Below are 57,671 nucleotides of genomic sequence, written 5' to 3'. Positions count from 1 at the left end.
AGCTATCTCCATTTTGGTTTTGCCCTGCATCTGTCCCCACATGGAGCCACTTGCATCGTAAATAAAAATAATTGGAGGCTGATTTTCCGGACTTTGTCCTTGGGTATTGAAAACAATAAATAGGGTCAGGAAAAGGAAGGTTATCTTTTTCATGAGAGGGTCATTTGATTTACAAATCGTGTTGGTGAAGAAAAGCCTATAAGAGAGCTTTTCGAGGTATTGGCCTATCTAAAATAGCAATTTTATTTCGTTATAACACTAAATACCATGTACTTATGTTTAAAAAATCTTATAACTCATTTTTAATCCTGAAAAGATTTTAGGTTTATAGACTGACTCAGATGCAGTTTTTATTCGACCCCATATGGATCGGGTTCTAAAACTAAAACCATTAACTATAAACATATGGCCCTTTTTGGGTCATAATTTATCTAATCACTGTAGTTTAGGTTTTAACTTAAATATCCCTTCTGCGAAAATGCTTATTCTTTCTAGCCGTAAATCGTAAAGTGCTAATTAAAGGATCATTTGGATCATTGCATAAGATTTAGGGTAAGGGCAATGATGCAAGATTAATCACACACTTAGTACTTGAATAAAAAGGATAATAAAAAAAATTAGACTTACATTTTCAGTCCTATGGCTTACAATTGCATTCCTACAGGTTACATTTCTGTTCCTACCGCTTACATCTCCGTTCCTACGGCTTACATTTCTGTTCCTACGGCCTACAATTGCATTCCTTCGTGTTACTTTTCGATTCCCGCAGGTTTTTTTCCCCTTCCTTCACTTTACTTTCCGGTTTTTTCGGATAACTATTGCCTTCCTTCCGGGGACTCATGCTTTCCTTCAACTTACCTCCTATCTGCTTTACTATTTAGGAATGGTGGCAAAAACATCCTTAATGGACTTGCTTAAATTTTCGGGTGTAGGTGGTGAAAACATCGTAACCATCCTTTTTCCCTCTTTGTCAAATAATTTATGGGTCAGGACATCACCGGCAGCACTCACCAAGCCTGAGCTTGATGGGAAGCCATTTGGGTAATAGCTTTCCCATTTCCCAAGCAGTACTCCCTCGGAAGCTGTTATCAATATCAATTTTTCATCTCCTCTGATGAATGAGGTTTCACCATGGACCAAGCCGTTTTTGTAATGCACCTCATAACTAAATCTATCCTCATTATTTTTGATGTAGTCAGGATAAATCCATAAACCCTCTTTTTTACCTTTGGCATATTTGCCTTTCATTTTAATTGTACCCTCCTCATTGTAATGCGTACAATCACCTTGAAGCACTCCATTGAAATAGTACATTTCTGATTTTAAAGTACCTGACGGATAGAAGATTTGTAGCTTTCCAACAAGCTGTTCCTTGGCATTGCGGTAGCCTTTCTCATGAATTTTCCCATTGGCATGATACGTGCTAAATGGGACGGATTTATGTGTGACTGTCTTTGTCTCAAAGGTGACCTTGGTCGTCGGCTGTATTTCTTGTTTAGGTATGGACTTATAAAACGTTCGCATTGCTTCTAGAAAAATTTCGGTTTTTTCCTTACTGACCCCAACCTTGTCTACAAACTCCCCCTCTTCCGTATACAAGCCCCTCAAGGTAAATTGATTGTCATCGGAAATGAAGCCAACAGCCCACAAATTATCGCTATTGTCGTAATACATTTCCCATATTGTATTCGGTGCGGGTTTACCTAAAAATGCATGCATGGAGCGGATTTTATGCGTTCCTTCAAAAAGGATGGTCTCTCCATGAAGTTGGCCGTTTTTATAGTTCACAGAGAAGTGATAAGGAAGCCCCTCTTTAGAGGTAGCGTAGTTATTATAGACCCAAAGCCCTTCTTTTTTGCCTTGCACATATAGCCCTTCCCTGCTTATTGAGCCATCTTCATTGTATTGAATGCATAACCCAATCGGCACCCCATTGTCGTAAACGGCAGTCATGAATAATTTTTCAGAGGGAAAGAAAATCGCTAAAGTATCCACAAATTGCTTGTCAGCATTCACAAAACCTTTTTTGTAAATATTGCCATTGGGATGGTATTCTATATAAGGGCTGGGTTTAAACACCACCCTATTGTATTTTACTTGCGCCAGGGCAAAATTGATTATGGAAAAGGAGAAAACAAGAAGGATAAGCGCACGTAAAACCATGATTATATAGCTATTAGAGCTGATAAAGATATAAAAATATCAATAAAAACAACCTTCACTATTGCCAACTACAATTTAAATCCGCTTAGGTGGACCAACTTAGTGAAGTACTCCTGGTTTGAAATCAGTTTATTAAGCATTTTCTCCATATTTTTACTCAATTCATAATCGCTGGTATAGGAGACAAAGACATCTCCTTCAGGGGCAAAATAGACCTTTGAAACATCCAATTTGCTATCCTTGGCACCGGTTTTTAAAAGGATTTCCCACAGTTCCCCTTGCAATAAATTATATTTCTCCACCAACATATAGACAAAATCATCGTCAGGTTGTTCCGGTAACCAAACGGTATAATTACCGTTTATTTTCGACCTTTCCACTCTACAGAGATATACTTTACTGGTTTCCATTTCATCACTATTTTTAAAGAAAGAGCCTATTTTTTCACCTTATCCACACTTAGCTGTGGGCCATATATTAGAAAGAAAATAACATTAACATTTTGTTAGTTATTTGTGCTTTTTTATTTTCACTTCACTCTTTTAAATTGATAGTTGTACCTGTCACAACAAGGAGAATATAATTTTAAAGTATCATTTCCTATAAATTCTACATATTTTTCTGTGTCTATAAAAAATGAATTTGATTTTTCATCATTTTCAAAATCAACTTTCAATCTTAGGTCATTAGTTGTCTGTAGTGCTGGAGAAATTTTGCCATATTCGAGAAGGCTGTTATTTTTAACAAAACCATAAATTCCATATTCTTTTATCACCAAATACTCAAAATTCAAGTCATGTCCACTTCCTGATAATCCTCCAGAAACAGCATATAATTCCCATGTACCATAAATTTTCAAATCTGATTCAGTAAAAATTTCAGAGTCAAAATATTTTTCCGTTTCCAGATTTTGAAGGGTTGTATGAGGTTCAATAGTGTCTTTTTCGCAAGAATTTAATCCACTTATTAAAATGGAAAGAATAAGTATAAATTTAAAGGTTTTCATTTTCTGATATTTTAAGGTTTATTTCTAAGATGCCTTTTATTCTCAATTGATTTCTTCAGCAAAACCACTTTCAATTGTATAAAGCTATGCTTTAGCTGGGAGTTACCTAAATATCAACTATGCACCCGACCCCTTCTGCTTATTTTCCCTGTCAAATTAATCATATAAGATAAGGTATCCATATTGTAGACTAAAAATTTAATGGAAACTGCTGAAAATGGTCTGGTATTGACTAAAAAAACGAAAAGCCTTAATAGGCTACCAATACAGGCGGAATTTAATTATTCAACTGCTATATAATTCAACCAAAAAATCCAACCCAATCCCCAACGCAGAAAGCTTCCAGAGGCTGATTCCAATCCTGATCGATCGGGGCTACACTGAACCGAAACCTTAATTGCATCATAGCTGTTTAATTGGGAGTGTAAATTAATGCTGTGTTCAATTCGTATACTTTAATACGGTTATTCCACACCCATAAGCTTTTGCTTCTTCCAGCTTTAACTCTTTTTTATAGTCAGTTTTCTCAAAAATTGGCATTCCGTCACCTAAAATAGAAGGGTTAATAAAAAAGTAATATTCATCAATCAAATTTTCTTTGATTAGTGATGAAACAAATGCTCCCCCACCATAGGCTATCATGTCATTTCCTGTTAAAGATTTTAATTCTTGTATCTTATCTGTCAAATCTCCCTTTTCCAAAATGGTATTTTCCCAATTCGAGCTTTCAAGTGTTTTGGTAAAAACTATTTTCTTAGAATTATTAATTTTTTCAGCACCTTCCAACTCCTTATTTGATCTCCAGTATGGAATAAATCCTTCTGCCAGTTTGCGACCCAAAACTATAGTGTCAGTTGATTCCGTTATTTGGGTTACGAAATCCTTTAGCTTATCATCCCAATTCCAAATCATCCAGTCCATTTCTCCATTAGGACCAGCAATGAATCCATCAATTGAAAGTTGAATTTGAAGTTTTAATTTTCTCATTTTTAATTGTTAAAACATATGTTTATACATAATTGGCATAGAAGTTTTGCTTATTAATATTATATCCCTTCTACTTTTCCTTAATGTATTTATTTAAATAAACATTTCAAACCGGAAATTCAGCGACGATCCTAAATTTTAATTCAAACTATAGTATACAAGTTTAGGTTGTTTTTTTGGATGCTTCCAGCTTCTGTAAATCAGCCTCGATTTAATTTCCCAATTTTTTGCTTCTTTCTTCAAGCTGACTCGTGTATTGTTACATGAAGCTGTATAAAATTTCACTATAGCCTTATTCTTATTAATTTTTATCTTTTTGATAATTCCTTTTTGTATAGCATTACTATTGTTACCATTATGTTCTTGAAATTCAACATTTCCATCATTAAAAATATAATACCCAGATCCATGAAATAATTTATATTCATTAATATCTTCTTTCCCAATACCAGCCATATATTTATTAATTACTGAATCAGCCAAAACAATCTTCATTAATGAAGTCTTTGAATCCTGTGCAAATGCGCATAATGAAAAAAATGTTAAACACATAGTAAATAAATATTTCATAGCAGATCTTTTTGTTTTACGAGATTAAGGTATTGAATCGTCTTAAAATGTTAAAATAATATTTAGTTTTATATTAACCAATTTTGGAACTACATTTTGCATTGTTAAACTAAAACACTGGAGATGATACTGGAAATTAGCAATGCCTTTCCAGAAGAGTAATAGCTTTTGATTATACAAATCCATCCTTCTTAACTTAATTATTAAATTAAGAATTGCGAAAACATTAAACCGTAAAAAGATTTAAAAAACCTTATAAAATGAGCTAAAAACGCCTTTAACACGTTGGATTTGAATAATTTTCGGAAAAAGGGATAAAAACATTTCATTATATTAAGCCAATACCTCTCTTTAAACAAGAAATTCCGGCTCTAGGACGCAAGATTTTTCAATCCATCCGTTTTTCATTATAAAAAGTACCCTTCGACCAGCTCAACGACCAGTATCCGGACATAGGATTTTTAGTTATTAGTATTTTTATATTTCTTTTGATACCAAAAAGGTCGTGTAAATCAAATAGGAACTTAGTAAGATTAAAGCCTCCCACCGATCTAGTTTTTTTCTTTTTCCAGTAAACATTGCCAAAAGTAGAAAAACAGTACCTCCAATTAATATTAATAAATCCTGATTAAAATTCGTATTGTATTCAATTGGATTTACAAAAGAACTAATTGAAAGTATCAGCAGGATGTTAAAAATATTTGAACCTATCACATTACCAATTGCGATATCGCTATTCTTTTTTATGGCTGCAACCATTGATGTAACCAATTCCGGAAGTGAGGTTCCTGCAGCAATTATGGTTAAACCTATTATTTTTTGACTAACGCCTAATTCAGTCGCAATATTTATACTATTGTCAACAACTAATTTCCCGCCAATGATAAGCCCTGCCATGCCAAATATTATCAAGGCCCAAATTTTAAAATTGGACTTTTCTTCATAGGCAATTACTTCAGGTTTCTCTAGTTTCATTTGGGCAAAAACATAATAAATAAAACAAACAAATCCGGTTAATAAAATCAGGCCGTCAATGCTTGAAATTTCAGGGTTTTGATTTATAAAAAAATCGTTGGCAAGGACCAACAATAATAAGGCGACAATCAGGGAAATAGGAATTTCTTTCCATGCTGTGGAAGATTGAACGGTAATTGGATAAATGAGACCTGCAACACCGAGTATAATGAACAAATTGAAATTATTACTACCGATAATATTTCCAAAAACGATGTCAGAAAACCCATCAAATGAAGCTACGCTATTAACGATCAATTCAGGTGCAGAAGTGCCAAATGCTACAATTGTCAATCCTATAACCAGATCAGGAACATTATTTTTTTTCGCTAATGAAGAAGCTCCCGATACAAGCCAATTCGCCCCAAAAATCAGGCACGTAAACCCTAAAACAATCAACAATGAAGCTACTATCATTTTTTATCAAGATGTTTTTTTACACCATAAAAACTACCAAAATATTTTAGTTTAGGATTAGGTATAAATACATTAAGAACCTTTATCCTTCTGATAATTTTTCCTGTCAAATTAAGCATTCCAAACAAAGTATCCAGTAAATAGACTAATAATTTAATGGAAACTAATGAAAATCGTCTGGAAATGGCTTAAGAAAAAAAGCTACATTAAACCATATTAAAGGTACAATTTAATTATTCAACTGCTACCTACCTCCCCCAACAAATCCTATCAAATCCACATAGCAGGAAGCTGTGTCTCGAAGGATTGAGTCTAATCCTGATGGATTTGGACTACAATGAATCGAAGCCATATTTCGCATCATCGTAGCTTAATTTTTGGTATTCCTTTTTTATTTTTTAATTAGCTAATGGCCACAATAGATATATTGAAAAAATTACTATCAAATAAGTAAATACCCAGATAATTGCTTGACTTGCAGCACCCTTAAACTCAATATTAAATATTTTAAATTCTACTTGGTCTGAAATTATTCGGAGAACAAGCACTAAAAACAAGGAGGCTGTCCCAGCAGGAGGAATGCCTAATGTAGCTGCTGTGTGTTCTTTTGCGATTTCGATCCAATTCGTATCGTTAGTAAATACATTTAAAATCTTAAAAGCCAAATAAGTATGTACAACCATGATAACAATAGCTGCTGCCCAAGAAAAAACTTGCTTTAGTTTGGAAGAAAAATCGAGCATACTTTTTTAGTTTGTATATAAATGTGGGCCAACAATTGTATTTAAGTAGGTTTACCGATGCAATTTCGTATATATAAACTCACTACACCCTTTCTGCTTTTGTTCTGGTAAATTAAGGATTTCAGACAAGGAATCCAGTAGATAGCCTAAAGTTTTAACGGAAACTGTTAAAAATACGCTGTAAATCTTTGTAAAAGTATGCTTTTTAAGGATCAGTAAGACCGTGAATACATTTAAGGTTGAAATATTATTTGGTTCAAGTTAGCAACATTAAGGTGCTTTTGATCAGGCTTCCTGATTTTGATTAAAAGCATTTATTTTTTTTAATGGATCCACGCAAAAAAATGTGAAATTTATGCCCTTATAGCCTAATTGCAAACCCGTTTTTCGGACTCTTCGACAGGCCCAGGGTCCGATTAGGTGCCAGTTTCAGGAGCCAGAATACTTAGGTATTGTAGTGTCGTTTCTAATTTAACCTATTCAATTCTGATTGTTGCCATGTTCCGTCCTTCCCCTTATATTCTCCCTTTTCTTTTTGCATAAATTAGTTTAATTATTTCTGCTCTTGAATCTGCAGGTACTGTGTCAATTGGGGTTTCAATTTTCAAGTAGTCTGTCCGCAATTCTCGATCTTTAATTTTTACGTTAAACATCGTTCCTGTGAAAATGGATAGAACAGTCATTGAACTGTCTGAGCTTGGATTGTTCGGAAAATTATGTATTTGACTCTTGTCCGAATAATTGAGCCCAGGTCGGACTGCTACTCTGGCAGCATTGTCCGAAGTGTTGTCAATGGTCATTACCTTAAATCCCTCACAACTGTTTAACAGGTAAAGATTATTAGGAGTGTCAATATATTCGTTAACCGTCCCATTTTAATGCCCTACTATGGTTTGGCTATGCCTGGTGAAAACCCGCAAGGAGCTATAAAGTCATTGTCTCAGGACTTATACATAGCTTAGATTTTGTCGATTCACTTGAAATAAAATGGTTGTCACAACGAATTAGTGGAGCCTCCCCAAAAAATGAAAATACTATTTCCTCTTTAGATTGGAACCCATTCCAATAATGATTCAAATTATTTATTTAATAATTCAAAAGACCCTATTTCTAGTAAGTCGAATAACTCACCTTGTTTGGCTTCAAAATTTCCGTTAATGTTAATCCCTTGAAATTTCAGTCCCATTTTTTAAAATTAAAGCCGTTGGGCAAGTACAAAAGCAATAGCGGACTTCAAAGTGATTACCTGGCCACTATAGCAAAGATTTATTCAATCCTCAGACCTTAATCTTACCACTATATCCGCTATTGCTTTTATAATTTTTTTTTAGTTCAGTATTTTTTTTTATTTGTTAAATTGTCTTTCTCGTTCCTTTAACCAACAAGTATAAAGTAAAAGATACTTCCCCAATTGCTGCCGAAAAACCTACAATATTGGCTAAAACAAATTGATAGCCGGGAAATATAAAATTCCCAAAAGTCTCAAGCATATAGCCCCCAGCAGCTAAAACCATTAATATGCCAAACACTTTCGGGAAAAGTACAGAACGATAGAGCAATATTCCCAATAGCAAACAATGAATACCAAAGAATGCTCCTGCCAAAAGATATCCCGCATTGTGTGCATTCATGTATAGCATTGTCCATGCCTCTTGTTGTTCAATGCCCAAGCTTGACATAAGCCCGCTTCTACTAGCCGTTTCTAAGGCCATATAATGGTTCAAGAGATTTAAGCTTCCGATGGCTGGATGTGCCAAAAGCCGGAAGACTGTAGCAATTGCAGCTATAGTTTTATTGACAGACTTCAATAACTGGTACAGTAATATTGAAATGACTGCATCTATCATGAAAGCCAATAAATCGCTTATCAGGCCAAGACGGAAAAATACTTCGGATGAAATAATGTTTGTCAGGGTTACTTGAGGGTCATCTGGAAAAAAAATCGTTCCACGCACATATCCTTGGCTAAAACCTGCCAACAGGATCACTAGCAGATATAGAATACCGGTTAGTCTAGCTTTATTTTTTAGTTTGTTGTTCATTTTTCTTCTTTTCTAAGTGCTTAGAAATAATTCTTTAATTGGTTTTCGAACTTTTTTTCTTAGTTGTGTTTCATCACTTTTCGATCTATACCCTACTGGTGCAATTACCGAAGCATTGAGTCCCATTTCGTCCAGACCAAGAATGCGGTTATATGCTTGTTTATCAAACCCCTCCATCGGACAGGCATCTATCTGTCGGTCTGCGCATGCAATAATAAGACTGTTTAGTGCGAGGTAGGTCTGTTTTTCTGTCCAGTTTCTTCGCTCTTCAGAGTTCATATTTGCGATGTTGGATTTAATGGATTCCGCGTACTTTTTAAGACCATGGTCATCTACTATCTGCTGGGTATCAATGATAAGTTGAATGTGATCATCCACGTGTTGATCATGATTGATCGTGTAGTTGCAGAAAATAAACAAATGAGATGCATCCGTAATTTGGGCTTGCTCCCAGGAGGCTTTGCGCAGTTCTTTTCGGATCTCGGGGTTCTCGATAATCAATACTTTATACATCTGTAAGCCATATGAAGAGACCGAAAGCCGAATGGCTTCCTTTAGAAAGTTTAAATCATTCTTTGGCACCTTCTTGGAAGGGTCAAAGGCTTTTGTGGCATAGCGCCAATTAAGCTTATCTAGTAAATTCATTTGTTCTTTAGTTTTGGGGTTTAATAAATGTTTTGATGATAAAATCTTGCTGAAATCCGGTTTTGAGATAGAGCCTCTTTCCCATATCAGAAGCTTGCAGAGTGGCATAGTTAGCCCCCTTCATTCTGCCGATATTCATCATGAGAATAAGTAATTCTTCTGCATAGCCTTTTCTACGCTGGGATGGAATGACACCCATAGAGTGGATACCAGCAAGACCTTGCTGATCCATAAAAAGCACAGCAATACCTACCGGATCTCCATTATGTTTTCCTATGAAATAATCAATGGAAACCATGGTTCTGTTCACTGTGTCAGCACTAATTTCATATCCGAATGCTTCCTTAAATAGCTGCGACCAAATTTCAGCCATTGGTTTACTAGTCACTTTTTGAATGACAACCCGATCCACAATGCCAGGAGCGTCTTCGAGATTCACAGACATGGCTACTTGGGTGAGCCTTTCTTGAAACCCACTGGATTTAAGCATGGACTCCCTCATTTCAACATCACCTCCCCAAATAGGGAGTGACAACTTGGTCAAGTTCCATTTGAGCTGAATATCCATAAGTGTCTGTGTGTCTATTGGTTTAGTAAACCACAGTTTATTAGGCCATTCACCGCTTGCTGCAATGCTTAGGTGATAGCCTGATTCTTCGATGTACTTTCCGGCAAGCCGACCTCCCGTCTTCCAAAGGGCAATCAGATTGTTTATATTTGCTTTGTTTAAATCCATTTTATATTTTGATTAGAATTACACCTGCGATCATCATAAACAACCCTGCAATTTTCTTCATCGTGAATGGCTCCAATGGCATATTAAACCACCCGAAATGCCCAGCAATTGCTGCAAAAAGGAGTTGCCCAGCCAATCCGAAGGTGACAGCCGTTGAGATGCCTACTTTTGGAATGACATAGTAGAAAAGTGTTACAGCCAAGAAACTTAGTAGCCCGCCTAATACCCACATATAGACCGGAATCTCCCTGAGTTGATACATACTTGGAAATTGTCTCACAGAAATTAGTACGGCAATGAGTGTGAAACTCGCACCCATGGTCAATGCTGTGAGCGTTGCTAGCAAGGAATTGTTTAGCAGAATACCGAGCCGAGAATTTATTCCTCCTTGGATCACTACCATAACCCCTACCGAAAAGGAAAGAAGTAGTAATGTCGAATTGTTCATGGCTTGACTATTCAGATTTGATGGGAATGGCTAATGGTCGCAAAGGCGAGCCACTTGCTCCTTTGAGCTTAAGTGACGCAGCGATGAAAGCAAATTCATATACTTCATCTTTGGCTAACTCCTCCAGATACATCTGCTCGATGAACATCACCCCTTTTTCTGCCAATAGGTAAGTGTGTACTGGAACCCAGTTATCTTCTCGCTCAGGAGGAAAAGCTTCAAAGCTGAGGTTGTCTGCACCTAAGAGCATGATTCCCTGTTCTTCGATTAGCCACTTTACTGCATCAAGGCTGATACCTGGATAGTTGTCCAGATAATGATTCGCATCCTCATAAAACTCAGCCTGACCTGTACGTACAACAACAACATCGCCAGGCTGAAGCTTAAGGCGCTGCTTTTTAAGCGCATCCTGAAGATCATGGACGGTAATCCGATAGTTCTCTGGAAATATCCCTTTCGATGATTTTACATCAATCATTACTCCACGAGCAATAATGGGAGGAATGGTCTCTGCACCAGTCTTTTTCCAACCTTTGTCTCCAAGGTGTTGCTCAGAAGTAAATCCATTCCAGATTTTTCCGTTCAAACCAAAATGGTTGAGTGCATCAATGTGTGTACCCATGTGCGTATACATGGAGATAGCATCCCCTGTGTAACTCACCTTTCGATTCATGGCTTTACCCAGTCCATTTGGATTGTCAACGACAGTACCGTTTGGAGTATGGGTCAACCAGTATTGATAGCCAGGATCGCCCAATGAATGGAAGCTGGGCATACCCACGAAATAATCAACACTTAAATCATAGGTATTACCGGATTTGATCTGAGACAATACCTCAAAACGTGTGTAATTTGACATTAGATTCAGTGAACCTATTTCATCATCGGATCCCCAAGGGCTTTTGCCAACGGTTTCAGTTTGTTGACCTAATACTGTCAACTGGCCTGCAAGCAGCAAGGCCAATACAAAACTTGTCTTTATCATGATTTGAATTATTTGTTTGTACAAATTTTCAAACCATGTAGGCCAAATCAATTAAGGTATCTTAAGAAAGCCTTCTTGCAACACTTTTTCGAAGAGCACTGAGGTGTTCTGGTGTTATTCCTAGGTAAGAGGCAATCATATATTGAGGAATCTGTTGTTCCATATTCCTGTATCTACTTATAAATTCATAGTAGCGTTCATCAGCAGTTTGACTCATGGAGTTAATTGTTCGTTCTTGAAGTGCAACATATCCATTTTGAGTTTTAATTCTGAAAAACCGATCCATCATATGTATATTGTCATACAGCTTATTTAGTTGATTCCTGTGAACCTGCAAAACAGTGCAATCGGAAATCGCTTGAATAAAAAATGTGGCTGGCTTTTGAGTTAGATAGGCATAAAGGTCATTTACCCACCAACCTTTAATACCAAATTGAAGAATATGTTCCTTGCCACTATCATCAACACGGTATAGTTTGAGGCACCCTTCTGCAATAAATCGCATATGGTTGGATGATTGCCCTTTTTGAAGTAAATACTGTTTTTTCTTTAGATGAATAGGCTTAAATGCATCCTGAATTAGCAAAATATCCTCTTCTTTTAAGGGAACAATTTCTTTAAAATTATGAATTAAGGTTTCATGCATCGTAAAATGATTAATCCCTGATATTTGTACGTCTTTTTTTGCCGGTGCACAACATTTTTAATAGCTATGTTATAGTCTCGAGTTGCGTATATAGGTATTATGCACCCAACTCTTTATTCGTCTCTTAAATTAAGAATTTCAGACAAGGAATCCAGTGGCCATACTGAAGGTTAAATGGAAACTGTTAAAAATGTTCTGCAAATCTTTGTAGGAGTAGGTATTGGTGGGTCAAGAAAATCGTAAAAGCAATTAAGGTTGAAATATTATCTTGTTCCCATTAGCTTCAACAAGGTGCTTTTCCTGAGGCTTCGTGATTTTGATTATAAGCAGTTATTTTTCCTAATGGATCCACGCTAAAAAAATGTGTAATTTATTCCCATATAATCTAATTACCAACCCGTTATTCGAACCCTTCGACAGGCTCAGGGTCCGATTAGGGGCCTGTTTCAGGAGCGAGAATACTTAGGTATTGTAGTGTCGTTTTCTATTTACCTATTCAATTTTGATTGTCGCCAGGTTCCGTCCTTCCCCTTTTATTCTCCCTTTTCTTTTTGCATAAATCAATTTAATTATTTCTGCTCTTGAATCTGCAACTACTATCTCATTTGGTGTTTCAATTTTCAAGTAGTCGGTCTGTAATTCTCTATCCTTAATTTTTACGTTAAACATCGTTCCAGTGAAAATAGATAGAACTGTCATTGAACTGTCAGGTTGCAAAATAACCACTGAACTGTCTGAGCTTGGATTGTTAGGAAAATTATGAATTTGACTCTTGTCCGAATAATTGAGCCCGGGTCGGACAGTTACTCTGGCGACATGGTCCGAAGTGTTGTCAATGGTCAATACCTTAAATCCCTCGCAACTGTTTAATAGCATAGAGATTATTAAAAGTGTCAATATTTTCGTTAACCGTCTCATTTATTTAATACCCTACATTTTTCCAAAAATGGACTTTTAGCATCACGTACAATTGTTATGGACTAAACAATTTTGTGCTTAAAACATGGACATTTTTGGCATGCTTAGCAGAAATGTATAAGATGCACGCGAAAGGTCGGAACTGGCTGTAAGCTTAAGCTTTACCTTATTCAGCACCAATAACCTAATCTTTTCTATTTGTCAGTGATGAATTTTCCTCTAATTAGGTTAAATGAATCATTCTCTTTTCGCCCAGTGAATATCAAGGAAAAATTTTTGCCGTCTTTACTTAGCCATTTATTTGCAAAATTCCAATAAAATGTATTCAAAGGAATGAATCCTTCTCCCCATGAATTGTCATAAAGAACAGTAGTCCATGGTCCCCATGGTTCTGGGGCATCAAACATGCCAAGGTTCCCTCGATGAGATTCAGTATGTTCTGTTGTCAAAAAATACCTTTCAAGTTTTGAGTTATAGCTCACATTGATGCTCCAACCAACACCGTCAGGGTTTTCAAAGACAGGTAGTCGTTCGTTTAAATTTCTTGTCCATATTGGCTTATCATTATTGGTGCCCCCAAAAAATGAATACGCATTCTGCACTAGGATAGAGTCCTTATGAACTCTGGCTAAATCGATGAGTCCGGGTTTTTGACAATTTAACCAATCTACTTTATCTTCATAATTATCAGGCCCTTCGTAAGATTGAAAACGTATTAGATACGTGTAAACAAAATCATCTTTAGCATTTTCGTAGTTTTTATCAAAATTGCACACGGTTGGCATCATAATTCCTTCTTCCCTAGTAAAATTCCAATCTACAAATTCCCATGTCGCACCGTGATTATCAGAATAGGCAATCTTTGCTTGATCAAATTGGTCTTCATCGGTTTGAAACATACCACACCACATGTATAAGATTCCATCGATGCTAATAATACCGTAACTTTTAGCAATTAAATTATTATTATTATTCTCACTATTATGCCCTCCCCATACATTAAAAGCTTTAAAATCATCCCAATTCCCTTCTAAACGCGCTACCCCAATACTAGATCGTCCAAGCTTATTGGTGCCATCAAACCCACCACCATCTCCCCAAACGGTGTATTGCTTGTTATCATCAGCCCATGTAATTGGCCAGTTATCGCTGCCAGGCGCTAGACTAATATGCGTAGACCAATCAAACTCAATATTTTTAACAACTGGACTTGGCGGATACGGCATATTTTGGGAATATACAATGGTAGCATTTGCAATTAATAAAATTATTATAGATAATTTAACGCTCATTGAGTTTTCAGTTAAAGTTTAGGTGAATGTTGCTTTAAATGATTTATTAGATGATTTGGCATCCAATATAGTAAATAAAAAACTAACCAAGAAAATCCGCAAAATGCCCTCAAGCAGAAACCAATCGAACAGCTCTTCATAGCCTCAAAACTACTTATACATTGCCTATTCTTTTCCTAAACCAACGGGGAAGACCACGAAATTCTGGATTATTACCTTAGAAATAGACAATTTATAATACAGCTTGCTTTAACTTTCTAAACCAATCCGGGAATATTCAAAAGCTGTCCTGATAGCCAAAATTGTCCGTGTACTATTCCACCTACTTTTGGTTCGGTCGAAAAGAATCCCCAATCTGCTACTACATCTATTTCCCCTCCCAGCGTATCCACAAGCATCCACTGAAATTCCTGACCTGTTAGATCATTTAATTTCTTCTCTGATTGTTTAATTGTTCCGGTAATAATTCCTAAAGCCTCTGGTGTATTGAGCTCAGGGTTTTCATTAGAATTGAATAATCCACTCGGCACAAAGGATTGAGTTGACCATTTTACTCCACCCTCTTGCCCTTGCTCAAATGCTGTTTCATTTTCATAATAATCTATATCCTGAGCAAATGCAGAGAGCTGTATTGCTATGCTTTGTGGAAACTTTATACTTCCCAATGATTTATGGTTTGGAACATCAAAAACAAATGGATAAGCCCCACTTTCAGGATTGCCTGGTTCAGTTGGGTCGGCCCATGAATGAAATGCGCCATCTAACTCGCTTTCCATCCTATCAAGGGAGGCTGTTAAGCACACATTCCTTTTACTAATTCCTTTATAATGAGGTTTAACACCTAACAATTCATGATTCAAATTGCTTTGTATCCAAAGCTCTGCACCGGAAGAATCTGAATACTGAAAATAAGTGCCTTTATCAGTTTTAATCGAGCTAGCCTTTGCATATGCTTTTTTAGCCAATTTGTAAAATTCCTCTTCACTATCTATGTCAAATCCTATATCTGATAAATGACTCATTCTTTCGCTTTTTTAATGCCCCGTTAAATTAAGGATTCCGGACTAGGAATCCAGTGAAGCAAGGGATTTTTAAATTGAATCAGAAAAAAAAGGCCTTTAAACCCGGATTGTGTAATAGGATTTCTCCGCCCTGACAATGTCAGGGGTGAAGCCTGTCCCGTGTTTACGGGAAGTGTTGCAATCGAAAGACAATCAGGCTGTTTGGAAAATTTAGCATAGCACCGCTATGGTGAAATTGAAAACAGCAACGATTGGGTATTTTGAAGCGATTTCAGCATGTAATAGATTGTCTATTGCATATCTCGGGTTAAATCTCTGAATGGATGTACTGTGCATCCCATTAAAAAAAAAAGGTCTGGTGGGATACCAGACCTTTCAGGGGTAGTTGATTATTTTAAAAAGTGGATTGTAATTACATTTTAGCGATTAATGACTAACCTTAGATGGTCAATAACACCATCTCTTCCAAGTAGTCTCACCAAATAAACGCCTTGTTCAAGTTTACGCAAAGGAAGGGTATATTCACTACCATTACTGTTTCCAGCGTTGAAGTTCAATACCAGTCTACCATTCACATCGTAAACATTTATCCATTTCACAGAAACCTCAACAGGCAAGCTAATGATAGCTTCATATTTTGCTGGGTTAGGATAAATTGTCGCTTTGGATACCTTAGCTTTTGGCAATTCTTCATTTGAATCCTCATCGGCATCATCTGCCAATTCATCGTCTTCAAACATAACCCTTGAATTGGCTCCTTCACCACCATTATTTGGGTCCAGTCTTTCAAGAATGATTCCGGATACACTTGCATTATTGGCAGAGGCTATGAAACCTAGGTTCATTTCTCCATCTGTTACGACAATGTCTTCAAAAACCAATTCAGTAGGCTCATAATTGCTTTCAACATATAGATCGAAATCTTCATGTACCGTTACTCCTTCAATTAAGATATCAAAAACCCGTTGACCAGGTTGACCAGCAGGTCCACCATTGCCAAACCACAATTCATTGTGGAATGTCCTAACTCTATAGATACCATTGTCAACAGGGATATTGTAAGCCAAAGACTTTCCATACCTATCTGTCTGGTAAAGTTCAATAGCACTTGAAGAACTGTTTTTGTATGTTTTAGTACTATTGAATAAGGTTGGGAAGGCTTTGTCTCCCAAGAAGAGCTTACCCTGATAAGAAGTATTGACATCCGATCCGGCATTCAAATACATTGACCAAATCGGAGCTTCGTCCCAAATATTAATCTCTAAAGTATCCGCATCCATCATTGCAGCACTATCCATAACTGTTAAGATAACAGAATAAGTACCAGCAGTATCATACAAATGTGTAGGATTAATCAATGTACTTGACTCACCGTCTCCAAAGTTCCAATTGTAGATCAAGTCTCCTGAGCCCGTGGAAGCAGAGGCATCAAAAGCAATTTCAAATGGTGCGGCACCTTCTATATCCGAAGAGTTAATAATTGCAAATGGAGGCAAGGACACTGAAGTCAATGATTCGATCGTTAAACCTACTATAGTGGCATTGTTTTTTGATGCAACCAATCTGAGATTTAACTCACCATCTCTTACTTCAATGTTCTCAAAAATCAATTCAGTTGGGGCATTACTATATTCTGCAAATAGATCAAAATTATTTTTAACCACCTCACCTTCAATCATAATGGTGTACACTCGCTGACCTACTTCTGAAGCAGGACCAGACTTTCCAAACCACAATTCGTTGTGAAAGGTTTTTATCGTATAAACTCCATTTTCAACTGGTGCTGAAATAGTAACATTTTTGCCTGATCTTTCTGTTAAAAACAGTTCCGGATCTCCTGCTCCTAAATTGCTCCATATCGAAGAGTTTTCTATTGTAATACCGGAAGTGGCTTCCCCTTGGAAATCGGTGCCCATATAACTTGTCGTTAAGTTAGTACCCATATTTACACTTAGGCTATAGGTAGGCACAGGAATATAATCACCTACTATGATCTCTAGTTCGTCTGTATCCATGTATCCATTTTCATCCGTGACTTTAAGACTTACCAAATAAGTACCGTTTTCATTAAAGGTATATTCAGGTTGCATCTCTGTAGAGGTAAAATCGTTTTCGAAGTTCCATTCATAAGTCAATTCACCATCACCTGTAGAATTTCCACCATCAAATGTTACTGTTAATGGAGCTGGTCCATTAACAGTATTGGCTTCTGCTAAGGCTTCCGGATAAACAATTAAGTCATCTTGTGCTTTTATCGAAAAGCCAGATAAATTGGCATTGTTCACTATGGCTACTAATTGTATGTTCAAAGTGTCATCAGAAACGATGATGTTTTCATGGGTCAATTCAATAGGCTGATAGGCATTCTCGACAAATAAATCGAAGTTACTTCTTACAAGTTCACCTTCTATATAGATGTCATAGACCCTTTGATTTGGTCTTGCTTCTCTACCATCTCTACCAAACCATAATTCATTGTGATAGGTTTTTACAGTAAAGACACCATTTTCAACAGGCACTGAATAAGTGAAATTCTTTGCATAACGCTCTGTCAAATACAATGGAGGATTTCCTGCTGAACTATTGCTATAGGCATTAGAACTGGTAAAGGTTATTCCAACATTGTTTTCTCCAATATAAGATTCTCCATTTTGCTCAACGGTAAACTGACTTCCTGCATTTACATTCAATTCAAATTCTGATGGAGAAATAGCACTAATCGTCACTGAATCTGTAGCAGAATCTCCTGCCAAACTTGAGACAGTTAGTTTCACATTAAATTCACCTACTTCCTCAAAAAGATGGGTTGGGTTTTGTTCAGTCGAAGTATTACCGTCTCCAAAATCCCAAGCAAAAGTAAAGTCCTGAGGTCTGGAAATTTCATTGAAGAATTCCACTTCAACAGGCACTATTCCGCCAACAGTAGAGGTAGTAATATTAACAATTGGTATTGCCCCAATTTCGCCTTGATTAACTATCGAAATACCTGAAATTGTTGCATTGTTTACCTTTGCAATCAAACTTAAGTCCAAAACTCCATCGGTAACTTCTATATTTTCGAATATCAAAGCAATAGGTTGATTGTTGTTTTCTACAAACAAGTCAAAATTAGGTTTAACAATCTCATCCTCCAGAAGAATATCAAACACTCGTTTACTAGGGCCGGCTGTACCCCCATTAGGCAATCCAAACCAAGTTTCTGTATGGTGGGTCGTTACTGTATAAACACCATTTGGAACTTCTATCTGATACGTAAGGTATCCTGCAAATCTCTCTGATTTGTACAATTCATTTCCAACAACGTTCCCATTTCTATAAACTGACCCGCCATTGTGTATGGAGGTAAGACTTAAATCGCCCAAATAAGTATTTCCTTCTAATTCTACATTTGCACTAGAACCTGTATTGTAATAAAGAAATACTTCTTCAAAATTTCCATCAGCCTCTATTGGGATGGTAATCTCCTCATCATTTCTAAGGGTAATTACCAAATTGGCAGAACCAGTAAGTTCTTCTCCAACAAAATCCAATGTGAAATTATATGCATCTTCAGCTCTAAGGAGCACATTACTCACCAATTCCCCTGAGACGATTTCAAAATCTTCAGCATTTTCTCCAGTAAGTTCAACTGACCTTATCCAAACACCTGTTTTACCATTTGTAAGGCCAATACTTATGTCTTTAGGCTTACCTTTTTTGACAAGGATAGTTTCAGGAACTACCAATTCACTTTCTACCAGTGGACTTGTATTCGGATCATCAAAACCGAAGTACTCCATGTTACCAATATTTCCTCCTCCTCTTCTAGGAGAACCGGCAACTACATACAAACCTTTTCCGGAAACTATACCTTGTGTACCATGACGTCCAATATTGAGGGTATCAAGTATTTTCCATTCCTGAGTCAATGGATCAAACATTTCTACATTAGGTAATGCTAGAGGATCAGTAGCAACTTCTCCTCCTGCTACAATCAACTTACCAAGATAGTTGTTCACAACTGCAGCAGCTCTAGGTGTAGGTAAATCCAAGCTATCAGGTAAAGTACTCCATGTTTGTGTAATGAAGTCATAAACATCAACTTCTGGCAATACTGGTGTAAAAGTACCCAATTCACCTCCAGATTGTCTACCAGAAACTGCATATAGTTTACTGCCAATTGTAGCTGCAAAGAAATGGTCTCTAGCCCTAGGTGCATTTTCCAAAACAGTCCACTCACCAGTTTCAGGATCATAGCTATCGAAGTAATTAACATAACCGCCATCATGTCCATCAGTATTTCCACCTACTACATAGAATTTACCTCTATATTCTACAAGGCCAGCTGATCCTCTTCTTCTATTTTCAGGAATTTCAGGTCCTTCTATCCATAATTCGTTCACTGGATCAAACATCCAAATATTTGATGCCGGAGTTTCATTTGGAAAGTCATTGTTCTCAAATGCACCAATCACCCAAATAAGTCCCTGATAATATACTGCCTGAAAATGGTTAAAGCTATAAGGATTAATTTCGGTCAGAGAACGCCACGAATCATTCTCTATATCATAAATATCAATTGTAGTTGAACTTTCTCTACCTCCCATAAGATAAAACTCATGACCGGCTTGTACAAAACTACCTTCATGCCGAGGGTGGTAGGAACGATTTTCATTTTTAAAGTGCCATTCCTGACTTGTCAATTCTGGACTAATGGTCCAATTGAAGTTAAAGGAGACAGCATCTGAATGAATTTCATCTTCATCATCAATAGTAACGGTAATTCTGTATGGGCTATTGGCCAATGCCCCTTCTTCAATGGTTCCATAGATGGTACCATTCGTTGGTTCAAGAAAGATTCCTGGAGGCAATCCTGTAGCAGTGTAACTTAAATTTCCATTTCCTCCGGAAGCTTGCACATACATACTACCATCTGTTTCGTGACCAGCAAAATTAATCTGGTCCTCAACTTTAGTAAAGGTAATAGGGTTTTGAATTGGCTTACCCAGAATTTCTATCCCATTGAAAAGCGGATTTTCTTTTTGTTTTTGGAATATTATATTCAATTCACCATCAGTCACTGTGACCTGGTATTGCTCCATTCCTCCCACCTGATGTCCAAATCTCTCGATTAAGTCGATGGTTGTTTCAACCATATCACCTTCTATCTCAATTCCATAATAACGTTTACCTAGTGTAGAAGTACCTATATATCCATTACCTAAATATAAGTTTACTGCATATTGTCCATTTGGAAGCGGAATTTTGTATTCCATAGTGCCCTCTGTGGTATACCTTTCAGTACCAAAAAGCTGTACATATTCTTCATCCGAAATATATGATGGTATGGATACATGTCTATTATCAGCTAAAAAGCTATTGGTGCCACTTTTTCCTAGTGTGGCTTCAAAAACATCAGAATTTGCGGGTCCATTAACATAATTGGGTAACCAAGAGGGTGTGCCATCGTTGGTACTTATTACAGTTCCTCCTCCATTTATCCTAAGTAAAATAGTGAAATCTTGTTCTACAGTTACTTCAAAAGTTTGATCAACAAAGTATCCATTTGAATCTGTTGCCCTTATGGTAATGTTTGAAACAACCTCATCATTCGGTATGTTTATTGTTAATTCATGATTGACAATAGATGCTCCAATAACTGAATTTGTATTTTCAGCAATGGTAAAAGTTAGATTATTTTCCCCATCATTGTCACCAAAATATTCTTCTAAATCAATGGTCACGTCATCATCTCCAAGCAACTTTCTGATATCTTTCAGGCTACGAATAGTGTATGGTTTTTCTCCGATTACACTAATGAAATTCCAAACGCCAATAAAGCTTTTTAACGAATCATTTGATGTGCCATAAATACCTACCGCCAAAGGCTCACTCATATCCTGAATGGAAGTAAGCACTGATCCCGAAGCCTGAATTGTACCAAGTGGAACCAAAGCTTGATTACTGTATTTATAGAATGGTTTTACTGTACCATTTACTGGATCTACATCAAATGACAATTCTATTAAAGTATTTGATCCTGGTCTCTCATTTACAGGAATAGGTAAAAACAAAGGATTGGGATCTTCTACATCATTAATTTCCTGAGCTGCAAGTATTCCATCAGCAGTAAATACAAGTTTGATAAAATTACTCTGAGTACCATCCCCTATTTGAATACCTACTTCTCCATCTCCATCAAAATCGTACAATTGGCCCGGTGACGACAAACCTATGATTCCTGAGGTAATTACATAGTTCCCTACCTCAGTGCCCACATTTACGCCCAGTTGAAACCCTTTCTCTTGAGTATTGGTTAGCCCATTGGCTGTTCCTCCAGTCATGGAGACCTGAATAGCACCAGCCGTTCCACCATAAATATCAGGGGGACCTGGACTATCATTCCCTTTATCCAGCCATTCTAGCCAGTTAGGGTTTAAACTTCCATTGTTCATAAGCCCAGTTAATCCCAAGCCTAAATAACCAAATTCATCTCCAGAAGCATCTGATTGATTGGTGAACAATTGGTTTTCTAAAGGAAGATCACTAGGATAACCTACTTGAAAAGGATCCAATTGGTCTAAAATTCCATCTCCATCATCATCCTCATCATTTAAATTAGAAATTAAATCCTTGTCATAATCATCAGGAGCTGAACCACCAGAGCAATAGTCTGTACCATTGTCAATTTCATCCTGATTAGAATACCCATCATGATCATAGTCTGCCAACGGATCAAACTCAGGGTCATCCTCAGCTATACAAAAAATATCATCAGCAGGAGTTAGAATCATAATCCTATTGTCGAAAGTAGCTGCCCAAATCGTTCCGGGAAATGTAGAAGTATCTCCATTTGTGGTGATTCCTAATGCATTTCCACCATTTAGGTTCCATTTATTGAACTCAGCTTCTTTTAAAGTACCATCCTCATTAAGGTGGATCAAATGTAAAATCCCTCCATTTTTACCAACAATCAAAGAGCCTTTTATCGCCCCTTCAAAATTACTCGCTGTATATTCAGCTATACCATTTGAATTGTTCGGTACTACTGTAATAATATCAGGTTGAGGTCCATTGGAATTGGTTAATGTAGGAGAAATAAAATCTGCCTCTGCCGGATTAGCTACACTGTAAGGAACAGGAGGCCAGTTTACTGGCAAGCTATTGGCTGCATATTCCTCAAAACCAGGATCTCCAGGTGCAATTGGTTCTAATATTTCTGTTCTAAACTTATCTGATGGTGTAACCATCGGAGTAATATGAGTAAAATCCTTATCATCCCCGACAAACTTAGTATATAAGCCAGCTCCTCCCGGAGAAAATGGAAAAGGGCTACCAAGTTGATATGGTTGCCCTGGATTCGCTCTTATAGGTGTTGGATGACCTCCATAATAAGTACCAGGAGTATAATTCTCTAAATCGGCAGAAATCATTATAAGATGATCCTGATTATCTACAAATTCTCCTGTAATAGTAGGATTTAAAGGACTCGCCCCAGGTTCTAGTGGATCATATGCATTGGTAACCAAAGTAGCATCTCCTTCAAACTGAGGCATTCCACCCCAGTTAATGTTGGCACCATTGTCTGTTAAATATAGTCTGTTATTTTCAGTAACTACCAAATCATAAGTATTCCTATAACCTGGCGAAAAAATCTTCACAGGGCCGTCTAAGGTTACCATTCCCATATTCAATCCATCATTGCCGCCAAATGGGTCGTTGACATCTATGCCGTCATACCCAGGATCATTCGGGTCATAAATACCATTTACATTAGGTCTTGTGGGATCATCCAATGTTGGAACATCGTACTTATAAGCCCTTCCTGAATGGGCATCTATTTTTGTAGGAAGTGCTTCCAATGCGTCCAGATCAATCTGTAACACAGCTGCAGCAAGCGCATATTCGGATATATAAGTGAAATTCTTGGAAGGTGAACCAGCATTGGTAAAACCTCCATTACTTACTAATAAGTAAGGCTTCCCTCCTATAGTTGTATACTCTATACCATTAATAGCATGATTTTCTTCCGATCTGGCAAGCCCTCTAACCAAATCTACGACTTCCCACTCGGTACCGGTCCAGGTCAACCTTGTGATCATACTGGAATTGGTATCCAACATGGTGTCACCACTTGGCCCACCCCATTTAGGATCACTTGAGGTAGCATAAATAACAGGATTTTCGGCTGTACCTGTTACTGTTATACCCGTTATTTGCCTACCATTTCGATTGTCATAAGCCAAATATCCATGATCATCGTAATTAGGTATTTGCTTAACACCTAATAATACTTCCTCCCCAATAACATCATATTGGTTAGGTCCTTCCTTGGATATGGTATAAATTTTAATTTCTCCCTTGAGCTGAGACACGTAAAGTCGCTCATCAGGACCAAATTCTAAGGATGTACCTAATTTGATTTCCTCGAACTCATTAAAATTTAGTGCTGTCTGATTAAAACTAACCGTCTGGCCTTGCAATGGCCCCGAACTCCCTAATCCAATCAATATAATGCAAAAAAACAATTTGACCGGAATAATTACCCGCTTTTTCATCGTAATTGAAATTAAATATGCTAAAACTGTTTAATAAGAAAAATATAAAAATTTTCAACTGTTTATCTACTACAATATTAAGGGATTTAACAGTAAAAGTCAAGTCTAAAAAGCATTTTAATCGTTTTAAAATACATTTTTATTGATTCATTTGTTATCTAGCGCTGGATTTATACAAAGAAGGTAAAATAAGTTTATTAATGGTTACTTTTGTACATTGATATGAAGGAACAAAAAAGCTATTTCATTCTCGTTTTGATTTTAGGTGCCTTAAGCACCATAAGTCCTTTTTCTGTGGACATGTATCTTCCTGCATTTCCGGCAATAGCAGATAGCCTTTCCACTAGTATATCCAACGTTCAATTGTCTTTGACCAGTTATTTAATTGGGATTGCCATCGGTCAATTGTTTTATGGACCCTTACTAGATAAGTTTGGCAGAAAAAAACCCTTATATATAGGTTTGTGGATATATGTGGTAACCTCAGTAGGGTGTTCCTTTACATCTTCCGTTGAATCTCTTATTCTAATGAGATTCATGCAAGCTGTAGGGGGCTGTGTGGGAATGGTAGCTGCTCAAGCTTTAGTCAGAGACATTTTTCCAGTAAACAAAATTGCCCAAGCATTTGCCCTGCTTACCTTGGTGATTGCAGTTTCCCCAATGATAGCCCCCACTTTAGGGGGGTATATTACAGCTCATTTTCATTGGCATTGGCTTTTTATTATTTTGTCAATTATATGTACGCTGATTATTTTTGCTTGCAAATGGCAGCTTCCGGATGGTGCAGATCCTGACCCTAGTGTATCTCTAAGGCCAAAAGCCGTAACCAAAAAGTACTTAGAAGTATTACATAACAAACAATACTTAACCTTCATTCTCGTTGGTGGGATTGCAGGAGCAGCCCCCTTTGCCTATATAGCAGGGTCTTCGGATGTATTCATTAATATTTACGGACTTACAGTCACTGAATATGGATGGCTATTTGCTTTCCTGTCGATTGCCATGATCGGGGCTACTCAACTGAACCATGTTCTGCTCAATCATTTTAGCAATAGAACAATTGTGATTACTGCATTGTGTTATCAATTGGTGATTGGTTTTATTATGATCCTGGGAGTTTGGACAAATTCCTTCAATGTTTATTTCCTAATAGGCATGATGTTTATATTTTTAACAGGCCATGGATTAAGTGTACCCAATTCCACAGCCATCTCCTTGGCCCCATTTAGCAAAGATGCGGGAAGTGCTGCAGCCATGATGGGGTTTATGCGCATGGCAATTGGAGGCATTGTTTCTGCTTTGGTAAGCGTATTTCATAATGGCACGGCTATACCTATGGTATTTTTAATGGCATCTTGTATTTTAATTGCAGGACTTGTACTGCTCTATTATTATTATTCTATTGGAGAACTAAAGCGTTTTAGAAATATAAAGCAAGACTGATTGGCAAATTTCTATATTATAGGGGATACTGGAATAATTTTTTAACTTTGCACTTTATTAATAAAACAGTAGGTATACAGAATGATTTCAGTAGATAATTTATCCCTCAAATTCGGCAAGAGAACCCTGTTCGAAGACGTTAATTTAAAGTTTACTCCCGGAAACTGTTTTGGCGTAATCGGAGCCAACGGAGCCGGTAAGTCAACTTTTTTAAAGATTCTTACAGGTGAAATGGATAGTACTACGGGAAATGTGAACATCACACCCGGCCAAAGAATGGCAGTATTGTCACAGGATCACTTCGCCTTTCAGGATGAAGAGGTTCTACGGACCGTTATTATAGGTCATAAAAAACTTTTTGAAATAATGACGGAGAAGGATGCCATCTACATGAAGGAGGACTTTAGCGAAGAGGATGGCCTAAGAGCTGCTGAACTAGAGGCTGAGTTCGCTGAAATGGATGGTTGGAATGCTGAAAGTGATGCTGCTGCATTATTGTCCGGACTTGGTGTTTCAGAAAACCTTCATAACAAGTTGATGAAAGACCTATCTGGGGACCAAAAGGTAAGGGTGCTCCTAGCTCAGGCTTTATTTGGTAATCCTGATATTCTCGTTCTTGATGAACCTACCAATGATCTGGATGCAGAAACCATAGGCTGGCTTGAGGACTTTTTAATTAACTTTAAAAACCTTGTTATAGTAGTTTCTCACGATAGGCATTTCCTAGATGTAGTTGCTACACATATAGTAGATATCGATTTTGGTAAAATCAACATCTACTCCGGTAACTATACATTCTGGTATGAATCTTCTCAATTAGCGGCCAAACAAAAATCAGATCAAAACAAAAAAGCTGAAGACAAACGAAAAGAACTTCAATCTTTTATAGAGCGTTTTTCTGCCAACGTTGCTAAGTCCAAACAGGCCACAGCAAGAAAGAAAATGTTGGAAAAATTGAATGTAGATGAAATCCAGCCTTCGACAAGAAAATATCCTGGTATTATTTTCAAGCCTGAACGTGAAGCTGGAGATCAAATCTTGCTAACGGAAGAGCTTGAACTTAAAAATGACAGCTCTACCTACTTTACCGATGTTAATTTAATGGTAGATAAAGGAGATAAAATAGCCTTTCTTTCCAAAACCAAACAAGCGGTTACAAAATTTTTCCAGACTATAATGGGAGAATCTCCTGTTCAGTCTGGAAGTTTTAAATGGGGAGTAACTATCAATAAGGCTTATATGCCGAATGATAATTCTCCTTTCTTTGACTCCGATTTGAAATTGATTGATTGGCTTAGCCAATATTCAGAGAACCAGGAAGAAGCCTATGTTCGAACATTTTTAGGAAGAATGTTATTTACTGGTGAAGAATCCTTTAAGAAAGCTTCTGTTCTTTCTGGGGGTGAAAAAGTAAGGTGCATGCTTTCACGTATGATGCTTCAAAATCCAAACTTGTTGGTTTTGGATGAACCTACCAATCACCTCGATTTGGAATCTATCCACGCTCTTAACAATGCCATGATAGATTTCAACGGGACAGTATTGTTTTCTTCCTATGATCATGCTTTTGTTCAATCAGTAGCCAATAGGATAATCGAATTTACTCCATCAGGCACAATTGATAGAAGAATGGATTATGAATCTTACCTTGAAAGTGAGGAGATCAAAGCTCTTAGGGAAAAAATGTACAAGACTTCTTGAGTGTAAATTCTTAGTCAGAAAAATAAATTAAAAAAGCTGTGGAGATAAATTCCACAGCTTTTTTAATTGTTCTAATTGTTATACATGTACACCTGTAGTTCCACCACCTTCTAAGGTAAGGTTTACAGGAGCATTGGTCTTCCAAGAACCACCAGTAAAGTCAGGGACATCTATAGAATTGGATCTATTGGCCACAGACCACTCACTTAACGGAGCGATAGCACTCCAAAGTGCTCCATCATAAACATCCTGGTCATAAGGAAGTCCATTTCTTAGGCAATCGATCATTCGCCAGTCCATCATAAAGTCCATTCCACCATGGCCACCAATCTGCTTGGCCATCTCTCCTACTTTTTTGACTATTTCAGGAGTATAACGCTCTTCAAGGGCTTTCATTTCATCAGCTTTAAACCATCCCTCATGTCCAGTAGAAATTCCTGGAACAGGATATTTGCTTGCAGCACCCTTCGTTCCGCTTAATAAATGAATTCTTGAGTAAGGACGGGGAGAACTTACATCATGCTGAACCATTATTGATTTCCCCTTTTTCGTTTTTATAATAGTGGTATTCATATTACCCCTAAAATTCTTAGTAGCAAAAGAAGAATAAAAACTATCTGTTTCTGCCAATTTCTGAGCATTTGCTTTCATAAGGAAATCATTGCTAGAAAGTGAGGTTAAATAATCCATTTGGTCTCCCCTATTGATGTCCATGGCCTGACAAACAGGTCCTAAACCATGGGTTGGATAAAGACTACCATTTCTAAAGTTCTCTTTCAAACGCCACATGTCTTGGTAACCTTCCTTCTGAAAGTTCAATCCCAACAAGTCGTGAATATAAGCTCCTTCACCATGGAATACATCACCAAAGAATCCGTCTCTAGCCATATTGAGCGTCATCAACTCAAAGAAATCATAACAACAGTTTTCCATCATCATGCAATGTTTCTTAGTGCGTTCAGATGTCTCTACCAATTGCCAGCATTCTTCTACCGTAACAGCAATAGGTACCTCACTACAAGCATGTTTACCAGCTTCCATGGCATAAACAGCCATAGGGGTATGCCATTCCCATGGAGTTACTATATATATTAAATCAAGGTCGTCCCTATCAACCATTTTCTTCCAGGCATAAGCAGAACCACTGTAAGTTTCAGGTTTATGTTTGGTGCCTTCCAAAGATTTCATCACTTTGTCTACCATTTCTGGCCTTAAGTCACAAAGTGCTTTAATCTCAACACCTTCAATTTTACTAAGTCTGTTAACTGCTCCAGGTCCTCTATTTCCTAAGCCTACTACTCCCACTCTTACTACGTCCAATTTAGGTGCAGCATAGCCAGACATGTTAAATCTCTGGGTATGTTGTTTCTTGCTTTGAGCAAGCACCTGCTCTTGTTCTTCTAGTGACAATCCTTTAAAACCAGTTCCCACTACTCCTAATCCGGCAAGGCCGGAGAGTTTCAAAAACTCTCTCCTTTTATTACTCATAAGTACATTTATTAGTTAGTTGATTCTTTAAATTTATATATATATTCAAAATCTTCATCAGATTTTGAAAAACACTTTCTTTTTATACAAAAAATAACACAAATACCACATTATAGCCAAGGTGAAAACCCCATTTAGCAATTCAAGTAAATTTTCAGGAAAACCTAATGGTTCTAAAAACCCATAGTTGAAAACATGAACCACTTTAGCCAACCATCCGTGACCAAGTAAATTCGCAAACAAATAAATAAAAATAGAATTCATGCCCACTACCGTAAACATAAAGGGCCATTGATTAACCTTCTTTACATCAATAAACCAGAAAAAGAAGGTCAAGACAAGGATGGCCCATCCACCTGATGCAAGAATAAAGGAACTAGTACAGATTCTCTTAATGATTGGGGTAATGCCTGACCAATCCAGTCCATAACCCAAAACCAACCCCGATAGACCAGCTATCAACAAATATTTTATTTTTAGGTCACTAGCTCTTTGGCTTAGTAAGATTTTCCCACACATGGCTCCCCAAAGCGTATGTACTGTTGTAGGTATGCAATTGATGGCTACCCATCCGCCACTACTTAATTTACCCATTAGAATCAAATCAACATACGAACCAAAATTCTCACCTTTAACAAAAGGAGCGGCAGGCTCATAAAGTCTATACATCAATTCGGTTAATAGCAACAAACCAATGGAAATAGCAAGTTGGGTTTTAAGTGGTTTATTGATTAAAAAATAGGTCACTAAAATGGTAAAAGACAATTGAGTAAGCACATTCCATAACTCAAAAACCAGCTTTCCGGCATTTATACAATACAGCCCTGTACCAAACAGAAAAAGAAGCAAGCACCTTTTGAGGATGTGGCGCGTAACTTTCCCTTTATCTCCCTGTTTAGCCAATCTTTTATTCAAAGAAAATGGCATGGCAACACCAACGATAAACATAAAGAAAGGCTGAATAAGATCCCAAAATCTTAATCCATTCCAAGGATGGTGGGTAAATTGGGTAAAAAACATATGCCCAACTGAACCTTCTGAAAACATCCCCTCAAAAGCCCCATAAATTCTCGCTGACTCGCCGATTAGCAAAAACATAGTAATGCCTCTGTAGGCATCCAAAGAAACTAATCTATTGTCATTGGCTTTCTGAATACTGGTCATTTACTGTTAGGGAAAGAGAAAGTAGTCATTAATCGTGTTATGTGATATTTCAAATATAACTTTTCATGTTTCAGGTTCAAATAGAACTTCATATAAATTATATGACTGGTTAGTCATGAATGCTTAAATTTTTCGCTTTACCTACTAAATTCACAAAAATTACTTACTGAATATTAGATAAAAATTGAATTTAGCTTTTATATTGGTTCAGAAATAAGCCAACCTTACCTATTATTTTACATTCACAAATAAGCCCTTAAAACACAAGGTCTAGTCAAGAATTTCTTTTACAATTGAATAATATCCTTTGGCATGCTGATCCATACCCAGATCAGTTGGATGAGTTCCATCTACCGTTCCTTCCATGGTAAGCCCAATTTCCTCTTTTTCCAAGTAATAAAGTTCTTCCACTCCTTCCGCTATCAACATTCGGTAAGCTACTTTTGATAAATTATTTCTGCCTTGATAGGCATTTTTTCTATCCATATTTACCAATTCATCCGTATAACCTGCATGTTCAACCATTAGGATAGGTGTATCGGGTCTTTCTGCTTTCAATTTCCGCACGGAATCCATCATCCTCTTGGTAACTTCCTCCTCAGAAAAGGTATCCCTAACCAAATTTGGTAAGCAATCCAGCACATATAAGCTACTATTTATTGTAGCCATATAATCAATAAGTGGCTCTTCTAACATTCCATTTCCTGAAAATCCAAGATTAATCATCGGCTTATTAATCATTCTTTCTAAGATGGCGGTCCATGCCATCCCAGGCCTGGAAGCACATCCTCCTTGGGCAATAGAAGTACCATAAACGACTACCGGCATCTCATTATTTGAAGGAGAAATAAAACTGAAATCAGCATCATTATCTACTCCAATTTCAAGGAAGGTAACTTCATTGTACAAAGGCAGGTAGAGATCAAAATCTTTGGCTGTTGCAATACCTGCTTTAAGTGGGAAGGTATATTGGATCGTATCACCAAAGGAATAGCTTCCACGAACCCAAATCCATTCAGGACTATCTCTGATATAAAGGTCTAGTCCACTTACTCCTGTGGCAGGCATATGGGGCATTGCTTGACGTCCTGAGACCACATACCTAACCTTAATTTCCTGGGCATTTGTATTAAATTTCAACTTTACCCCTGCAGCATGTCTTGACAAACCCCATACAGCTTTTCTAACTTTATTTTCAGCATCATCGGGAAGTCTGTGATAATCCAAACCTGTCCAACCCTGTCCATGAATTAGGTTTTTATTTGGGGATTTCAAAGGGTTATTCCAACTTAAGTCTTCCTGAGCCAATACCAATGAAAACTGGCAAAACAATAAGGACAATGCCAAAAACAATCTTAGATTCATCTTGATAAAATTAGTGAAATTATTTTTTAGGAAAGTTTAAGCAACTAATTTAGAAAAATTAAGAAGATTAAAACCTAAATAACACAATTAACTGTGAACCGAATAATTTATTTCTGCCTTATTTTAGGGATTCTCCTAAGCAAGGCAACGATGGCCCAGAAAGGTCCATCCTCCAAAAAACCAAACGTAATCGTCATACTTACAGACGATCAAGGTTATAAAGATCTGGGAAGTTTTGGGGCTACTGACTTAAAGACCCCTAATATTGATAGACTGGCTACAGAAGGGGTTAAATTCACCCAATTTTATGCTGCAGCACCTGTATGCTCACCTTCAAGGGCCGCATTAATGACTGGCAAGTATAATTTTAATGCTGGACTTTTTGGCAACGTTTCTCCTCCTCATTCAGATCCAGAGGGTAAATCTGGTTTACCAACGGAGGAAGTTACCATGGCTGAAATGTTCAAATCCAACGGCTACAGAACTGGTTTAATAGGCAAGTGGCATCTAGGACATACTCCTGAAAAATTACCCAATGGGCAAGGATTTGATTATTTCTTTGGTCACCAGAGAGGTTGTATAGATAATTTTTCCCACTTTTTTTACTGGCATGGCCCAAACCTTCATGACCTATATCGAAATGAAACAGAAATATACAGGCCTGGTGAATTTTTCGGAGACCTTATGGTACAGGAAATGAAACAGTTTGTAAGTGAAAAGTCAGACCAACCATTTTTCACTTATTGGGCCATCAATATGCCTCACTACCCCTATCAGGGCGACCCAAAATGGCTGGATTATTATGCTGATCTTGAAAGTCCAAGAAAGGAATATGCTGCATTTGTATCCACTATTGATGAAATGGTTGGGGAAATTTATCACCACTTAAAAGCAATCGGTGAGTTAGACAATACAATAATTGTTTACCAATCAGACCATGGCTTTAGCGTAGAAGAGCGGGCATTTTTTGGTGGTGGTGATGCTGGAGCTTTAAATGGTGCAAAATTCAGTATGCTGGAAGGGGGAATAAGGGTTCCTGCCATTATTCGATTCCCTTCTCGACTGCCAGTAAATGAATCAAGGCATCACTGGGCAAATAGCATAGACTGGATGCCAACACTTGCTGAATTGACGGATATTAAAATACCTTCTAGTCAAAAGATAAATGGAAAAAGCCTGCTTCCTTTAATTTTAGATTCAAAAGTAGCTACTCCACACGAAACCATGTTTTGGGGCACTGGATTTCCAGACAATAAAAATCATGCCTGGGCGGTTCGAAAAGGCCCCTGGAAACTATTAGGAAACCCATATGACCCTACAGGTAAACTGACCTTCACTGAGGCAGACAAACTATACCTGACCAATATGGAAATGGATTCTACAGAGGTGAAAAATCTTGCTGATCAATACCCTGATAGAGTTAAAGAGTTGAACGAACTCTATCAAAATTGGATTAATGAAATAAAAATGAAAGAAAATAGGTAATTTTTATACAATATTTTCAATAAATTGTTTTAATACTTAAGTAACATTCATTAAAGTAAGCAGAATATTCTCGAAAGATTTTCAAAATTACTTTTCTCTTTAACAGAACATTTATAAAATTTTATTTAAACTTTTATAAATTATTAAAAAGACAGGAAAACTTTTCCTGTCTTTTTAATTTTCTATACGATTTCCAGCAAAATTCGATATTGTAATTCATCATTTTTATTCATTAATTTTCGGGAAAATATTTCTTTAACAATTTTTACAAAACATTATTCCGATATTTTATTATGTGTGGTATAGTTGCATACATTGGATCCAGAGAAGCATATCCAATAATTTTAAAAGGCCTTCAGCGCTTAGAATACAGAGGTTATGACAGTGCAGGCGTAGCCCTCTTAGACAAAGAATTGGCTGTTTATAAAAAGATGGGCAAAGTAGCTGAGTTAGAATCTTCCTTAGTTGGGAAAAACCTGCATGCTCAATCCGGAATTGGCCATACCAGGTGGGCAACTCATGGAGAGCCTTCTGACAGAAATGCTCATCCTCATCGCTCTAAATCAGGTAAACTAGCAATGGTCCATAATGGCATCATTGAAAATTATGCTCCAATAAAAAAGGAGCTACTACAAAAAGGCTATGCTTTCGAAAGTGACACTGACACTGAAGTATTGCTTCATTTTATAGATGACATTTACCAAAATGATGCAGAAAACCTTGAAGAGGCAGTCAGAATAGCTCTTAAAAGAATTGTTGGTGCTTATGTCATTATTTTATTGGATCAGGATCAACCTGACACATTAATAGCTGCACGAAAAGGCAGTCCACTCGTCATCGGCATTGGGAAGAATGAACACTTTTTAGCTTCTGATGCCTCTCCTATCATTGAATATACCAAAGAAGTGGTATACATCAACGATTATGAAATGGCTATTGTTAAGCCTGATGAATTGATCCTCAAGAACCCTGGTAATGAGAGAATAACTCCTTTTATCACCAAGCTTGACATGGAGTTGGCAGCCATAGAAAAAGGTGGCTATGAGCATTTTATGCTTAAAGAAATTTTTGAACAACCTACAGCCGTTTTTGATTGCCTTAGAGGAAGACTTGATGCTAAAAAAGGAACCATCACAATGGGAGGCATTGATCAGCACCTTGATTTGCTTAAGGAGGCCAAACGAATTATTATAGTAGGTTGTGGTACCTCTTGGCATGCGGGATTATTGGCCGAATATGTTTTAGAAGAACTATGCCGAATACCTGTAGAAGTAGAGTATGCCTCGGAATTCAGGTATCGCAACCCAGTAATAAATAAAGGAGATGTGATCATAGCTGTATCTCAAAGTGGCGAAACAGCAGATACCCTTGTCGCACTTGAAAATGCCAAAAACCAAGGAGCCTTTATCTTTGGAGTAGTTAACGTGGTTGGATCAAGTATTGCCAGGTTATCCCAAGCTGGAGCATATACCCATGCAGGGCCAGAAATAGGTGTTGCCTCAACCAAAGCATTTACTGCCCAGCTTACTGTCTTGTACATGATAGCCATTAAACTAGGCTATGCTAAGGGAACTTTGACCAAGGACAGGTACCAACATTATATTAATGAATTGTCCCTGGTTCCAGACAAAATCCAGGATGTTTTAAATTCTGCAGGTTCCATTGAAAAATTAGCAGGGAAATACCAACATGCAAGAGATTTCCTATTCTTGGGTAGAGGCTATAATTTCCCAATCGCATTGGAGGGAGCCCTTAAATTAAAGGAAATCAGTTATATCCATGCAGAAGGTTATCCTGCTGCTGAAATGAAGCATGGTCCCATCGCCCTAGTGGAAGAAACCCTTCCAGTAGTATTTGTGGCAACACGCGATCTTTACCATGAGAAACTGGTAAGTAATGCCAGAGAAATCAAAGCACGAAAAGGAATGGTACTGGCTGTGGTCACCGAGAATGACACTGTATTTGAAGAAATTGCAGATGACATCATTGCTGTTCCAGCTGCAGATGAACTAATCGCACCACTTATAAGTGTGGTTCCCCTACAGTTGCTAGCTTATTATACCGGTCTTGCAAAAGGGCTTGATGTAGACAAGCCAAGGAATTTAGCGAAATCCGTAACTGTAGAATAGATTATTTTTTAAACACTTAAAAAATTATGAATAAAATATCCCGCCACCCTCTATCAACTTTGGGTTATAAGTTTATTGATCCAAAATACCTACCGGATGGAGCAGATGAATATTACCTTCGAAACAAGCAGAATAGGACAAAAACTGTATTTCGAAATTTGAATGCAAGTGAAATAGAACAACTCGTCCGGAACCAAAATCAGGCGGATGACTGGAATAAAATATTTGTTTCAGATGCTTTCAATCCGGAATTGGTTAAGAATTGTAAGTTTTTTGGCTTGGTGAGAATCGGTAAATTGGAGCCCTTTTTTCTGGAATACCATAACCTAAGAATGCCCGTTGGGCTTTACAACAGTCATATTATTAGTTGTGATATTGGAGACAATGTAATCATTGATAATGTTAATTACCTTTCTCATTATATTATAGGTGATGAGGTAGTTTTGGTAAATATCAATGAAATGTCAACCACAAGCCATGCAAAATTTGGCAATGGCATTGTCAAAGAAGGGGAATCGGAAGAGGTTAGAATCTGGCTTGAACTGTGTAATGAAAATGGAGGCCGAAAGGTAGCTCCATTTAGCGGGATGCTTCCAGGTGATGCGTGGATGTGGTCAAGACATAGAACAGACACCCTTTTTCAATCCAAATTGCTGGAATTTACTCAAAATGAATTTGATGTCAAACGAGGGTATTATGGTAAAGTGGGAAATCGCTGTATCATAAAAAATACCCTGATCATCAAAGATGTTTGGTTTGGTTCTGATGCTTATATCAAAGGGGCAAATAAACTGAAAAATTTAACGATACACTCTACGGCGAATGCCAGCACCCAAATCGGTGAAAGCTGTGAATTGGTTAATGGAATTGTAAGTGAAGGATGCACTATATTTTATGGGGTAAAGGCAGTGAGGTTTCTGATGGCTGCTCAATCCCAATTAAAGTACGGAGCACGTTTGATCAATAGTTATTTGGGTTCTAATGCAACCATTTCATGTTGCGAAGTATTGAACTCCTTGATTTTCCCCTCTCATGAGCAGCACCACAACAATTCCTTCTTATGCGCTGCATTGATCCAAGGTCAAAGCAATATGGCCGCTGGAGCCACAGTGGGATCTAATCACAACTCTAGAGGAGCTGATGGTGAAATCATAGCAGGAAGAGGTTTCTGGCCTGGCTTGTGTGTCAGCCTCAAACACAATTCACGTCTGGCTACATTTACCATTGTCGCCAAAGGAGATTATCCAGCTGAGTTGGATATACCTTTGCCATTTTCATTAATAAGCAATGATGTGACCCATGATGAACTCGTTGTCATGCCTGCTTATTGGTTTCAATACAATATGTATGCTTTATCCAGAAATGCATGGAAATACAAAGCCAGGGATAAAAGGATTGAGAAATTTCAAAGGTTGGAATTTGATTTTCTAGCACCAGACAGTATGGTGGAAGTTTTACAGTCCATCCCCTTAATGGAAGAGTTATGTGGAAAAGCCTATTTCAATAAATACCCAACGGAGCAAGAACAGTCCATACAGTCAATTAAACAAAAAGGAAAAGAATTGCTTTCTTCTAAAGCCCCTGTAGTTCGGGAGTTAGATGTCTTCGCCTCGGGCTGGGAAAATAGCAAAAGAAAAATAAGAGTAATAAAGATCATTGAGGCCTATACTCAGTTCAAGCAGCTCATTCATTACTATCCAGTTTATTGCCTTACAGAATACTATTCTCAGGCCGACTTGAAAGATGAAAAATTCTTACAAGACTTAACACAAAATTTACCCGCTCCTGATAAGTGGATTAATTTAGGTGGTCAATTGGTTCCGAAACCGAGTATGGATCAATTGATTGCTGATGTAAAAGAAGGGGTAATTAACAGTTGGAAAGAGCTTCATGACCGTTACAAAGTATTTGGTAATGCTTATGAAGAAGCCAAAACAAAACATGCTTTTGCCATTGCTTTTTCTGATAATGGAATAAATCCTAAAGAATTCAATAAGGACCAACTCCAACAAATGCTGGAAGATTCAAAAATTTTTAGGCAAAGTATGTCAGAAAACATTTACACTAGCAGAAAAAAGGACTATGACAACCCATTTAGGAACATGGTTTATGCGGATGAAAAAGAAAGAGATGCTGTTTTGGGCGCTTTAGAAGACAATGGATTTATCCAAACTGAGAAAAAAGAAACTGAGACTTTTATTCAGCAAATTGATCAATTATTAATGGACTTGTAAAAATTCAACCTTGGTTCATCTAAGGTGTACCTAGCTTGTTCTCATTAATTACTATAGTCATTGAACCCGAAATATGCAATAGACATTCTATTACGTGCTGAAATTGCTTTAAAATAACCAATCGTTGCTGTTTTCAATTTCACCATAGCGGTGCTATGCTAAAATCTCTAAACAGCCTGATTGTCTTGCGATTGCAACACTTCCCGTAAACACGGGACAGGCTATCACCCCTGACTTGTCAGGGCGGAGAAATCCTATTACATAATCCGGGTTGAAGAAAAAACACCATCACCACTAAACTGGTGATGGTGTTTTTTTCTTTACCATGGTTAAAACCCACTGCTATTGTCCTAATCCTTGTACCTAAAAGCAAAACATGCTAGAAGATAAAAAGACTCCCTAACGCCAAAAGGAAGCGCTGGTTTTACAAGAAAATCATGCCGTTTACTATTCCATCTAGAAATAGATTACTAAGGGAAGTTTCAAATTTACCCCCATTTAACCTGATATAATTCTGTTTGTAATAATATTCGAACTTTTTTAACCCCTAAAATTTTACTAAATTAAAATAAAATTAGCATGTGATCTAAATCCATTTAAATTATGAGAAGGAAAGCTATTTTCGTTGTGGTTTTGATAGGTATTTCCCTACTCCAAATAACAAACCATTCACATGCACAATCCTGTCCTGATCTTAAACTTGATGGAAAATCAGCCAACTTAAGCTACTTGGAAATTCAGTCCGAAGGAAAATCACATCAAATTCCTTTGCCTGACATCATGGTTTTCCCAGAGGGAAAAGAACGGATTTATTGCTTATTACCCGATATTCTTACTTTACATAATACTCCAATTATTGAATGGAATGAATTGGTACTGAAAAAGGGCTTGAATACTACAGACAAGTGGCAGGGAAGCATAGACAGGGCAAAATTTCACCCAACACCTTGCCTCCCGGAATTAGCACCTACAAATTTTACCAATGCCTTATCTGCTCCCGATTTTTACTATGTCTCCCAGGCAAATATGGTTTCCATAAAAGGCAATATTTCATTTGCCAATATAAATGGTAATCAAATCAACTTACACTTGAATATTGTTGACCAGGCAATTCCAAAACCAAGAATTAATAATTTATCCGGAAAAATAGTCACACCAACAGGAGAAATGGAAGTTATATCCGGTGAAATAGGCTTCGATAAGAACAAAGAAATTTTAAGAGGGTCAGGAATAGCTTTTTCGGACCACGGGAACCAGGGATTTGAATTTTCTATTCCACGATATAGTGGAGATCCTGGTACCTATGTGGCAAATGAAGGAGATGAGAAACACCCTTTATTCGCCGTTTATAAGGTTATGGGTAATCCCTCTACTGGATTAGAAATCCATAAATATGAACTCCCGTCTGCTAATATAAATTTCAAATCCTTTTATGACAAACTACCCTTTATTTTAGATTCATTAGTGCTCAATAACTTAAACCTTAAATCAAAATTATCAAGTAGCTCCATAGCCATTGACCCTAAGCCTACTCCTGTAGTTGTGCCACTTTACAATACCGCATTTAACGAGAGGAGGCTTGGTATGGAAACATTGCAAAAAGTCATAGATAATCAGGTAAATGCTCCTCCTTCTTGGAAAGAAGATTTAACCATAACATTGAGGTCCTACCCCATTTGGAAGTTTCAAGTTGAAGAAAGCAAAGAGGAATCAAAACCTAAAAAGCTTGTTATAAAAAATGTCATCAGCGAAGCTCATGAAGCTTCAAATAATGACCCATCCATAAATATAGATCAAGTAAATGCTATAAATGAAGGGTTTACAGAGATTTTTCAGTCTTTTGATGAAGACAGTGATACTTTGCAATTAAAAAAAACTATTTTATTACTATTCTCAGAAAATAACCTCCCAACCATAGCTTCTGTCAATGATGATTTCGAGACCTTCCTGACTACTACAGTTACGGAATTTCGGGAACAAACAAAAATGGCTTTAAATAAAGACCAAAACACCAATGCTGATTTGTCCTATAATGGCAACGAAAAGCTTTCCATTGAACTTACACTTGACCAACAAGCCCGATTTCCACTAGTTAGGCAATATGAAACCAAGGACACTCAAATTGAAATCCACTATGCCGATACCATATCCATAATCGCCAATAACCCAATCCAAGGTGAACAAATACTCAAATTACCCGGCAACCCTGGACTTTACGATATTTACCAATTTTATGGTGTATTGAAACAGCTTCCTCTTTCTGTGGGATTTGAAACCAATCTTGGCTTTTTCGACCTTTCAGTTCAAACCCAGGTTTTAACAACAAAAACCAAACAAATCGAAAGACAACTGATAATTCCTGAGTATATTCATGCTTCCATAATGGTAGATGAAGAATTAAGCATTAAAGATGAACCTGTTTATAAAATTAATGTGAAATTCCATGGCCTAAAAAACAGTTTATTTGTAGAAAGTTACCAAAGTGAGCTTTCTGGTATTTATTACCTAACCAAGTCCCCACCACATCAACTAATAAAAGCCATTTTTGAAGGAGGAATTGTTTTAGAATAATTAAAAAAATCAATGCGACATCAATTAAAAACCCAAATTTTCCACATTATATGTGTTTTTGCTTTTAGCACATCATTGTTCTTAAGTTCCTGTAAGGAACCTGCACCTATTGCCAGTGAAGCGGATCAAAAAGCAGCCCTTGAAAATGGCTACCTTGCCCATGAAGGGTACCGAAGAAGCATTTATTTTGTCCACGCATGGCTAGAATATGCAGACAAAAAATCCGGATTAATTCCAAGAAATCTTAGGGAAAGCATAGACATTTGGAACGCCCGAGATGCAGCTGCAGACAACTATCCATTCATGGTACTCACTTCAGCCATTTTAGACAAAGAACTTTATGAAGGAAAAATGTCAGAGATCCTTCAAACGGAAATTAAATTAACTTCCAGATTAGACAGACTTCCAGATACTTATTCATTTTCTAAAGAAGGATTTGAGAATCAAGAGATTGATAAAAAAGAAATTATTTTTGGCTCCTCTGAATACATCAAAGATGGCCTTTTGCCTTTAACTGAGTACATAGGGCATACGGCTTGGTCTGAGCGAATGATAGACTTGATCGATGACATTTGGAAAAATGCCTCTTATGAAACGCCTTATGGACTTATCCCTTCCTTGAATGTAGAAGTTAATGGAGAATTACTACAGGCCTTATCACGTGTATATTGGATGACTGGAGATGAGAAATACCTGGACTGGGCCAAACGTCTAGGAGATTACTACCTTTTAGGTGGTCACCACCCTACTGATGATGTTGAAATACTTAGACTTAGAGACCACGGTTGTGAAATCGTATCTGGATTGTGCGAACTCTATGTTGCAGTAGCCAATAGTGACCAAGAGAAAAGTGCCGCATATAAAGCACCGATTTATAGAATGTTGGATAGAATACTTGAAGTTGGCACAAATGAAGATGGACTATTTTACAACCAAATTAATCCTCAAACAGGAGAAATTTTAGATGAGGAAATTGCTGACACCTATGGGTACACCTACAATGCGTATTATAGCGTTTTTCTACAAGACAATTATCAGCCTTATCAAAAGGCTGTACTTAAGGCCATGGGTAACCTACATAAATACACCAATTTTGATTGGGAAGAAGGAAGTGCTGATGGATATGCAGATGCAATTGAAAGTGCCTTGAATTTATACAATAGAGAATCCTTAGCTGGGACTAAAGAATGGATAGACAGTGAGATTCAGCGAATGTGGTCACTTCAGGATTCATCTCATAGAAGAAATACTGAGAAATTTAGAAACACAGGGGTTATTGAAGGTTGGCATGGAGATGGAAATTTTGCACGCACAAGCATAATGTATTCCTTATGGAAAAGTCAGGGAGTAACAGCCTCCCCTTGGAAAGAGCAACTTTACCTAGGAGCAATTCCAATGGAAGATGGAATTTTAATCAGTATGGTGAGTGACAAAGATTGGGATGGTAAAATTAAGTTTGATCACAAAAGACACCAAAGCATATTTAAACTCCCAATGGATTACCCAAGGATCAACCAACTTCCTGAATGGTTTACAGTCGATAAAGGTAAAAAATACCGTGTCACATTTTCAAAAGGACAAACGGCAAATACCTACAGTGGTGAAGAACTTATGGAAGGCATAGAAATAAGCCTTGAAAAAGATCATCAGGTATCCATCATTGTTAGCCCATCAGAAAAATAATCCAAGTCAAGTTGTTTAAACTTAGTCAATAACTCAGTCAAGGACAATGTACTTTGGCTTTCTTCTAAGATCTTTATCAATGAATTGGCGGCAATATCGATGGCCTGTTCTGGGAAGTAAGAATCTCTCAAATAATGAGTCATCTTAAGCACCATAAAACCATCCATCCATTGCCAAAAATTCTTGATAAAGATTTTTAATGAACTCGACTGGCTTTTTATATCTTTCACCCTGCTTTCAAAATGCTGTTCAAGCAAAAACTTTTTAAGTTCATCTGGTACATTTTCAATAACCTGATCAGAATTAAATAGACTAGGAACAAGGTCAAAGAATTTTTTCAGACAAATGTAGGTATCAGGATGATAGGTATTTCTTATCTGCACTCCTGAATCTAAAAATTCCAATTGGGCCCTGCCCGTTCCGAAAGGCACTCTATCAGAAGAGCGACAAGATGGATAAACTACTGCCTCTAAATAAGTAAATTGACAAACTGGAAGCAATTTATGCATAAAATAAAAGTCCTCTCCCGCTTTTCTTCTGTTCATTCCACCTGACTTGGCATAGGAAGAGGCCCTCACGGCCATACATGAACCTACGGTGTGTTTGGCATTCGGATACCCTGCCCATTTTAACCCTTGAATATGGTACCTTAGATGTAGTTCATATTGAATAATTCCACTTCTTAAAAACGCATCCTTCTCTTGGAGATAAAAATGTTCAAATTGAAAATGGGCTAGTTGGATTAAAGGATTAGAGAAAGCCTTTTCTGCTGAAACCAAGTAATTTTCAGATACCGTACAATCCGCATCCAAACAGAGAATAGGGCCATTTTTGGGGAGAATTGACCATCTTCTTAAAGCTTCGTCCATACCAATTTTTCTGGCAAGTCCAGCTCCAGCAAACTTTTTGGGAAGTTGCTCATCTCTGATAATTTTAATAGTAAATACATTGGACAACAAACTCTTTTCCCAAGACTTTATTTGGTCTACTGTATTTTGATTGGTTTTTAAATCTTCAAGACCAACATTTTCAGCAGCATTGACAACGATTATCAATTCCACCTTTCCTTGAGGGGCCTTACATTGCTCTAAAGATTTTAAAGTTGGCAGAATATCAGGCTCTTTGAATGCAGGAATCACCACGATTAAAGAAAGCTCAACGGGTGGTAGATCCTGAAAATAGGCTTTATTTACGTTAAAACGATGAACATAATTATCAGTGATTTTTGCAATACCTTGGGCCATTTTAGTGCATTTTTAAAGACAAAAGCTTCTGAAATCCTCCTCAAAATTGAAAAAGAAATGGTACATTTACTTCTTTAAGCCCAAAAATAATTTCAAAAATATTTCAATATGAAATACGCCATTGATCTTAAAGTTCCTTCATCCCAAGAATGGCTAAATATGGTAATGGGAGATTTTAATTCCTTCCTACAAGACCATGCAGATTGTGAAAGAAAAGCCTCTGCCATGGCAACATCATTAATTGCCAAGTACCCGGACCGAGAAAAAATTATTCCTGACATGATCGAAACAGCGATAGAGGAATTAGAGCATTTTCAAGATGTTTTTGAACTAATGCAACAAAGAGGGGTGCCATTGAATAAAGATATGAAAGAGGACCTTTATATCAAGCAGTTAATGCCTCTTACCCATGGAGGGACAAGTGAAAGTAGGTTTTTATCCAGGCTTCTAATGGGGTCCATAGTAGAATGCAGGGGTTGTGAGCGCTTCAAAATGATTTCTGAAGCACATGAAAACCCTGCATTGAAAAAATTTTATAAAACCCTTTGGACATCTGAAGCCAAACATGGAAATATTTTTGTAGAACTGGCCTTACAGTATTTCGATGAAGAAACAGTCTACAAAAGATTACATGAAATGATGGAATTTGAAGGTGAAGTAATTAAGAACTTACCACTAAAGGCAGCTTTACATTAAAGGGTAATCTATCTTATCCTTTTTCTTCTTTCTCTTTCAACTTTTGCTGAACGATATCCGCTGGATATTTCAGGGTCAAGTCTCTGATCTCAAAGGAGAAATTACTGTAAAGTTCCTGCCAAATCTTTTTTTCCTCTTCTGTGTATTGATAAAAGCCTTTGCCATTAAATATCCCAGTTCCTCCTTCATCGACAATCTTATTGATGAGTTTACCTGGGGCATCGGAATTATCTAAGGTAGGAAAAAGGTCCTTCATCACTTTACGATAAGAAGCTATTCCTGTGAAATCCATCCAACGAAAAACCCCCATCATAGGAATAAAATAGCCTGCTACATTTCTACATGCCCTATCAACATCTTCCACTGAAGCATAGTCTTCATCCACCAGGTGCATGGCTTCTCTGTACATGGCATACATTAACCTGTTGGCTATAAACCCGGGAATATCCTTCTTTAATAAAACGGTTTCTTTCTGCCACAATTCTCCCAAATCGTAAAGAAATTGTGCTTTTTTCAAATCACTTTTATCTCCGCATATCACCTCCAGAAAGCGGGTAGTAAAAGCAGGTTCCATCCAGTGTAATCCAAAAAACCGTTCTGGATTACTTACAAAAACTTGCAAATCACTTATTGGTATTGCAGAAGTATTACTAGTGATAAATGCATCTTTTGCCACAATCTTATCCACAGCTTTAAATACATCCCCTTTTATATTAATATCCTCTTTAATTGACTCAATGACTAGCTGACAATCCTTAAGCGTAGAAAGGTCAGAAGACACATGAAGATTTTTAAGGTAATCCTCAGTTGGACCATTTAATAGCCCTTTCTCCTCAGCCAATTTAAAATGCCCTTTAATCCGAAGTTTCGCATCCTCAAGGGCACCTTCTACCAATTCAACGCCCGTCACCGGATGACCGGCGATTAACATACAAACTGCAATACTACTACCCATCATTCCCAATCCAATAACACCTATAGGAAAAGTTTTAGGATCAAATTCTCTCGACATATTGATAGATTAAATGATAAAAAGGCTGGCTATTATTTAGCCAGCCTTTACTCTATTGATTGATTTTATAATTGTACAACTTTTCCTGTTCTTACAGATTCATCACATGCAAAAGCTATTCTTAAGCTGTTTACAGCATCTTCCATATGGTCAGTCAAGTCGATATCCTCATTGATGGCTTTCAAGAAATATTCCTGCTCACGTTTACATAAACCATTGTGATCAGGTTCATCGGTTAGGTCAATCCACTCGTCTTCATGAGCAAATTTTTCATTCTCATCAAGTTCAGATCTGTGATAAAGAAGTGACTCAGTTTTTGTATGTGCTTCTATACTGTCCGATTTACCTGATCCACCCGCCTCTTTGGCTACTATGGACACAGAACCTTTAGGGCCAAAAACATCTTTTATGAAAAAAGCTGTTTCACTGACCATAGGACCCCAACCAGCTTCATACCATCCAACAGATCCATCTTCAAACCTGATTTGAAGGTTACCATAATTGTAGTTTCCGTCAGGTATTTCTTCAGTTAGTCTTGCCCCGATTGCATAAACCTGTACAGGTTTGGAACGTGTCATTTGACACATCACATCAATATAATGTACTCCACAATCGACTATAGGACTTAAGCTCTTCATTAAATTCCTATGAAGGGTCCACATCTTATCTTCACTTTGTTGATTGAGGTTCATTCTCATCACCAAAGGTTTGCCTAACTTATGGCTAACAGAGATAAAATTCTCCCAAGAAGGATGGTGTCTTAGAATATAGCCTACAACAAGCTTTTTATTGTGTTTAGTAGCTGCATTTACTACACGCCTTGCTCCTTCTACAGTATCCGCAAGTGGTTTCTCCACAAATACGTGGCAGCCACGCTCTATTGCTTCAATTGCAAATGTTTCATGTGTGTCAGGATAAGTGGATATGCTTACTGCATCAGGTTTGGTTGCATCCATGGCTTTATAAAAGTCATCATACAATGCATAACCACCACCGATTTTTTCATTCAGTACTTCCTTGGTTTTACCTCCGGACACAAGGCCTACGATTTCATAGCCATCCAACTGGTGATAAGCCAGTGCATGGGAGGCACCCATATTGCCACATCCTACTACTAATACTTTAATTGATTTTTGGGTCATGGTATCTATTTTATTTGTTAAAATTAGCTGTTATTGTTGTGAATGTTTTTGAATCTATAATCAAGCCTTTACTTAATCAATGGAAAAAGGGTAATTTCTTTAAATTGTATGGTAGCCCCTTCTGATTGAACTTGGATTCTACCAAATTCAGGCTGAACCTTTGTTGCAAAGTTTACCAACTTACCGTTCAAAAAGACCGCTATATTGCCTTCCCAAGTCTGAACTTCCAGATCATTCCACTTTCCAACTTTTTTCTCTACTTCTTTCTTTCCCCTGAAGCCTATGGTATCTGTCCATTTAGGAGACCTTCCATACCAGTTGATTCTTCCCTTATTGATTCGAACAAGATCTCCTCCTGGTTCATAAAGATGTGAACTACCTTGTAATTCTTTTGCTACGGGAGCACTTAAGCCGAAGGTTTCAGTTCCATCTCCTACCGCTAAGAAATCGCCTGTTCCACCTTCGATGATCTGTACTTCAATACCATGCATCCAAATGCCACTGTATCCACCATCTTCACCTTTAGAGTGAATTAATAGCCCACTATCTCTGGCCTTTTCCTTTCTATCTCCATATGTTTCTCCTTCCCATCGAAAAGAGGTTTTCAAAATATAATTATCATAAGGGTTGTTGGTAGTAATGCATCCCCATTCTTCTCCGCTAATCGTCAATAATCCATCTGCAACCTGAAATACATTTTTTGGATCTTCGTCTCTCCCACGATCCTTAATAAAGGTATACCAGTATTCTAAATTTTCACCATTGAATAATTGAATTGCTTCGCCTTTTTTCCAGCTTGCCGGTAGCTCAATAGGAAAACTTTGGGCCATGGCAGAAAAATTTGCCATACTAAGCGCGAAAAACAATACTAAACAGAAACCTGACTTTCTAAGCATAATTGCGTTTTATAATTGGTTGAAATTGAATGTTTTAATTATCTCTGGTATAAATACCATCTGGCAAGGATTCAAGATAGTGCATTAAATCACTGATTTCCTGATTATTTAAGTTTGATAATAAACCAGCAGGCATCAAGGATTGATTGGCTTCTTTCAATTCAATAATTTCCTCCTCTTCTATTTGCACTGTACTTCCTGGTCCTATTGCCAACTCATACCTACCATTTTCATAATTTTTCACTATCCCCAAATAATTACTGGACTTGGTTTGTAAAGAGACCGTCTCGTATTCCCTTGCAAAACTTGCCCCTGGGACAAGCATGGCTTCTAATATATCGTGTTTAGATCTAATTTCTCCGATATTGGTCAGGTCAGGGCCAAAGGTTTGTCCTTCACCAGCCACAGCATGACAAGTACTACAAGCACCTTTTCCAAAGAAGATTGCTCTTCCTCTGTCAACATCACCTTTAACCAAAGCAGTCGCCATTTCTTCCAATTGCGCAAGACGACCCTCCTGCTTTACCTTAAGACTATCTAAAATAACCTTTCCAGTTGAACTTTCCTCAAATACAGCAGCCAATTGATCCGTAGACAAATTATCCCAAACTTCTTTGCGCTCCAATAATTTCATTTCCAAAGAACCTAGTAAATTGGCATCAGTAATCCCCTCATACAATTCTAACAAATAGGGAATATCTCCATTGGCAGCTTTATGAAAGACATTGTCAAGAAGCCAGGATTGCTCATCTGCAGTTAAAGTCAAATTTCTAAGGATATTTAGAGAAGTACCATGAAGTGGTTGTTGGCCTTTTACTAGCAATTGATTGCCTATCCATTCAAAATCAGCTTTGGCAATGGGTTCGTCCATTGTGGCTAAAGCTTCATAAATGGCTAATTTTAAAGCAGCGTTGTTCTGATTACCTGCCAACATACTTTTAAATTTACCAATAAAGTCATTGGCCTTTAATTGTACCGCCAAATGGATCACTGCCTTCTGAATACGTTCATCATCGGTATCCAACAGTCCTAATAAACTGTTTTTCAACTTAACTGAAACCACTTTCGGAGGATTGTCTTCCAGTAAATTTAAGATCTGAAACTTTTCCTCTGCAGAATAATCTTCAATTTCCAACTGTTGGGATAAAAAAGCCTGTACAGTAATCGCATTCACAAAAGCCGGTAAAACACTTGTAAGTTCTTTAATAAGCCCATCACCCTGGGTGAAATAATATTTCAAATAACTTGTAAAAGCATTTTCCCAATCAGGGTGATTCTTCAAAACCCACAGGGCAGTTCCTCTTACAGTGCTATCGGATGAATTAAGGTAAGGTTCAATTACCTTTTCGTTAAGTGATCCTTTTTGTTTTTGATCAAGGGCAATTAAGGCTGCCTTATTAAATTTTTCATTCTGAATTTCGGCCAACAATTCACTTTCGTTTTCCATTTGGATCAAAGCATAAATAACAGCATGCTCTAAAAACCGATCGTATGGATGCTCATTTAATAGTTGAATCAATGGCTTGCTTGCCTGAGAGTCTCCAATTTGTCCAAGGGCGACAGCCACTTGTCTGGCTAAAGCAAGGTTACTCTGATTTTTCAATAAGCTTATCAATTGATCTTTTGCTGAAATAACTTCTGCCATTCCCAAAACCCTAGCCGTTGCAATTTTTACCTGGTCACTTTTGTCTTTTAATCCAACGCTTAATTGATTCCATGCCCTGGGATTCTGGGTTCTGAATAGCAAGAATACGGATTTAACTCTTACAGCTTCATCCGGATGAGTTTCTAATAATTTCACCAAGTAAGGAATAGCAACTAAGGGTTCCTTTAACAGGTATTCACCTGCCCTATGAGAAACCTTAGCCCTTGGATCATCCAATAAACTTACAAGCTGTGGAACAGTAAGGCTTTCCCAAGAGATGCCGTTTCCCCAGGGATCATCATCTGTTTTTGATTTTTTTGTATTCCTGATCCTGAAAATTCCACCTGAAACCTCAGGCTTTGCTGTCCTACTCAAAGGGCAACCTGAAATAAACCAACCTCCTGTATTAACTACCAACAAATCCCCATTAGGTTCTTGAAGCACATCCGTAGGATGGAAATCCGCAAGACCAGCTGTCATAAAATGATGACTTTCTGCCCCATATGTTGCACCCTTAGGAGTGAGTACAGTCCTTACAATCCTGCCTGTGTTGAATTCAGCATGAAATAAATTTCCAAAATATTCGTCCCCCCATTGCTCACCATCGTAGCGCATCAAGCCGGCCGGAGATACCCTGGCCATTTTATGCATTACAGGCATAAGGTCTCCTGTCCGAACCATATTATCTTCATTTATGACAGGATTGTATTTCGGATAGACACCATCTTCTACCCAATGCATAAGTGCATCTCTATAACCGCCTTGAGGATCTGTAAAATAAGTCATAGTACCCATTACATCTCCAGTTGGAGTAAAGGCCAATTCAATAGAATTATCAAAACCACCTCCTGCAAAACTCTGCAATTGTGATCCATTCGGCAAGCAGCGCCAAATTCTGGCGCCCTTACCTTTAAAATTGATAAATTCTTTACTTTGAATATTAAAGCCACGCCTTGCATCAGCCATGTACAAATATCCGTCGGGGCCCATAAATGGACCACTTAGAATGGCCGCATTGTGATGCAGAGTCCAACCAGTTATTAGCACTTCTTTATCCTCAGCTACACCGTCCCCATCATGGTCGGTATACTTAACCAAATCAGGTGAGGCAGTAACAATTAGACTTCCATCTACGTACGCACCACCCATTGGAAAGGGAATTTTATCAGCATATATGGTCTTTTGATCAAATATGCCGTCCCCATCAGCATCTGTCAATCGCAAAATTTGAAAATTTGGAGCTTCCAGAATTTCATCCGTTCCATCAGTATGTCCACTTGATTCCATAACAAACAGATTACCCTGATCATCAAAAACAGCAAACATTGGATATTTGATTAGACCAGGCTTAACTGCCTCTTCTATTACAAAACCTTCAGGAACAGTTATACCTGGCACTTCATTTGATGAGTCTCCCCACATTTGAAGTGCAGCCCAGAATACAAAAAGTAGAATAATTATAGAAAGTCCTACCAATAATATATTCTTATTACTTTTCTTTTTTTGCATGAATAACAAGAATTTATCCTATTTGACTTCTATCGAATAATAATGGGAAAAACTGTCCATCTAATTTCTCTCCAGGAGCAAAAATTGGAACGCCTTTCAATAGTTCTTTCTCTGTATTTGATTTTGTTCCATCGGCAAAGACATTTAATACAAATGCCCTTCTGGATCTTTCGGACTTATTTTCATAAGAACCATGAACCATTAGAGGATGATGGAAAGAACCATAACCTCTTTCCATTTCTATTGGAACAGGTTTGAATTCCTTTTTTTGGTCCTCAGTAAGATACTCCATTAGACCCTCCATGTCACCAGCCAATTCTGGCTTATCCAACAATCCCCACTCGTGACTTTTAGGCACATAATACAAACAACCATTATCAATATCCACATCATCCAAGCCCACCCAGCAGGTCAAATGTTGCATAGGCACTGAACGGGTCCAATAGGAGTAATCCTGATGCCAGGCTACAACTCCCCCATGCTTCGCAGGTTTGCAAAACAACTGGTCATGCCAGAAACGTACAGAATTATCCCCTAGCAACTGACTGGCTGCCATGACAAATGCAGGGTTCCACAAAATATCGTGAAACCCTTCTTTAATTCGCCAATGCCCCAAAGAGTGAAAAAGCACTGTTTCAGGGTTTGAAGATTCATTTGACGCGAAATCATAAAACAATTCCATACCAGGCTGATTCGGATTCGTTAAACTTTCAAGCTCTTTGTTTAACTGAGCCACCTGCCAATGATCCAATAATTTGATATTAGGCAAATAACCATTGGTATGGAAAAATGCTATTTGATCCTCAGTTAATCGATATTGATCCCAGTCTTTTTCACTTTTTGGCCATTCAAAAAGATCCGACAGCAATTCATGAACTTTTGATAAATCACTAACCATTTTATATTAAAATTAAGGATTAGGTAATAAAGGGGCTATTTGCTCTGGAGAGGTAACTCCTGCTGGTAATTCTGTTACGGTAAGGTTTCTGAAATGAATCGGTGCTCCTTCTGATTCAAGGCAGATATATCCCTTTTTCTGTGAGGCCTTACTGATTCCATTTACAAATTTTCCATTAACGGAAAGTTTAACAACACCATCCACTGCTACGACTACATAAGTATTCCACTGTCCTTTACCTAAGCAACGGTTTTCTATGGATTTACTACGGGTTCCTCTTGGCGTGTCCGGTACCGTTTCTACACCACCGACACCAAATAATTCCCCATGAACATAAGCAATTGGAGGCAACTCGCCCTTGTCATTTTTATGTTGGTTTACCCAATCCAGCTCAAGCATTTGAACTTCCAGGCCATTCGGTAGGTCATTTGGTCCTGGAGTAGCGTCTGACCAAACAAAGGTTCCGGAATTCCCTCCATCTGACATGTGTTTCCATTCCACATACATGATGAAATTTTCGTATTGATTTTCTGAACGGATAACGCCAATTGGCAATCCTTCGCAAACCAATTCATCGCCATCAAACCTCCAGGTATCCTTACCGGTATTGACATCAATCCAATTGATTGGTTTGCCCTTGCTTTTTTTACCTTGTACTAAAGCGCTTAGGTCTTGTTCGGTCCCAAATTTAAACAGCTTTTCTTGTGCAATTGCTGCTTCTGAAAACATTCCGAAAAGGAATAATGCAGTCAAACACTTATATATTGTCCTCATTATAAAATCTTTTATAAAATTAAGCTTTATACATCTTTAGTAATTCCAGGAATCGGCACCTGTGGTACATCAACCACCAAATCCCATCGGTAATCTGCAGCTGCAGGTCCCAGTTTAACCTCACTTTTCATGGCCTCTTCCCAGGTCATTGTCTGACCACTGTATCCAACCATTCGGCCAATAATCGCTAGCATGGTACTGTTTGCCATTAACTCACCTTCATTCTTTCCTTCACCAGCTCTGATGGAAGCAAAAAGTTCTTCGTGTTGGGTTTCGTAAGGGTTGTTTGATGGCCCATCATAGTCCCAACGTTCCTCACCCATAGTGGCATGAACTCTTTTACCTACATCTACTGTAGCAAAACCCTCTGTACCAGTAATATCTACTTTATTGGTGTTTGAGCATCCTTTCATCTGTCTGCTAAAGTGCACACCCTTTAGATTGTTTTCATATTCATATTCAACAGAGAAATGATCGTAAATATTCCCCCATTTCTCTTCAGTCCTTGCTTGTCTTCCACCAGTTCCCATTACCCTAATTGGTAATCGATCATTGAATGCCCAAGACATTAAGTCAAGGCTATGTACCATCATCTCCACAATATAATCTCCAGACAACCAGTTGTAATAATACCAGTTTCTCAATTGGTACTCCATCTCTGTCCAGCTCTCCTGACGTTCTTTATACCATAAACCGCCACCATTTCTTGCCGTGAATACATTGGTAATGTCTCCAATTTCTCCATTTCTGATTCTTTCAAACAAAGCCCTTTTAGGAAAATCATACCTAAATGTAAAGCCTGATACTACAGACAATCCTTTTTCTTTTGCCAACCTGGCAGATTCCAAGACACTTCTTACACCAGGAGCATCTACAGCTACAGGTTTTTCACAAAAAACATGCTTACCGGCCTCTACAGCTGCTTTAAAGTGGGCTGGCCTAAAAGCTGGTGGAGTCGTCAATATGACAACATCAACGTCAGATTCAAGCACTCTCTGTATAGCATCAAAGCCTACAAACTTATGCTCATCATCAACTTTAACCTGTTCAGCGTTCATTTTCTTTAAGGACTGGTAAGATTCTTCAAGGTAATCCTCGAAAATATCTCCCATGCAAGTTAGCTCTGCATCCTTATCCGCTTTTAGTGCTTGTGCGGCTGCTCCAGTTCCTCTTCCACCACAACCTATTAGGCCTACCTTAAGGGTGGACTTCTGAGCCGCAAATCCTTCTCTGATATTGAAACCAAAGGGCAATACTGATCCGGCCACAATAGCTGTTCCGGTAGATTTCAAAAATGATCGGCGATTTTTATTATTTTGATCCATAGTGTATAACTGTTTTGAGACCTATTGGTCCTATAGAATAATGAATAAATCGTAAAATACGATATGTCTTATCAACTTCAAACAATTTTTATGTCAAAAGGTATAGCATTATGCAATTAAATATTTGTTATTGTTCTGTTTCGGTAAAAAATAATATATTTGACTAGATTGACTATAAACCCATTTCATTCATGCCATTAAATAATTCTGTTGAAAATACAGGTGAACTTGCCTCTTTAATAAAAGGAGATGTATTAAAAGATGCCTATTCCTTGGGATTGTACGCTACCGATGCCAGCATTTATCAAATCACTCCTATAGCTATTGTCCTACCGAAGGATGATGCAGATGTTCGGAAAGCCATCTCCTGGGCAAGGAAAAATAAGGTTTCCATTTTACCTCGTGGTGGTGGGACAAGCTTGGCAGGACAGACTGTAGGGTCTTCCATAGTTCTTGATTTTTCAAAATACATGAATAAAACCCTCGAAATAAACCAGAAAGAAGCCTGGGTGAGGGTTCAACCAGGTAAGGTTCGGGATGTGCTAAACGAAGAACTCGCACCTTTAGGTCTTCATTTCCCAATTGATCCTGCTACCTCCAGTAGAGCAAATGTTGGAGGAATGGTTGGGAATAACTCCTCTGGAACTAAAAGCATTATTTATGGTAAAACGGTGGATCATGTTTTGGAGGCCAAAGTACTTCTATCCGATGGTACCTTATTGGATTTACATAACAAGACACCGGAAGAACTAACAACTGTAGCCAATCAAACAGATCGAGAAGGAGAAATTTACAATTCCTTCACAAAAATAATAAAGAACAACAAAGGATTAATTGAGACTAAGTTTCCAAAGGTTATGCGACGGGTAGGTGGATATAATTTGGATGAATATATTCATACCGGCCATTGGAATCTATGCAAATTAATCACGGGAAGTGAAGGCACTTTGGCTACCACACTTGAATTAAAGCTCAATCTAGCACCTCTACCAAAATTCAAATCAGTATGCGTAGTTCACTTTGACGCATTGCTTGACGCAGTGGGTGCCATCACCCCAATTTTGGAGTTCAAGCCTTCTGCTGTGGAAATATTGGACAAAATAGTCGTAGACTTAAGTAGGGAAAACCTCACCACTCGAAGGCATTGTCATTTTATAAGCGGTAATCCAGAGGCTATATTAATAGTAGAGTTTTATGGAGATAGCTTAAAAGATGTTTTGGATAGGCCCATGGCAATGGTTAAAGACCTACAGGAAAAAGGCTTGGGTTATGCCTTTCCTCTTTTCCCTCAGGGTGAAGAATATGAGGATGTATGGGTAGTTAGAAAAAAGGGATTGGGGCTGATGCTAGGAATCAAAGGCAAAAAGAAACCCCTCGCTTTTATAGAAGATGCCGGTATCCCAACGAAGTACTTAAAAGATTATATTGATAGAACCCTTCAAATTTGTAAAAAACACAATACTGAAGTAGCCATGTATGCCCATGTGAGTGTTGGCGTCATTCATGTCCGGCCAATTCTTGACCTCAGACAAGAAGTGGATGTAAAAAGGCTGGAAAGGATTGCTGAAGACACTTTTAACCTAGTGATGGAATATGGAGGCTCTTGGAGTGGTGAACATGGTGATGGGCTTGTTAGGAGCCCTTTCAATGAAAGATTTTTTGGGAAAGAACTTTATCAGGCCTTTATTCAAATTAAAAAATTATTTGACCCTGAAAACCTAATGAATCCAGGGAAAATAATATCCAACCAATCCATTTCAGAAAACCTTCGCTATGGGGCAGAATATAAGGATAAACCTGTAGATACCGAGTTTCTATACAAATCAGAACAAAGTTTTCAAGAATCAGTGCACATGTGCACAGGGGTTGGTGAGTGTCGAAAGTTACTGGGTGGTACCATGTGCCCAAGTTTTAAAGCCACAAGAGATGAAGAGCATTCTACCCGAGGTAGGGCCAATGCTTTGAGAATGGCCATGTCTGGTCAACTGGACGAAGAGGGATTAACAAGTGCAAGACTCCAGGAAACTTTAAGCCTATGTTTAAGTTGCAAAGCATGTAAATCTGAGTGTCCGAGCAATGTGGACATGGCTAAAATGAAAAGTGAAGTCCAGCAATTGTATTTTGACAAACATGTCCCTTCAATAAGGGATAAAATGATTAGGGATGCGCCAAAAGTGGCCAGACGATTTGCGGGTACACTTTCCTCAACCATTAACAAGATTCAATCCACCACTGCATTTAAATCCGGTTTAGAAAGAATTGCTGGTTTTGATAAACGGCGAACCCTTCCTGGGTATGCAAAAGAACCATTTTATAAATGGTTCCACAAAAATGAGATCAACCTATTAAAGGCTGATCAAAAGGTGGTGCTTTTTGCAGACACCTATTTGAATTATCATGAACCTGAAATCGGAAAAGATGCAGTAAAACTCCTAAATGACTGCGGATATGAAGTGATAATGGCCAATGTAGGTTGTTGCCAACGCCCTAAAATCTCCCATGGATTTTTAAGAGAAGCAAAAGAAGCCGGACAGGTTACCATCCAAGAATTGGTTAAATATATAGACCAAGGGATTAAAGTAGTGGTATGCGAACCAAGCTGTGCCTCTGCCTTGAATGATGATTTCCCAGACTTACTACCTGACGAAGAATTGGCCAAAAAATTAAAAGAAAACATACTAATGATCGATGTCTTCTTAAACCATGAAATGACCAAGGGTACCCTAAACATAAAGCTAAAAGCCAAAGAGGGTAAATTACATGTCCATGGACATTGCCATCAAAAAGCACTATATGGAACACAAGCGATGAAGCAAACCTTAGGCAAAACGGAGGAATTTAATGAAATACCCTCGGGATGTTGTGGGATGGCTGGATCCTTCGGCTACGAAAAGGAGCATTACGAATTGTCGAAAAAAATCGGAGAGGAAATCCTATTCCCTTCTGTAAGAAAACTTCCAGAAAATGTATCCGTAGCTGCATGCGGCTTTTCTTGCCGTCACCAAATAGACCATTTCACTGGCGTTAAAGCCAAACACTGGGTTTCTTGTGTAGAAGTCATTAAACCTGAACCAGGCAACACTTGACAGAATTAAATCCAAAGAAGTCTATATCCTTTAACTCGGATTATGTAATAGGATTTCTCCGCCCTGACAAGGTCAGGGGTGATGCCTGTCCCGTGTTTACGGGAAGTGTTGCAATCGCAAGAAAATCGGACTGTTTGGATATTTTAGCATAGCACCGTTATGGTGAAATTGAAAACAGAAACGATTGGGTATTTTGAAGCGATTTCAGCACGTAATAGATTGTCTATTGCATATTTCGGGTTTAAGCAACCTTGATGAATTCTGGTTAGACATAATTAACAATAGCCCACCAAACCTCAATACCACCATGAAAGACAATAGCAGAAGAAAATTTGTCAAACAAGCTACAGCAAGTGCTGCAAGTTTCTATATAGTCCCCTCTCATGTCATTAGCGGCCTAGGACACAAGGCTCCAAGCGACAAATTGAATATAGCTGGAGTGGGGATAGGAGGCAAAGGAAGACCCAACTTGAATGCCATGAAATCTGAAAACATTGTGGCACTTTGTGATACGGACTGGTCTTATTCCAAACCATGTTTTGCTGATTTCCCCAAAGCAAAAAAATACTATGATTGGAGGAAAATGTTTGATGAAATGGGTAAAGATATTGATGCGGTAATGGTGGCTACCCCAGACCATACCCATGCCATTGTAGCGGCCACAGCATTGATCATGGACAAACATGTTTATTGTCAAAAACCATTAACACACTCCATTTACGAATCTCGACTGCTTACCCGATTGGCAGAAATCCATCCAGTTGCCACTCAAATGGGAAACCAGGGAAATTCGGGAATAGATGCCAAGGAGCTTATCGAATGGATTCAGAATGGGGAAATAGGTGAAGTAAAAGAAGTGCATACCTGGACCAACCGCCCAATTTGGCCTCAAGGTCTGGAAAGACCTTCGGAAGCAATGACTCCTCCGAAAACATTGTACTGGGATTTGTTTTTAGGCCCTGCAACTTACCGCCCTTACCATGAAATTTATACCCCTTGGAATTGGCGAGGTTGGTGGGAATTTGGCACCGGAGCTTTTGGAGACATGGCTTGCCATGTTTTGGACCCTGTTTATGCTTCATTGAACCTTGGCTACCCAGACCAAATCGAAGGCAACTCCTCTCCTATTAACACTGAAAGTGCACCACAATCTGAGCAAGTAAAGTTTCATTTTCCAGAAAGGCCATCGATTAGTGGTTTTAATCTACCAGAAGTAGATGTTTATTGGTATGATGGAGGCTTGCTACCATTTAGACCAGACCTATTGCCTGATGGAATTGACCTTATGGAAGACAGACTTGGTGGATGTATTTTTGTAGGGACTAAAGACACCTTGTTCTGTGGTTCAGGAGGAGTTGGTAAAAGATTGCTTTCAGGAAGAGAGCCAAAAGTTAGCTCCAGATTAAGAAGAATACCCAATGCCAAAGGGTATAAAGATGGCCCTCATGAACAAGACTGGATCAGGGCTTGTAAAGAGTCCCCTGAATCCAGGGTTCAAAGCACATCCAATTTTGCCTATGCAGGCCCATTTAATGAGATGGTTCTTCTAGGGGTTCTAGCTATTCGTTTACAAAGCCTTAATAAAACCCTTCAATGGGATGGTCCATCCATGCAGTTTACCAATATTACAGCTGGTGATGAGTTAAAAGTAATCGAAAGCAATCATTTCTCAATGAGAAATGGCAGGCCTGTTTTTGAAAGTAAATACTTGGAAACCAAAGCTTTGTCCGCAGCCAAAGAATACATCCGGCACGAGTACAGAAAAGGATGGAAATTGCCTGTAGAGTTGGATCAGCTATAGATCTATTAATAATATAAGGCCTTTATTATCCACCATTGCCTATATCTGATTTAATTAAACCCGGATTATGTAATAGGATTTCTCCGTCCTGACAATAGTCAGGGGTGATAGCCTGTCCCGTGTTTATGGGAAGTGTTGCAATCGCAAGAAAATCAGGCTGTTTGGAGATTTTAGCATAGCACCGCTATGGTGAAATTGAAAACAGCAAC

Annotated in this window: 40 protein-coding genes (1 of these 40 running past the window's edge); 10 read left to right on the top strand and 30 right to left on the bottom strand. The window is 37.8% G+C overall.

What is annotated here, in order from left to right:
• The 19 genes from AC13EX_RS10420 to AC13EX_RS10330 form a co-directional block, all read right to left on the bottom strand.
• Nucleotides 1–153, bottom strand: partial view of a vWA domain-containing protein gene (locus tag AC13EX_RS10420; RefSeq protein ID WP_482892633.1) — the 5' portion only. Its footprint begins 1,242 nt before the window's first position; only the first 153 of its 1,395 coding nucleotides appear in the window; it begins with the start codon at nt 151–153; its stop codon lies off the left edge, out of view.
• Between the two features lie 720 nt (nt 154–873).
• On the bottom strand, nt 874–2,163 hold the full coding sequence (locus tag AC13EX_RS10415) for a toxin-antitoxin system YwqK family antitoxin (RefSeq protein ID WP_482892632.1): 1,290 nt from the start codon (nt 2,161–2,163) through the stop codon (nt 874–876).
• Nucleotides 2,164–2,231: 68 nt separating this feature from the next.
• Nucleotides 2,232–2,573 (bottom strand): hypothetical protein, encoded by a 342-nt coding sequence (locus AC13EX_RS10410; RefSeq protein ID WP_482892631.1) that lies wholly within the window; start codon nt 2,571–2,573, stop codon nt 2,232–2,234.
• 119 nt (nt 2,574–2,692) lie between these two features.
• A complete protein-coding gene (locus tag AC13EX_RS10405) occupies nt 2,693–3,169 on the bottom strand; it encodes a hypothetical protein (protein ID WP_482892630.1) in 477 nt (158 codons plus the stop codon).
• Between the two features lie 441 nt (nt 3,170–3,610).
• On the bottom strand, nt 3,611–4,156 hold the full coding sequence (locus tag AC13EX_RS10400) for a dihydrofolate reductase family protein (RefSeq protein ID WP_482892629.1): 546 nt from the start codon (nt 4,154–4,156) through the stop codon (nt 3,611–3,613).
• 138 nt (nt 4,157–4,294) lie between these two features.
• Complete coding sequence (locus AC13EX_RS10395) at nt 4,295–4,726, bottom strand: hypothetical protein (RefSeq protein WP_482892628.1); 432 nt, start codon at nt 4,724–4,726, stop codon at nt 4,295–4,297.
• Between the two features lie 477 nt (nt 4,727–5,203).
• Entirely contained in the window at nt 5,204–6,157 is a 954-nt protein-coding gene (locus AC13EX_RS10390; RefSeq protein WP_482892627.1) for a calcium/sodium antiporter, read from the bottom strand.
• 398 nt (nt 6,158–6,555) lie between these two features.
• Nucleotides 6,556–6,900, bottom strand: a complete 345-nt coding sequence (locus AC13EX_RS10385; protein WP_482892626.1) for a hypothetical protein — start codon at nt 6,898–6,900, stop codon at nt 6,556–6,558.
• Nucleotides 6,901–7,415: 515 nt separating this feature from the next.
• On the bottom strand, nt 7,416–7,700 hold the full coding sequence (locus tag AC13EX_RS10380; RefSeq protein ID WP_482892625.1) for a hypothetical protein: 285 nt from the start codon (nt 7,698–7,700) through the stop codon (nt 7,416–7,418).
• A gap of 552 nt (nt 7,701–8,252) precedes the next feature.
• Nucleotides 8,253–8,942 carry a DUF4386 domain-containing protein gene (locus tag AC13EX_RS10375; protein WP_482892624.1) on the bottom strand — a complete coding sequence of 230 codons (690 nt, stop codon included), beginning with the start codon at nt 8,940–8,942 and terminating at the stop codon, nt 8,253–8,255.
• A gap of 12 nt (nt 8,943–8,954) precedes the next feature.
• The gene (locus tag AC13EX_RS10370; RefSeq protein WP_482892623.1) at nt 8,955–9,587 is read right to left on the bottom strand and encodes an NAD(P)H-dependent oxidoreductase; all 633 of its coding nucleotides are present in this window, start codon (nt 9,585–9,587) and stop codon (nt 8,955–8,957) included.
• Between the two features lie 7 nt (nt 9,588–9,594).
• Nucleotides 9,595–10,323, bottom strand: coding sequence for a GNAT family N-acetyltransferase (locus AC13EX_RS10365; protein ID WP_482892622.1), 729 nt, complete (start codon nt 10,321–10,323; stop codon nt 9,595–9,597).
• Between the two features lies 1 nt (nt 10,324).
• A complete protein-coding gene (locus AC13EX_RS10360) occupies nt 10,325–10,771 on the bottom strand; it encodes a DMT family transporter (RefSeq protein ID WP_482892621.1) in 447 nt (148 codons plus the stop codon).
• Between the two features lie 7 nt (nt 10,772–10,778).
• Nucleotides 10,779–11,756, bottom strand: a complete 978-nt coding sequence (locus AC13EX_RS10355) for a cyclase family protein (protein ID WP_482892620.1) — start codon at nt 11,754–11,756, stop codon at nt 10,779–10,781.
• A gap of 61 nt (nt 11,757–11,817) precedes the next feature.
• Nucleotides 11,818–12,402, bottom strand: coding sequence for a Crp/Fnr family transcriptional regulator (locus AC13EX_RS10350; RefSeq protein WP_482892619.1), 585 nt, complete (start codon nt 12,400–12,402; stop codon nt 11,818–11,820).
• A gap of 492 nt (nt 12,403–12,894) precedes the next feature.
• Nucleotides 12,895–13,320 carry a hypothetical protein gene (locus AC13EX_RS10345; RefSeq protein WP_482892618.1) on the bottom strand — a complete coding sequence of 142 codons (426 nt, stop codon included), beginning with the start codon at nt 13,318–13,320 and terminating at the stop codon, nt 12,895–12,897.
• Nucleotides 13,321–13,514: 194 nt separating this feature from the next.
• Complete coding sequence (locus tag AC13EX_RS10340; RefSeq protein ID WP_482892617.1) at nt 13,515–14,612, bottom strand: hypothetical protein; 1,098 nt, start codon at nt 14,610–14,612, stop codon at nt 13,515–13,517.
• Between the two features lie 257 nt (nt 14,613–14,869).
• Nucleotides 14,870–15,634 carry a hypothetical protein gene (locus AC13EX_RS10335; protein ID WP_482892616.1) on the bottom strand — a complete coding sequence of 255 codons (765 nt, stop codon included), beginning with the start codon at nt 15,632–15,634 and terminating at the stop codon, nt 14,870–14,872.
• Nucleotides 15,635–16,053: 419 nt separating this feature from the next.
• Nucleotides 16,054–24,171: a malectin domain-containing carbohydrate-binding protein gene (locus AC13EX_RS10330; protein ID WP_482892615.1), complete on the bottom strand. Its 8,118-nt coding sequence runs from the start codon at nt 24,169–24,171 to the stop codon at nt 16,054–16,056.
• Nucleotides 24,172–24,393: 222 nt separating this feature from the next.
• Between AC13EX_RS10330 and AC13EX_RS10325 the strand changes: the two genes are divergently transcribed.
• Nucleotides 24,394–25,614, top strand: coding sequence for a multidrug effflux MFS transporter (locus tag AC13EX_RS10325; RefSeq protein ID WP_339711743.1), 1,221 nt, complete (start codon nt 24,394–24,396; stop codon nt 25,612–25,614).
• A gap of 81 nt (nt 25,615–25,695) precedes the next feature.
• On the top strand, nt 25,696–27,315 hold the full coding sequence (locus AC13EX_RS10320; RefSeq protein WP_048643493.1) for an ABC-F family ATP-binding cassette domain-containing protein: 1,620 nt from the start codon (nt 25,696–25,698) through the stop codon (nt 27,313–27,315).
• 78 nt (nt 27,316–27,393) lie between these two features.
• Here AC13EX_RS10320 and AC13EX_RS10315 read toward each other — a convergent pair whose 3' ends face one another.
• From AC13EX_RS10315 to AC13EX_RS10305, 3 genes are all read right to left on the bottom strand, one after another.
• On the bottom strand, nt 27,394–28,803 hold the full coding sequence (locus AC13EX_RS10315) for a Gfo/Idh/MocA family protein (RefSeq protein WP_048643492.1): 1,410 nt from the start codon (nt 28,801–28,803) through the stop codon (nt 27,394–27,396).
• Between the two features lie 57 nt (nt 28,804–28,860).
• Nucleotides 28,861–29,967, bottom strand: a complete 1,107-nt coding sequence (locus AC13EX_RS10310; protein WP_339711748.1) for an acyltransferase family protein — start codon at nt 29,965–29,967, stop codon at nt 28,861–28,863.
• Between the two features lie 270 nt (nt 29,968–30,237).
• Nucleotides 30,238–31,332 carry an SGNH/GDSL hydrolase family protein gene (locus AC13EX_RS10305; protein WP_482892614.1) on the bottom strand — a complete coding sequence of 365 codons (1,095 nt, stop codon included), beginning with the start codon at nt 31,330–31,332 and terminating at the stop codon, nt 30,238–30,240.
• Between the two features lie 150 nt (nt 31,333–31,482).
• On the opposite strand from AC13EX_RS10305, the gene AC13EX_RS10300 reads away from it, so the two are divergent.
• The 5 genes from AC13EX_RS10300 to AC13EX_RS10280 all read left to right on the top strand — a co-directional run bounded on the left by AC13EX_RS10300 (nt 31,483) and on the right by AC13EX_RS10280 (nt 41,434).
• Nucleotides 31,483–32,817, top strand: a complete 1,335-nt coding sequence (locus AC13EX_RS10300) for a sulfatase-like hydrolase/transferase (protein ID WP_482892613.1) — start codon at nt 31,483–31,485, stop codon at nt 32,815–32,817.
• Between the two features lie 293 nt (nt 32,818–33,110).
• Nucleotides 33,111–34,946, top strand: coding sequence for a glutamine--fructose-6-phosphate transaminase (isomerizing) (gene glmS, locus AC13EX_RS10295; RefSeq protein WP_482892612.1), 1,836 nt, complete (start codon nt 33,111–33,113; stop codon nt 34,944–34,946).
• Between the two features lie 26 nt (nt 34,947–34,972).
• Nucleotides 34,973–37,180 carry a DUF4954 family protein gene (locus AC13EX_RS10290; RefSeq protein WP_482892611.1) on the top strand — a complete coding sequence of 736 codons (2,208 nt, stop codon included), beginning with the start codon at nt 34,973–34,975 and terminating at the stop codon, nt 37,178–37,180.
• A 603-nt stretch (nt 37,181–37,783) separates the two neighbouring features.
• Nucleotides 37,784–39,751: a hypothetical protein gene (locus tag AC13EX_RS10285; protein ID WP_482892610.1), complete on the top strand. Its 1,968-nt coding sequence runs from the start codon at nt 37,784–37,786 to the stop codon at nt 39,749–39,751.
• Nucleotides 39,752–39,763: 12 nt separating this feature from the next.
• Complete coding sequence (locus AC13EX_RS10280) at nt 39,764–41,434, top strand: hypothetical protein (RefSeq protein ID WP_482892609.1); 1,671 nt, start codon at nt 39,764–39,766, stop codon at nt 41,432–41,434.
• Here the strand turns inward: AC13EX_RS10280 and AC13EX_RS10275 are convergent.
• On the bottom strand, nt 41,398–42,678 hold the full coding sequence (locus AC13EX_RS10275; RefSeq protein ID WP_482892608.1) for a glycosyltransferase family 2 protein: 1,281 nt from the start codon (nt 42,676–42,678) through the stop codon (nt 41,398–41,400). The two genes, AC13EX_RS10280 and AC13EX_RS10275, sit on opposite strands and share 37 nt — an antisense overlap.
• 108 nt (nt 42,679–42,786) lie before the next feature.
• Here AC13EX_RS10275 and AC13EX_RS10270 point away from each other — a divergent pair, with 108 nt between their 5' ends.
• Nucleotides 42,787–43,374, top strand: a complete 588-nt coding sequence (locus tag AC13EX_RS10270; RefSeq protein ID WP_048643483.1) for a MiaE family protein — start codon at nt 42,787–42,789, stop codon at nt 43,372–43,374.
• A 13-nt stretch (nt 43,375–43,387) separates the two neighbouring features.
• Here the strand turns inward: AC13EX_RS10270 and AC13EX_RS10265 are convergent, their stop codons facing one another.
• The 7 genes from AC13EX_RS10265 to AC13EX_RS10235 form a co-directional block, all read right to left on the bottom strand.
• Nucleotides 43,388–44,386: a 3-hydroxyacyl-CoA dehydrogenase family protein gene (locus AC13EX_RS10265; RefSeq protein WP_339711758.1), complete on the bottom strand. Its 999-nt coding sequence runs from the start codon at nt 44,384–44,386 to the stop codon at nt 43,388–43,390.
• A 65-nt stretch (nt 44,387–44,451) separates the two neighbouring features.
• The gene (locus tag AC13EX_RS10260) at nt 44,452–45,528 is read right to left on the bottom strand and encodes a Gfo/Idh/MocA family protein (RefSeq protein ID WP_482892607.1); all 1,077 of its coding nucleotides are present in this window, start codon (nt 45,526–45,528) and stop codon (nt 44,452–44,454) included.
• A gap of 68 nt (nt 45,529–45,596) precedes the next feature.
• Complete coding sequence (locus AC13EX_RS10255; RefSeq protein WP_048643480.1) at nt 45,597–46,424, bottom strand: 3-keto-disaccharide hydrolase; 828 nt, start codon at nt 46,422–46,424, stop codon at nt 45,597–45,599.
• Between the two features lie 34 nt (nt 46,425–46,458).
• Entirely contained in the window at nt 46,459–49,578 is a 3,120-nt protein-coding gene (locus AC13EX_RS10250) for a PVC-type heme-binding CxxCH protein (RefSeq protein ID WP_482892606.1), read from the bottom strand.
• 13 nt (nt 49,579–49,591) lie between these two features.
• Nucleotides 49,592–50,476 carry a phytanoyl-CoA dioxygenase family protein gene (locus AC13EX_RS10245; RefSeq protein WP_048643478.1) on the bottom strand — a complete coding sequence of 295 codons (885 nt, stop codon included), beginning with the start codon at nt 50,474–50,476 and terminating at the stop codon, nt 49,592–49,594.
• A 12-nt stretch (nt 50,477–50,488) separates the two neighbouring features.
• The gene (locus tag AC13EX_RS10240) at nt 50,489–51,250 is read right to left on the bottom strand and encodes a 3-keto-disaccharide hydrolase (RefSeq protein ID WP_482892605.1); all 762 of its coding nucleotides are present in this window, start codon (nt 51,248–51,250) and stop codon (nt 50,489–50,491) included.
• Between the two features lie 26 nt (nt 51,251–51,276).
• Complete coding sequence (locus AC13EX_RS10235; RefSeq protein WP_482892604.1) at nt 51,277–52,575, bottom strand: Gfo/Idh/MocA family protein; 1,299 nt, start codon at nt 52,573–52,575, stop codon at nt 51,277–51,279.
• Between the two features lie 191 nt (nt 52,576–52,766).
• On the opposite strand from AC13EX_RS10235, the gene AC13EX_RS10230 reads away from it, so the two are divergent.
• Nucleotides 52,767–55,661 (top strand): FAD-binding and (Fe-S)-binding domain-containing protein, encoded by a 2,895-nt coding sequence (locus AC13EX_RS10230; RefSeq protein ID WP_482892603.1) that lies wholly within the window; start codon nt 52,767–52,769, stop codon nt 55,659–55,661.
• A 307-nt stretch (nt 55,662–55,968) separates the two neighbouring features.
• Nucleotides 55,969–57,462, top strand: coding sequence for a Gfo/Idh/MocA family protein (locus AC13EX_RS10225; RefSeq protein WP_482892602.1), 1,494 nt, complete (start codon nt 55,969–55,971; stop codon nt 57,460–57,462).
• Nucleotides 57,463–57,671: the final 209 nt, after the last annotated feature.

This window comes from Cyclobacterium sp. L-R (genome assembly GCF_056859355.1).
The sequence above is the reverse complement of the archived record's forward strand: the minus strand, read 5'-3'. Positions and strand labels throughout refer to the sequence as shown.

Coding starts and splice junctions, on each gene's coding strand:
- AC13EX_RS10415 (WP_482892632.1), bottom strand. CDS start 2,163: ATGGTTTTACGTGCGCTTATCCTTCTTGTTTTCTCCTTTTCCATAATC.
- AC13EX_RS10410 (WP_482892631.1), bottom strand. CDS start 2,573: ATGGAAACCAGTAAAGTATATCTCTGTAGAGTGGAAAGGTCGAAAATA.
- AC13EX_RS10405 (WP_482892630.1), bottom strand. CDS start 3,169: ATGAAAACCTTTAAATTTATACTTATTCTTTCCATTTTAATAAGTGGA.
- AC13EX_RS10400 (WP_482892629.1), bottom strand. CDS start 4,156: ATGAGAAAATTAAAACTTCAAATTCAACTTTCAATTGATGGATTCATT.
- AC13EX_RS10395 (WP_482892628.1), bottom strand. CDS start 4,726: ATGAAATATTTATTTACTATGTGTTTAACATTTTTTTCATTATGCGCA.
- AC13EX_RS10390 (WP_482892627.1), bottom strand. CDS start 6,157: ATGATAGTAGCTTCATTGTTGATTGTTTTAGGGTTTACGTGCCTGATT.
- AC13EX_RS10385 (WP_482892626.1), bottom strand. CDS start 6,900: ATGCTCGATTTTTCTTCCAAACTAAAGCAAGTTTTTTCTTGGGCAGCA.
- AC13EX_RS10380 (WP_482892625.1), bottom strand. CDS start 7,700: ATGACCATTGACAACACTTCGGACAATGCTGCCAGAGTAGCAGTCCGA.
- AC13EX_RS10375 (WP_482892624.1), bottom strand. CDS start 8,942: ATGAACAACAAACTAAAAAATAAAGCTAGACTAACCGGTATTCTATAT.
- AC13EX_RS10370 (WP_482892623.1), bottom strand. CDS start 9,587: ATGAATTTACTAGATAAGCTTAATTGGCGCTATGCCACAAAAGCCTTT.
- AC13EX_RS10365 (WP_482892622.1), bottom strand. CDS start 10,323: ATGGATTTAAACAAAGCAAATATAAACAATCTGATTGCCCTTTGGAAG.
- AC13EX_RS10360 (WP_482892621.1), bottom strand. CDS start 10,771: ATGAACAATTCGACATTACTACTTCTTTCCTTTTCGGTAGGGGTTATG.
- AC13EX_RS10355 (WP_482892620.1), bottom strand. CDS start 11,756: ATGATAAAGACAAGTTTTGTATTGGCCTTGCTGCTTGCAGGCCAGTTG.
- AC13EX_RS10350 (WP_482892619.1), bottom strand. CDS start 12,402: ATGCATGAAACCTTAATTCATAATTTTAAAGAAATTGTTCCCTTAAAA.
- AC13EX_RS10345 (WP_482892618.1), bottom strand. CDS start 13,320: ATGAGACGGTTAACGAAAATATTGACACTTTTAATAATCTCTATGCTA.
- AC13EX_RS10340 (WP_482892617.1), bottom strand. CDS start 14,612: ATGAGCGTTAAATTATCTATAATAATTTTATTAATTGCAAATGCTACC.
- AC13EX_RS10335 (WP_482892616.1), bottom strand. CDS start 15,634: ATGAGTCATTTATCAGATATAGGATTTGACATAGATAGTGAAGAGGAA.
- AC13EX_RS10330 (WP_482892615.1), bottom strand. CDS start 24,171: ATGAAAAAGCGGGTAATTATTCCGGTCAAATTGTTTTTTTGCATTATA.
- AC13EX_RS10325 (WP_339711743.1), top strand. CDS start 24,394: ATGAAGGAACAAAAAAGCTATTTCATTCTCGTTTTGATTTTAGGTGCC.
- AC13EX_RS10320 (WP_048643493.1), top strand. CDS start 25,696: ATGATTTCAGTAGATAATTTATCCCTCAAATTCGGCAAGAGAACCCTG.
- AC13EX_RS10315 (WP_048643492.1), bottom strand. CDS start 28,803: ATGAGTAATAAAAGGAGAGAGTTTTTGAAACTCTCCGGCCTTGCCGGA.
- AC13EX_RS10310 (WP_339711748.1), bottom strand. CDS start 29,967: ATGACCAGTATTCAGAAAGCCAATGACAATAGATTAGTTTCTTTGGAT.
- AC13EX_RS10305 (WP_482892614.1), bottom strand. CDS start 31,332: ATGAATCTAAGATTGTTTTTGGCATTGTCCTTATTGTTTTGCCAGTTT.
- AC13EX_RS10300 (WP_482892613.1), top strand. CDS start 31,483: ATGGCCCAGAAAGGTCCATCCTCCAAAAAACCAAACGTAATCGTCATA.
- glmS (WP_482892612.1), top strand. CDS start 33,111: ATGTGTGGTATAGTTGCATACATTGGATCCAGAGAAGCATATCCAATA.
- AC13EX_RS10290 (WP_482892611.1), top strand. CDS start 34,973: ATGAATAAAATATCCCGCCACCCTCTATCAACTTTGGGTTATAAGTTT.
- AC13EX_RS10285 (WP_482892610.1), top strand. CDS start 37,784: ATGAGAAGGAAAGCTATTTTCGTTGTGGTTTTGATAGGTATTTCCCTA.
- AC13EX_RS10280 (WP_482892609.1), top strand. CDS start 39,764: ATGCGACATCAATTAAAAACCCAAATTTTCCACATTATATGTGTTTTT.
- AC13EX_RS10275 (WP_482892608.1), bottom strand. CDS start 42,678: ATGGCCCAAGGTATTGCAAAAATCACTGATAATTATGTTCATCGTTTT.
- AC13EX_RS10270 (WP_048643483.1), top strand. CDS start 42,787: ATGAAATACGCCATTGATCTTAAAGTTCCTTCATCCCAAGAATGGCTA.
- AC13EX_RS10265 (WP_339711758.1), bottom strand. CDS start 44,386: ATGTCGAGAGAATTTGATCCTAAAACTTTTCCTATAGGTGTTATTGGA.
- AC13EX_RS10260 (WP_482892607.1), bottom strand. CDS start 45,528: ATGACCCAAAAATCAATTAAAGTATTAGTAGTAGGATGTGGCAATATG.
- AC13EX_RS10255 (WP_048643480.1), bottom strand. CDS start 46,424: ATGCTTAGAAAGTCAGGTTTCTGTTTAGTATTGTTTTTCGCGCTTAGT.
- AC13EX_RS10250 (WP_482892606.1), bottom strand. CDS start 49,578: ATGCAAAAAAAGAAAAGTAATAAGAATATATTATTGGTAGGACTTTCT.
- AC13EX_RS10245 (WP_048643478.1), bottom strand. CDS start 50,476: ATGGTTAGTGATTTATCAAAAGTTCATGAATTGCTGTCGGATCTTTTT.
- AC13EX_RS10240 (WP_482892605.1), bottom strand. CDS start 51,250: ATGAGGACAATATATAAGTGTTTGACTGCATTATTCCTTTTCGGAATG.
- AC13EX_RS10235 (WP_482892604.1), bottom strand. CDS start 52,575: ATGGATCAAAATAATAAAAATCGCCGATCATTTTTGAAATCTACCGGA.
- AC13EX_RS10230 (WP_482892603.1), top strand. CDS start 52,767: ATGCCATTAAATAATTCTGTTGAAAATACAGGTGAACTTGCCTCTTTA.
- AC13EX_RS10225 (WP_482892602.1), top strand. CDS start 55,969: ATGAAAGACAATAGCAGAAGAAAATTTGTCAAACAAGCTACAGCAAGT.